Annotated in this window: 47 protein-coding genes (1 of these 47 running past the window's edge); 16 read left to right on the forward strand and 31 right to left on the reverse strand. The window is 44.5% G+C overall.

The genetic code is table 11. The annotated features are described in order from the left end of the window. Positions 1 to 7 precede the first annotated feature (7 nt). On the reverse strand, positions 8 to 2,014 hold the full coding sequence (locus EHQ17_RS17550; RefSeq protein WP_135590936.1) for a hypothetical protein: 2,007 nt from the start codon (positions 2,012 to 2,014) through the stop codon (positions 8 to 10). Between EHQ17_RS17550 and EHQ17_RS17555 the strand changes: the two genes are divergently transcribed. The 6 genes from EHQ17_RS17555 (at position 2,013) to EHQ17_RS17580 (ending at position 9,272) form a co-directional block, all read left to right on the forward strand. Continuing rightward, positions 2,013 to 3,125 (forward strand): lipocalin-like domain-containing protein, encoded by a 1,113-nt coding sequence (locus EHQ17_RS17555; protein WP_135590993.1) that lies wholly within the window; start codon positions 2,013 to 2,015, stop codon positions 3,123 to 3,125. The two genes, EHQ17_RS17550 and EHQ17_RS17555, sit on opposite strands and share 2 nt — an antisense overlap. A gap of 89 nt (positions 3,126 to 3,214) precedes the next feature. Next, on the forward strand, positions 3,215 to 4,225 hold the full coding sequence (locus EHQ17_RS17560; RefSeq protein ID WP_135590938.1) for an ABC transporter permease subunit: 1,011 nt from the start codon (positions 3,215 to 3,217) through the stop codon (positions 4,223 to 4,225). Further along, a complete protein-coding gene (locus EHQ17_RS17565; protein WP_135590940.1) occupies positions 4,222 to 5,265 on the forward strand; it encodes an ABC transporter permease in 1,044 nt (347 codons plus the stop codon). The genes EHQ17_RS17560 and EHQ17_RS17565 overlap by 4 nt, the downstream gene beginning before the upstream one ends. Next, the gene (locus EHQ17_RS17570) at positions 5,262 to 6,242 is read left to right on the forward strand and encodes an ABC transporter ATP-binding protein (RefSeq protein ID WP_135590942.1); all 981 of its coding nucleotides are present in this window, start codon (positions 5,262 to 5,264) and stop codon (positions 6,240 to 6,242) included. The genes EHQ17_RS17565 and EHQ17_RS17570 overlap by 4 nt, the downstream gene beginning before the upstream one ends. A 13-nt stretch (positions 6,243 to 6,255) precedes the next feature. Beyond that, entirely contained in the window at positions 6,256 to 7,212 is a 957-nt protein-coding gene (locus tag EHQ17_RS17575) for an ABC transporter ATP-binding protein (protein WP_135590943.1), read from the forward strand. Between the two features lie 2 nt (positions 7,213 to 7,214). Continuing rightward, complete coding sequence (locus EHQ17_RS17580) at positions 7,215 to 9,272, forward strand: AsmA family protein (RefSeq protein ID WP_135590945.1); 2,058 nt, start codon at positions 7,215 to 7,217, stop codon at positions 9,270 to 9,272. A 269-nt stretch (positions 9,273 to 9,541) separates the two neighbouring features. On the opposite strand, the gene EHQ17_RS17585 is transcribed toward EHQ17_RS17580, so the two are convergent. Together EHQ17_RS17585 and EHQ17_RS17590 are read right to left on the reverse strand one after the other, a co-directional pair. Then, positions 9,542 to 11,377, reverse strand: coding sequence for a MutS family DNA mismatch repair protein (locus EHQ17_RS17585; protein WP_135590947.1), 1,836 nt, complete (start codon positions 11,375 to 11,377; stop codon positions 9,542 to 9,544). Beyond that, positions 11,374 to 11,610 carry a hypothetical protein gene (locus tag EHQ17_RS17590; RefSeq protein WP_100746150.1) on the reverse strand — a complete coding sequence of 79 codons (237 nt, stop codon included), beginning with the start codon at positions 11,608 to 11,610 and terminating at the stop codon, positions 11,374 to 11,376. Before EHQ17_RS17590 ends, EHQ17_RS17585 begins: the two co-directional genes overlap by 4 nt. 175 nt (positions 11,611 to 11,785) lie before the next feature. On the opposite strand from EHQ17_RS17590, the gene EHQ17_RS17595 reads away from it, so the two are divergent. Further along, positions 11,786 to 11,992: a hypothetical protein gene (locus tag EHQ17_RS17595; protein WP_100746151.1), complete on the forward strand. Its 207-nt coding sequence runs from the start codon at positions 11,786 to 11,788 to the stop codon at positions 11,990 to 11,992. A 221-nt stretch (positions 11,993 to 12,213) separates the two neighbouring features. Here the strand turns inward: EHQ17_RS17595 and EHQ17_RS17600 are convergent, their stop codons facing one another. The 4 genes from EHQ17_RS17600 to EHQ17_RS17615 all read right to left on the reverse strand — a co-directional run bounded on the left by EHQ17_RS17600 (position 12,214) and on the right by EHQ17_RS17615 (position 18,742). Next, positions 12,214 to 13,836: a caspase family protein gene (locus tag EHQ17_RS17600; RefSeq protein ID WP_135590948.1), complete on the reverse strand. Its 1,623-nt coding sequence runs from the start codon at positions 13,834 to 13,836 to the stop codon at positions 12,214 to 12,216. A gap of 347 nt (positions 13,837 to 14,183) precedes the next feature. Then, positions 14,184 to 15,185 (reverse strand): ketol-acid reductoisomerase, encoded by a 1,002-nt coding sequence (gene ilvC / locus EHQ17_RS17605; protein WP_135590950.1) that lies wholly within the window; start codon positions 15,183 to 15,185, stop codon positions 14,184 to 14,186. A 272-nt stretch (positions 15,186 to 15,457) separates the two neighbouring features. After that, positions 15,458 to 17,050 carry a methyl-accepting chemotaxis protein gene (locus tag EHQ17_RS17610; protein ID WP_135590952.1) on the reverse strand — a complete coding sequence of 531 codons (1,593 nt, stop codon included), beginning with the start codon at positions 17,048 to 17,050 and terminating at the stop codon, positions 15,458 to 15,460. A gap of 102 nt (positions 17,051 to 17,152) precedes the next feature. Then, on the reverse strand, positions 17,153 to 18,742 hold the full coding sequence (locus tag EHQ17_RS17615; RefSeq protein ID WP_135590953.1) for a methyl-accepting chemotaxis protein: 1,590 nt from the start codon (positions 18,740 to 18,742) through the stop codon (positions 17,153 to 17,155). Between the two features lie 369 nt (positions 18,743 to 19,111). Between EHQ17_RS17615 and EHQ17_RS17620 the strand changes: the two genes are divergently transcribed. Then, on the forward strand, positions 19,112 to 19,567 hold the full coding sequence (locus EHQ17_RS17620) for an OsmC family protein (RefSeq protein ID WP_135590954.1): 456 nt from the start codon (positions 19,112 to 19,114) through the stop codon (positions 19,565 to 19,567). Between the two features lie 28 nt (positions 19,568 to 19,595). Here EHQ17_RS17620 and EHQ17_RS17625 read toward each other — a convergent pair whose 3' ends face one another. The 3 genes from EHQ17_RS17625 to EHQ17_RS17635 all read right to left on the reverse strand — a co-directional run bounded on the left by EHQ17_RS17625 (position 19,596) and on the right by EHQ17_RS17635 (position 26,318). Further along, entirely contained in the window at positions 19,596 to 22,748 is a 3,153-nt protein-coding gene (locus EHQ17_RS17625; RefSeq protein ID WP_135590955.1) for a SpoIIE family protein phosphatase, read from the reverse strand. 186 nt (positions 22,749 to 22,934) lie between these two features. Further along, positions 22,935 to 24,395 carry an NAD-dependent succinate-semialdehyde dehydrogenase gene (locus EHQ17_RS17630; RefSeq protein ID WP_135590956.1) on the reverse strand — a complete coding sequence of 487 codons (1,461 nt, stop codon included), beginning with the start codon at positions 24,393 to 24,395 and terminating at the stop codon, positions 22,935 to 22,937. A gap of 138 nt (positions 24,396 to 24,533) precedes the next feature. Then, the gene (locus EHQ17_RS17635) at positions 24,534 to 26,318 is read right to left on the reverse strand and encodes a GMC family oxidoreductase (protein ID WP_135590957.1); all 1,785 of its coding nucleotides are present in this window, start codon (positions 26,316 to 26,318) and stop codon (positions 24,534 to 24,536) included. 163 nt (positions 26,319 to 26,481) lie between these two features. Between EHQ17_RS17635 and EHQ17_RS17640 the strand changes: the two genes are divergently transcribed. The 4 genes from EHQ17_RS17640 (at position 26,482) to EHQ17_RS17655 (ending at position 31,205) form a co-directional block, all read left to right on the forward strand. Continuing rightward, positions 26,482 to 27,921, forward strand: coding sequence for a flavin-containing monooxygenase (locus EHQ17_RS17640; RefSeq protein WP_135590958.1), 1,440 nt, complete (start codon positions 26,482 to 26,484; stop codon positions 27,919 to 27,921). Then, positions 27,908 to 28,939 (forward strand): alpha/beta hydrolase, encoded by a 1,032-nt coding sequence (locus EHQ17_RS17645; protein WP_135590959.1) that lies wholly within the window; start codon positions 27,908 to 27,910, stop codon positions 28,937 to 28,939. The genes EHQ17_RS17640 and EHQ17_RS17645 overlap by 14 nt, the downstream gene beginning before the upstream one ends. A gap of 93 nt (positions 28,940 to 29,032) precedes the next feature. After that, positions 29,033 to 30,376: an alkaline phosphatase D family protein gene (locus EHQ17_RS17650; RefSeq protein ID WP_135590960.1), complete on the forward strand. Its 1,344-nt coding sequence runs from the start codon at positions 29,033 to 29,035 to the stop codon at positions 30,374 to 30,376. A gap of 1 nt (position 30,377) precedes the next feature. Next, a complete protein-coding gene (locus EHQ17_RS17655; RefSeq protein WP_135590961.1) occupies positions 30,378 to 31,205 on the forward strand; it encodes an alpha/beta hydrolase in 828 nt (275 codons plus the stop codon). 22 nt (positions 31,206 to 31,227) lie between these two features. Here the strand turns inward: EHQ17_RS17655 and mtnP are convergent, their stop codons facing one another. The 10 genes from mtnP to folE form a co-directional block, all read right to left on the reverse strand. Continuing rightward, on the reverse strand, positions 31,228 to 32,091 hold the full coding sequence (mtnP, locus tag EHQ17_RS17660) for an S-methyl-5'-thioadenosine phosphorylase (RefSeq protein WP_135590962.1): 864 nt from the start codon (positions 32,089 to 32,091) through the stop codon (positions 31,228 to 31,230). A gap of 99 nt (positions 32,092 to 32,190) precedes the next feature. After that, complete coding sequence (locus tag EHQ17_RS17665; protein WP_135590963.1) at positions 32,191 to 33,759, reverse strand: methyl-accepting chemotaxis protein; 1,569 nt, start codon at positions 33,757 to 33,759, stop codon at positions 32,191 to 32,193. A 122-nt stretch (positions 33,760 to 33,881) separates the two neighbouring features. Beyond that, positions 33,882 to 34,667 carry a helix-turn-helix domain-containing protein gene (locus tag EHQ17_RS17670; RefSeq protein WP_246057615.1) on the reverse strand — a complete coding sequence of 262 codons (786 nt, stop codon included), beginning with the start codon at positions 34,665 to 34,667 and terminating at the stop codon, positions 33,882 to 33,884. A gap of 87 nt (positions 34,668 to 34,754) precedes the next feature. After that, positions 34,755 to 35,225: a PaaI family thioesterase gene (locus EHQ17_RS17675; protein WP_135590964.1), complete on the reverse strand. Its 471-nt coding sequence runs from the start codon at positions 35,223 to 35,225 to the stop codon at positions 34,755 to 34,757. Between the two features lie 125 nt (positions 35,226 to 35,350). Beyond that, complete coding sequence (locus EHQ17_RS17680) at positions 35,351 to 36,931, reverse strand: methyl-accepting chemotaxis protein (protein ID WP_246057616.1); 1,581 nt, start codon at positions 36,929 to 36,931, stop codon at positions 35,351 to 35,353. 212 nt (positions 36,932 to 37,143) lie between these two features. Next, a complete protein-coding gene (locus tag EHQ17_RS17685) occupies positions 37,144 to 38,253 on the reverse strand; it encodes an alpha/beta hydrolase family protein (RefSeq protein WP_135590965.1) in 1,110 nt (369 codons plus the stop codon). Positions 38,254 to 38,340: 87 nt separating this feature from the next. Then, positions 38,341 to 39,180: a bifunctional helix-turn-helix domain-containing protein/methylated-DNA--[protein]-cysteine S-methyltransferase gene (locus EHQ17_RS17690; RefSeq protein WP_135590967.1), complete on the reverse strand. Its 840-nt coding sequence runs from the start codon at positions 39,178 to 39,180 to the stop codon at positions 38,341 to 38,343. A 122-nt stretch (positions 39,181 to 39,302) separates the two neighbouring features. Continuing rightward, entirely contained in the window at positions 39,303 to 40,109 is an 807-nt protein-coding gene (locus tag EHQ17_RS17695) for a cobalamin-binding protein (protein ID WP_246057622.1), read from the reverse strand. Continuing rightward, a complete protein-coding gene (gene acs, locus EHQ17_RS17700) occupies positions 40,102 to 42,066 on the reverse strand; it encodes an acetate--CoA ligase (protein WP_135590971.1) in 1,965 nt (654 codons plus the stop codon). Before acs ends, EHQ17_RS17695 begins: the two co-directional genes overlap by 8 nt. Before the next feature lie 104 nt (positions 42,067 to 42,170). Next, positions 42,171 to 42,722, reverse strand: a complete 552-nt coding sequence (folE, locus tag EHQ17_RS17705) for a GTP cyclohydrolase I FolE (protein ID WP_135590973.1) — start codon at positions 42,720 to 42,722, stop codon at positions 42,171 to 42,173. Positions 42,723 to 42,916: 194 nt separating this feature from the next. On the opposite strand from folE, the gene EHQ17_RS17710 reads away from it, so the two are divergent. Further along, a complete protein-coding gene (locus EHQ17_RS17710) occupies positions 42,917 to 44,128 on the forward strand; it encodes a glycosyltransferase family 4 protein (RefSeq protein WP_135590974.1) in 1,212 nt (403 codons plus the stop codon). Here EHQ17_RS17710 and EHQ17_RS17715 read toward each other — a convergent pair. The 4 genes from EHQ17_RS17715 to EHQ17_RS17730 form a co-directional block, all read right to left on the reverse strand. Beyond that, on the reverse strand, positions 44,120 to 44,335 hold the full coding sequence (locus tag EHQ17_RS17715) for a DUF1289 domain-containing protein (RefSeq protein ID WP_135590998.1): 216 nt from the start codon (positions 44,333 to 44,335) through the stop codon (positions 44,120 to 44,122). The genes EHQ17_RS17710 and EHQ17_RS17715 overlap by 9 nt on opposite strands. A gap of 1 nt (position 44,336) precedes the next feature. Beyond that, positions 44,337 to 46,121: a cation:proton antiporter gene (locus tag EHQ17_RS17720; RefSeq protein WP_135590975.1), complete on the reverse strand. Its 1,785-nt coding sequence runs from the start codon at positions 46,119 to 46,121 to the stop codon at positions 44,337 to 44,339. A gap of 224 nt (positions 46,122 to 46,345) precedes the next feature. Beyond that, positions 46,346 to 46,891, reverse strand: a complete 546-nt coding sequence (gene hpt / locus EHQ17_RS17725; RefSeq protein WP_135590977.1) for a hypoxanthine phosphoribosyltransferase — start codon at positions 46,889 to 46,891, stop codon at positions 46,346 to 46,348. After that, entirely contained in the window at positions 46,888 to 47,433 is a 546-nt protein-coding gene (locus EHQ17_RS17730) for a SixA phosphatase family protein (protein ID WP_210412849.1), read from the reverse strand. Before EHQ17_RS17730 ends, hpt begins: the two co-directional genes overlap by 4 nt. A gap of 47 nt (positions 47,434 to 47,480) precedes the next feature. On the opposite strand from EHQ17_RS17730, the gene EHQ17_RS17735 reads away from it, so the two are divergent. Further along, positions 47,481 to 48,158: a hypothetical protein gene (locus EHQ17_RS17735; RefSeq protein ID WP_135590978.1), complete on the forward strand. Its 678-nt coding sequence runs from the start codon at positions 47,481 to 47,483 to the stop codon at positions 48,156 to 48,158. A gap of 28 nt (positions 48,159 to 48,186) precedes the next feature. Here the strand turns inward: EHQ17_RS17735 and EHQ17_RS17740 are convergent, their stop codons facing one another. The 7 genes from EHQ17_RS17740 to EHQ17_RS17770 all read right to left on the reverse strand — a co-directional run bounded on the left by EHQ17_RS17740 (position 48,187) and on the right by EHQ17_RS17770 (position 55,238). Next, a complete protein-coding gene (locus tag EHQ17_RS17740; RefSeq protein WP_135590980.1) occupies positions 48,187 to 48,753 on the reverse strand; it encodes a hypothetical protein in 567 nt (188 codons plus the stop codon). Between the two features lie 26 nt (positions 48,754 to 48,779). After that, positions 48,780 to 50,225: a M43 family metalopeptidase leptolysin gene (locus EHQ17_RS17745; RefSeq protein ID WP_135590981.1), complete on the reverse strand. Its 1,446-nt coding sequence runs from the start codon at positions 50,223 to 50,225 to the stop codon at positions 48,780 to 48,782. Between the two features lie 115 nt (positions 50,226 to 50,340). Continuing rightward, positions 50,341 to 51,459, reverse strand: a complete 1,119-nt coding sequence (locus EHQ17_RS17750) for a quinone-dependent dihydroorotate dehydrogenase (protein ID WP_135590983.1) — start codon at positions 51,457 to 51,459, stop codon at positions 50,341 to 50,343. A 26-nt stretch (positions 51,460 to 51,485) separates the two neighbouring features. Beyond that, positions 51,486 to 52,556, reverse strand: coding sequence for an ABC transporter permease (locus EHQ17_RS17755; RefSeq protein ID WP_135590984.1), 1,071 nt, complete (start codon positions 52,554 to 52,556; stop codon positions 51,486 to 51,488). Further along, entirely contained in the window at positions 52,553 to 53,518 is a 966-nt protein-coding gene (locus EHQ17_RS17760; protein ID WP_135590986.1) for an ABC transporter ATP-binding protein, read from the reverse strand. Before EHQ17_RS17760 ends, EHQ17_RS17755 begins: the two co-directional genes overlap by 4 nt. A gap of 44 nt (positions 53,519 to 53,562) precedes the next feature. Next, the gene (locus EHQ17_RS17765; protein ID WP_135590987.1) at positions 53,563 to 54,294 is read right to left on the reverse strand and encodes an SDR family oxidoreductase; all 732 of its coding nucleotides are present in this window, start codon (positions 54,292 to 54,294) and stop codon (positions 53,563 to 53,565) included. A gap of 53 nt (positions 54,295 to 54,347) precedes the next feature. Beyond that, the gene (locus EHQ17_RS17770) at positions 54,348 to 55,238 is read right to left on the reverse strand and encodes a fructosamine kinase family protein (RefSeq protein ID WP_135590989.1); all 891 of its coding nucleotides are present in this window, start codon (positions 55,236 to 55,238) and stop codon (positions 54,348 to 54,350) included. Positions 55,239 to 55,360: 122 nt separating this feature from the next. Here EHQ17_RS17770 and EHQ17_RS17775 point away from each other — a divergent pair, with 122 nt between their 5' ends. Together EHQ17_RS17775 and EHQ17_RS17780 are read left to right on the forward strand one after the other, a co-directional pair. Further along, positions 55,361 to 56,290: a glycosyl hydrolase family 18 protein gene (locus EHQ17_RS17775; RefSeq protein WP_135590990.1), complete on the forward strand. Its 930-nt coding sequence runs from the start codon at positions 55,361 to 55,363 to the stop codon at positions 56,288 to 56,290. Between the two features lie 177 nt (positions 56,291 to 56,467). After that, a protein-coding gene (locus EHQ17_RS17780; RefSeq protein WP_135736223.1) for a hypothetical protein crosses the window boundary here: on the forward strand, positions 56,468 to 57,671 show its 5' portion. Its footprint extends 212 nt past the window's final position; only the first 1,204 of its 1,416 coding nucleotides appear in the window; it begins with the start codon at positions 56,468 to 56,470; its stop codon lies beyond the right edge, outside the window.

A 57,671-nucleotide genomic window follows, 5' to 3' on the forward strand; every position in this document is an offset into this window, starting at 1 on the left:
ACAACGATCAAAACTCGGAACCGTTTTTCCAATGAAGCACACAAGCTCCGCGAATCGGAAAAGACCGCAACTTGGTATTCGGACTTCGTGCGAATTCCGAAAACGATTCCTTAGAAAAGCCCGCTCGACGAATCGTCTCTTCACACGACGAACCGATCAAAAACCAATCCGGATTCGAATAAGAAGCCGCCGCAAACGAATTCCGTTTTTGGGGATCGAACTGCTCCCGTTTCTTTTTTTCTCTGACCTTTTTTTCCGCAAACCAACCCGCTCTAAAAAAAGAAAGAGTAACGTCGGGACGATTCGGATGTTCCAAAGGTAACAAATTCCACAAAACGGAATCTCTGTTCAGATTTTTCGAAAGAACTTCTTCAACGTCGTAGGCGGAATAAAAGAGACTTTGATCCGTACCCGAAAAACACAAATTCGTCCGGTCCCAAACCGAAGCCTTGTTTCGAATAAAATAACCCGCAGTAAACAATATAATTAAAATATAATAAAATACTGAAATACTGCGAAAAGTCCCGGAAACTCCGGCGAAGTTTTCTCTGAAAAAAAGGCAGACGCCAAGAAATAGCGCCGGATACAAATGATAAATGTGACGCGGCTGATGGTTGGGAGTCATCAATGTTAAACCCAGAATCGAAACCGCAACCGACAAAAATACGAACAACGAAGCCGTCGGAGTCTTTTCTTTTCGATAACGGAGAAATCCAATAAAAATTCCCAACACGAAAACGGATAAAAGGATCCAACCTCCAAACGGAGAATAGAGGGAATTTTCCGCAATCTCGCGCACATAAGTAAGACTAAACAGGGAATCGTCCCCTTGTCCGGGCAACAAACCCGCACCTTGCGCATGTCGAATCGTACTTCCCGAACTCGAAAAACGATCCGGGTGCAACAAAACCCAGGTGCCGATCGGCAAAATACAGAAGGTCCAGAAAATTTTCCAAACCGAAAGTCCTGCGGAAGCCGCTCCGTATTCTTCTTCGAAAGAAGCGCTCAATCCGTTCATTTTATCCGAAACGTCCGTAACGATCACGGAACTTTTTTCCGATCGTTTCGGATAAAAAATTCTCCAAAGAGAAATGGTCGAAACGATCCAAAACGAAAGCACGGCCGCATAACGTAGATAGGCTTTCGTCTTTCCGATTAAAATATTATCCGATAAAAGGACCGAAATCGCGATCAAAAGAAACGAGGCTCCTATAGGAATCAAACGAAATCTCCGTTTTCGTTCGGACCCTATTCCCAAACCGAAAGAAAGAAAAAATTTCCGCAACAATTCCCCGGTTTCACGAAAACGAAAAACGCAGAGGAACAAAACTCCGAAAAAAAGAAAAATATAACCGTACGGATATTTCGTATGAAATAATAAATTTACGCTCGTAAAAAGAAACCAAGGAGATTGCGATCCATCCTTTTCCGGATTGAGGTTTTCACGATCGAGTAAATCCCAAAACGCAATCAAAACAAAAAGAAAAAAAAGCCCGCCCTGAATTTCCAACATTCCCGAAAAGGAATAATGCATCCAACCCGGATTCAGCAATAAACCTCCCCATACGATCGGAAATAGAAACGCCGCGATAGTGAAAATCGGAAACGCGTTCTTAACTCCGTCTCCGTTCCTCATAAATCGAAACAAAATCCAAGGAACGACGGCGATCACAAGAATCGATTCCACAAAAGTGAACAATGAAACGGGAACACCTCCTGGTCCGAAACGAAAGATCAAAATCGCTTCGGGAAGATTTCTCAACACCGGCCAAGTCGGAGAATCTAAGATCAATCTTAAGAATTCGAAAAGATCGAACGAACGAATCGACGCCGCGATTTGAATCGAAGTCGTTAGGCGCGCGTCCGGATCCCAGGTAAGAAATTCTCGATTGGGACAAAACTCAAAGTATTTCAGATATAAATCACGGAAATAGATTCCTAAAATAACGAACTGAGGTAAATAAAGTCCGAGGATCAGAAGTTTGGAATTTTTAATCGAATTTAAAAAACGCATAAGGAACGGAAACGATCATATCAACTTCCTAAAAGGCGGAGTCAATCGTCTAATACGAATCTGTCTTTTGGTTCCGTTTTTTTTCGACCTCGGCGCGGAAAGTCGTCCGTTCGTTTTTCCCAAAGATCATTCCTTCCATTCCGGCTACGGAGTGGAATGGTGTTATTTCGTTGGAATTCTGCGTTCCTCGGATGGAAAACGTTACGGTTACGAGCTCAGTTTTTTTAAGGGAATTTTCGGAAAGGAAACGGAGGTGTTTCCCGTTCACTTTGCGATTTCCGATCTCGAAACGAAAAAACATACAACCGCGCAGACCGTCGAACGAGCGTTAGGCGGAATGGCTGGTTACGATAAAAACGGAATTTTTAGCGGAGACTTCCGATTCGAAATAAAAGGAAAATCCTCCTTTCACATCGTAGCAAAACCGAAAAACGTTTCCGGGTTTTCTTTGGATTTGACGTTAAACACGGATCCGTCCGAAATCCTTCTTCACGGCGAACGGGGAAAATCTTTCAAGAGCAGAAACAATCCGAATTATTATTCGTACTACTATAGCATCCCTAGACTTTCCACCAAAGGGGAATTGAACGTAGGCGGGAAAAAAATTTCCGTTACGGAAGGCGATTCGTGGATGGACCACGAATGGAGCAGCCCATTCGATTCCGAGATCAAGACGAAATTATCCGACCGAACGAACTCATGGGATTGGATTTGTATTCTCTTCGAAGACGGATCCGAGCTTACGGTCTTTAATTTTAGGGAATCACAACGATCCGTTTCCGAAAGTTTCGGAACCTATCGATCGAAAAACGGAAACGTAATCCGTTTCGAAAAAGAAAAGGAAATTTCTTTTTTACACGATTCTAAGTTTTGGAAAAGCGAACGCACCGGGAAACGATATCCTTTGTATTGGAATTTACGAACGCATCCCTCCTCAAAAGAAGCCGAATTCGACCTGAAGATAGAACCTTTTTTCGAAGATCAGGAATTCGATTCCAGACCGACGACGGGTTTTTCTTATTGGGAAGGAGCCGTAAAAATTTTCGGAACGAGGGCCGGTAAAACGGTTCGAGGCACCGGTTATTTGGAATTAAAAGGAAATCGGGATTAAACGAAAGGAAATATTGATTCGTCTTCCGAAAAAGACTTTGTCATTGGATCCGTATCCTTGAAACTGTTTTTCCGAGACTCGGAAATCCGATGAAAAAATATTTCCTAAAACGTTTCCTTCTGATCGCCCCTACATTGTTGGGAATGACCTTCATCGTGTTCACGATTTCGCACTTCGCACCGGGGGGGCCTTTGGAAACGGAGATCGCAAAAATTCGAGGGTATGCGAGTTCCCAAGGAGGAAGCGCAAAAACGATCTCGGAAGAAGAAATCAACATCATTAAAAAAAGACTTCATTTGGATAAACCTTTCGTCGTCGCATATCTTTATTGGCTGAAGGAAGTTTTGACGTTCAACTTAGGGGAATCCAGACTTCACACTCGTGAGGTGACCGATCTCATATTGGAAAAACTTCCCGTTTCTTTGACGTTCGGATTATCCGGATTTTTTCTTTCCTACTTAATCTGTATTCCATTAGGAATTTCTAAAGCACTCCGCAACGGAGAAAATTTCGATATTACAACCAGCGGAATCATCCTGATCGCGTATTCGATTCCAGTATTTGCGTTATCCGTACTTTTACTTTATACGTTCGCTTCGGGGGAAGTATTCGCTTGGTTTCCTCTTGGACACGAGGTTTCTGACGAATACGAAAGTTTGAACTTTTGGGAAAAAATCGGAGATCGGATCGAACATATGTTTCTTCCCGTACTTTGTTACGTTTCCGGATCCTTTGCGGTTTTGACTTTACTGATGAAAAATTCCCTTCTGGATCAAATTTCCAAGGAATACGTTCGAACCGCTCTTTCCAAAGGATTCGGTTTTAAGGAAGCGATTTTTAAACACGCGTTTCGCAACTCGTTGATACCGATCGCCACCGGATTCGGAAACAATCTCGGTCTTATTTTTGCGGGTTCTCTCGTGATCGAACTCGTATTCAACATAGACGGAATGGGATTGATGAGTTTTCAAGCGGTAACGGAACGGGATACGGATTTGATGATGGGTCTTTTGCTCGTCCAAAGCGCGCTTTCCCTGTTCGGAAATATATTGTCCGACTTCTGTTACGTACTGATCGATCCGAGGATTCAATTCGAATGATCATCAGCCCGATTCTAAAAAAACGTTTTTCCAAATTCCGCGCCAATCGAAGGGCTTGGTATTCGTTGAATTTACTTTTGATCACTTATTTCGTTTCATTGTTCGCGCCATTGATCGCGACCAACCAACCTTTGATCGTAAGTTACGAAGGTCAATTGTCCTTTCCGGTCTTTAAGTTTTATCCGGAGTCACGTTTCGGAGGAGAAAATCTCACTCCTCAAAATTACAAACGGCTTGCGAAACGGGAGGACTTTGTAACGGGAAAAAATTGGGTTCTATTTGCCCCGATTCCGTACGGATTCAACGAAGACAATCTGGAAAGTTTGGACGAAGGCGAAACTCCACCTTCACCGCCTAACGCCAAACATTGGCTCGGAACGGACGACCGCGGACGCGACGTGTTTACCAGAATTTTTTACGGTTACAGAAACGCACTCAGCTTCGGCCTTATATTAGTATTTCTTGAATTAGCTATGGGGACTTTCCTAGGAGGGATGCAGGGATATTACGGCGGAAAATTCGACATCTTGATGCAAAGGTTGATCGAAATCCTTTCCGCGATCCCGTTTTTATATCTGATTCTGATCGTAGGGGCGTTTTTCGGAAGAGGGTTCACGGTTTTATTGATCACCTACGGTGCTTTGAGTTGGATCGGAATTTCGTACTACATGCGCGGAGAATTCCTCAAACTAAAACAACTTACGTATGTCGAAGCGGCCAAGGCTTTGGGAGTGAATCCGTTTCGAATCATGATGCGTCACATTCTTCCGAACGCGATCACACCTTTGGTGACTTTTTTGCCGTTCACGTTGATCGGTTCGATTTCCATTTTGAGCGCTTTGGATTTTTTGGGATACGGTATTCCCGCACCGAATCCTTCCTGGGGGGAAATGATCGGACAAGGAAGAGAACGTCTCGGCTCCTGGTGGTTGATCACGTTTCCGTCCGCGGCGCTTTTTAGTACGATCCTTTTGACTTCGTTCATCGGAGAAGGTTTACGCGATTCGTTCGACTCTAGAGAAAAGGCGGTGTACGAATGAATTCTCCTCTCTTAGAAGTGCGCAATTTTTCTCTGGATCTTTTATCCGAAAACCGATGGCTTCCCGTATTACAGAATCTCGACTTCGACGTAAAAAGAGGGGAAATACTTTCCCTGATCGGCGAATCGGGTTGCGGTAAATCCTTGACCTCGTTGGCGATTACCAGATTGATTCCTTCGAATATTTCCCGAGTCGTATCCGGAGAAATTCTATATCAAGGAAAGGATCTCCTGAAACTTTCTTCGGAGGAATTGCATAGGATACGCGGAAAGGAAATCGCGTACGTTTTTCAGGAGCCGTTCGCAGCGCTTAATCCTTTGATGAAAATCGGAGATCAGATGATCGAAGGATATCTTCTTCACATTTCCGAAAATAGGAAAGAGGCTTTGGAAAAAGCGGAACATCTGCTTGCCTCGGTCGGAATTACGGACATTAAACAAAGATTATATTCTTATCCCAATCAGATGAGCGGAGGAATTTTACAAAGGATCGGAATCGCGATGGCGTTGATGTGCGATCCCGCTCTTTTGATCGCGGACGAACCGACGAGCGCGATCGACGTGACGATTCAAGCCCAACTCGTAGAACTTCTTACGGAACTACAGAAACGGAACGGAATGTCCATTCTTTTCATCTCGCACGATTTCGGTCTCGTAGGAACCATTGCCCGTCGAATCGCTGTTATGTACGCGGGAAGAATCGCGGAACTGGGTGGTACGGATTCCGTGATCGATACGCCGGTGCATCCGTATACGATCGATCTTCTGAATTCCATTCCCACTTTGGCGAAATCGGTAGATGATTTACAGCCGATTTCCGGAATCGTTCCTTCCCCCGATCAATACCCGAACGGTTGTCATTATTCCACAAGATGTAAATCGGTCTTTCAACCTTGCAAAGAATCCAAACCGGAATTGTTTCCCTTAACCCCCGGAAGCGAACCGCATGCCGCGGCATGTTTTCTTTCCAAAAAATAGGAATCGAAATAAGATGATTCGCATTGAAGATTTAACGATCAGTTTTTATTCTAAATCCGGTTTCGGTTTTAAGAAAAATCGAATCGCCGCAGTGGATGGAGTCAGTCTCGAAATCGAAAAGAACGAAATTTTGGGATTGGTAGGCGAATCGGGTTGCGGCAAATCCACGCTCGGAAGAGGCCTTGTAAAACTATTGGATCCGGAATCGGGAAGGATTTATTTCGAGGACAAAGAGATAACGTCCCTTTCCACGGCAGATTTTTTTCCGTTCCGAAAAAACATTCAGATCATCTTTCAGGATCCTTATTCTTCGCTCAATCCTAGAATGACGATTTCGGAAATTCTAACGGAAGGTTTGGAAATCCACGAACAACTTTCTCCAGAGGAAACCGAAACGAAGATCAAGGAAATTTTGGAACGTGTCAATCTTTCACACGATATTCTTTCCCGATTTCCGCACGAATTTTCCGGAGGACAAAGACAGCGCATCGCGATCGCAAGAGCACTCGTATTAAAACCCAAATTCGTCATCTGCGACGAATCCGTATCCGCTTTGGACGTATCAACGGGCACTCAAGTTCTAAAACTATTGGTCGAATTAAAAAAAGAATTCGGCCTTTCTTATTTGTTTATCTCGCACGACCTAGGTGTGGTAAAATCGATATCGGATAGGATCGCAGTCATGTATTTGGGAAAAATCGTGGAACTGGGTAGGACGGAAAACATCATATCCGCTCCCGCACATCCTTATACGAAAGCGCTGTTTCAATCCACGTTCGACGTATACGATAGAAAAAAAGTAAGAACGCCGCTGATAGGAGAAATTCCAAGCGCGGTCGATAAACCGCACGGTTGTCATTTTCATACGCGTTGCCCGATTGCCCGGGACATTTGTGCAACGGAATCACCGAGCTGGAAAAAATTTTCCGAAAGCAGAAAGGTTCTCTGTCATTTTCCTTTGGAATCGTAACGATGAAAATTCTAAATCGTATTAAGGAATTTTTATATAGAAATCGTATCAAATTTCTTGCGATTCTTCTCTTTCAAATCTTAGCGCTTTTCCTATTTACGGTTCTTCCTATACTCTCCCGCCAGGATTTTTATAAGGAATTCATCCTTTCCGAAATCGAAAAAGCGACGGGACTCGATATCCAGGTTTATCAATCGGATTTGGTCTTATTTCCTTTTCCGGGAATCGAACTCAATTCCGTATTGGTTCGAAAAGGAGAGGTCGTAATCGGAATCAGTGATCGTATCAAAGTGGACATCTCCTGGTTCGGATTATTGGGTCAGAAGGTGGAGATCCGAGACATCTACATATCTGGCGGAAAAATAAATCTTCATAAACTAAAGGACGGCTCCGTCGATCTGATCGAGTTCCTTCAGAAAGACAAAAAGAATGAGGAAGAGTCGAAAACATCAAAGAAAACGAATACGATTCGCATCTTCGATCCTTCGGAAGATTTAAAAGTTCCGTTCAACCCGAAGGAAGTCCTAAAGATAGGTTTAAAGAACGTCCAAGTGGAAAACTTCTTCGTCAATTATCAGGACGACACTCATCAAAGGACATACGGGATTTATCTGTGGAATTCTTCTTTCAGCGTTCCGTTTTACGGAAATTCGCTCGATCTATCTCTCCAAGGAAAGCTGGACGAACAAAGTTTTCAAATTTACGGAAGCGCGGGATTAGAGGAATTTCCGACCTCTTTGGAAAAAATACAATTCCAGTCCACGATCATCTTGGATCATTGTTCGCTCTCTATCTTCCGGGATCTTCTTTTCATCTTCCCGAACGCGGATTTTTCTAAAACGATTTTCAGCGGAACCATCAAAATCAACAAAGGAATCAACGAACCGATCCGTTTTAACGTTTCGGCTAACGCTAAAAACTTTGCATATAGGGGTGGAAACGCTTTCGGCAATTTGCGGACGAATTTCGAACTAAAACTGGACATACCCAATAAAAAATTAGAATTTCCTTATATAACTGTGATTTGGCCCGGAGTTGCGGAAGGCGCCGCAAAAGGAACGGTGTTTTGGAATCAGAAGACCAACGCTTCCTTCCAAATCAGCGCCAATTACCTGGATTATCATCGTGTCCTTAGATTAGGAAGGCTTTTCGAACTTACAAAGGAATTCGATGACCCGCGCCGACCGAACGGGGTTTTTTATTTCAGTGCGGATTTGAAAAACGTATACGCCTTAAAACACAGATTTCCCGTATTAAAGGCGGAGATGAAATATTCTTTTCCTTGGATCCAAATCCCGAGTTTTCACGCATATATCTATAACGGAGAAATATTAGGAAAAGCGAATATAAATCCGTTTCGCTCCAAATTCGAGGTACAAGGCGAGGTTTATAGGATTCTTTCCGATCGAATTATCATGCCTTACGTAAGCGAAAGGATTCTCAACGGAAATCTGTTCAGTAAATTCAACTTTACGACCGAGGTCAACGACCGAAGCGAGGATTTCCTTTCCGACTTTTTCAAGAACATGGAAGGAGGAGGAAGTTTTCAGATATTAAACGGCGAACTTTTCGGTTACGCAAACTTTATGATTCCCGTTTTGAATACGCTGGGGAAAATCATATCCTTCAACGGAATCGACGGAAGGAAGGTGGAATTCGCTTCTCTAAAATCGGATTTTAAAATCGCAAACAACAGATTCTATTTCATTAATCTTAAACTTCAAGGGAACGGATTAGAGGCGGACGGAAAGGGCGACATCGGGTTCGATAAGAATGTGGACGTTCTCATCAATCTTCGATTAGGCGGTAATATCGTCGGAAGGGCGCTAAAGATTCCCATCATTTACAAAGGCCTTTTTAAACAATCGATTCCTTATATAGATCCTATTTGGCTGGGTTCCGTATTTGCCGGAAGTACGATTCTCGCGCCTTTTTTCGCTCCTGTGGGCGGACCTTATGGAGGAGGAATTGCCGGTTCGGTCGTTTCGGAATATGTTCGAGATGCATGGGAAGGATTTAAGGGACTTTTTTCTTCCAAAGAGAATAAACCCAAAAAATAGTCCGCTCGTAACGAAGATTCGAACATCGAATTGTTTCAGATAAAATTGGTCGTACTTCCTACAATTCGCCCGTAATACGAGCGCGGCCCCACCCAGATCGGGTGGTGGAGGCGGGTCAGCGGGACTAGGCGGAAGATTCCGTCTATATCAGAAAATTCTAATCTTGAAAACTAAAAAACGCACTTCGATAGCGTCGTAATTACGACAAGAAAAAAGCAAAAAAAAACTTTACGAACCTTCTCGAACAAGTTGGAGCGTCGGCCGGACGATCATTCCGAAAAATCAAGATCCATACCCTCTTGAATCAAAATCCGAAGAGCGTTACTCGTCTCCACCAAACCGTTGCGAATTTTATAATCGAAATGCATCACACCGTCGAGAACTTCCTCTTGAAAATGTTTCAAAACTACTCCGTCAACCTTCGCCAATTCCAAATCATGACTCGTAACAAAACCGATCGCACGGTTCTTTTTCAGTTCCTTCAAAATTCCCTTACAAGCCAAGGAACGTTCTCTTGTATTCGTTCCTTTTAATATCTCATCCAATAAAACGAGATGAGGAGTTTCGGAACCACGGACCTTTTTTACGATTTCGGATAACCTTCTTACTTCCGCATAAAAAAAGGAAATTCCCTCCTCCAGATCGTCCTCGTTTCTCATGCTCGTATGAATTTTCAAAACGGGAATAGAAAACTTTTCAGCGGGAACCGGTCCGCCCGCCAAAGCGAGAATCGAAGCGACGCCTAACGTGCGCAAATACGTCGTTTTTCCGGACATATTGGATCCGGTAATCAAAACCACACTTCCCTCTTCTGTCCGATCGACAGGGTTGGAAACCCGCGCCGAAGAAGGAATCAAAGGATGGAAAAGTCCCGTTCCCGAAACGGAATATTTTTTCCCTTGGGGAAGAATTTCCGGAAAATTATATTCGGACGACATCCAAAGCACATTAGATAAAGATAATAAAGAATCGAACAATACTCCGTCTTCCAAGGATTTTTCCAACAATAGCGAATGTTTTTCCCGCCATCTGGAAATCCTTTTTAATACCCAAAGATCAAACAAAAACAAGTTATTCAGAATCAGATGAAGTAAAGGCGCCTCCGTCAGAGCCGCTCTCCTAAGGATCCGATCCAATTCCTCGTATGCGGAACGCAACTCCTGCTTCGAAGTTTCCGCCAAAAGGGACCTTCCGTTAAGATCCTTTATGTTCAATCCTTTCAAGTATATTAGAATTTTCTGAAATCCTGAAATGCTCCCTGCGAGGGAATAATACTGTCGAAAGACTTCCAGACTTGTGGAACGGTAAATTGCGAATAGGATAAGATTCAGAAAAAACACCGAGGCGGGAAACGGAATTCCCAAAAGTATATTCGCCGGTATAAAAGCCAGAACGGCGACGGTCACGGGTTTATAAATCTTATCCAGCCACGGATATTTCCGCCAAAGTATCGAAGTGGAATCCGATTGAATAGAATGAGGAGACGCTTTTTGCCGATCCTTACCGATATCCTCCCTTTCCCGAAGATAGGAAGCCAACCTTAACATTTTAGGAATCGCTAATGTTTTTTCCGAAATCGATTTTACGAGAGACTGGCGGAGAAGAATTTGATCCCTTTGAAATTGATCGGAAAAATCATCCGCATCAAGAAACGACACGAGTTTTTTTTCCCCTTCCTGCGTAAAGGTTGTATCCAACCAGGAGAATAAACCCGTATCCCGAAACAAGTCTAGATCACGAGCCAGAGGAGAAAGCGTCTTCGGTGCGTATTTGGTTCCGTATTTTTTTCCGAATCCTTTAATTCCGATTCTGGCACTTTCCCGTTCCAAAACGTCGCGCCAAAGCCGAACGCGATTGCGGGTAACGTGTGTTCGTTTGTATCTTTCGACGAACAAGAAAAATAGAAGAAGCAACAGTAAAGACGGTAGATAATAAATTGCCTGCGAACGAAGATAATAAACGGCGGAAATCCAAGAAAGAAACGCCGTAAAAAAAAGGAGACGAGTGACAGAAAGTTTGGATAAAAGCGAGGAAATCCGATCGTGATAACGATCCAATTTGTTTTTTCTGCGATTGAGCAGATCGATTCGAAGCGAGGATGTCATCCTGTAAGGGAATTGATATTTTCGTAGTGTTCGTTTTCGCGTTTATAAAGTTCGAAATCCAACAACCGAACCATGGATCCCAAATCGGGCATCACCCACTGAGAAACCAACTTTCCCCGTTCCTTCCCTTTGATCTTGTCCACGTAGACATAACCGAACAGATCCGTGCCGTACTCGTACGCGACGAATCTTCCAGTTCTTTTACCGGTGTTATTGATCAACCGAATCTGCATTTTTTTGCAATTTTACCGTTTTGGGAAAATTCGTACAAGAAAAAAAATACTCAAGGATTTTCCAATTTCTTCGATAGATAGTTTAGGGATTCGATTCCTTTCTCAAGGACGAGAGCGGCCGAATTCCGGATAAAAAAATATTTCCACCGAACCAGAAGTCGCATGGAGGCGCACAATGTTCTATCCTGAAATGGACCCCGAGCTCAAAAGTTCCTTTCTTTCGATCGGCAAAACCACCGCAAACCTCGTAAACAACACGATTCTTCCGCAATCCGGATTAAAGGCCGGGAATTTACTCGATTCAGCACAAATGAAAAAACTACAGGAAATCCGCAAACGTAGATTCCGTTCGAACGAATGGAAAAATTTCCTAAAGGATTAATCCGTTTATCAAGACGTCGGCATTCGAATTCGAGTCGTTCCGAATCGAGTTCGGTCCGTGCTTTTTGGATTTTCAACGGAAAATAACGGACGAACGGGAAAATCGAATCCGAAATTCCGCGTCACAAAATCGTAGTTAGAGTATGCCGTTACGGTTAAAACTACCGAAATAAAAAAGCCCGCCGAAACGACGGGCTTTTTCGTTAAGAAGAGATCGAACGATCAATACTTCGTCTTTGTGGAAGGCATCTTCACGTTGAGGATCACGTCAACGGAAGAAACTTCCCCTTCCTTCACGTTGATCATCGAATTGTTCAAATTGAGATCTTCCGCAAACGAGGCCTTGATTTCGTATTCGCCGGGTTTCAAGTTTGTGAACCAGAAATTCCCTTCGGAATCGGTGTTCAATTTTTGAATTCCGGAAACGCTGGAAATCGTAGGCATAAAAATCGGCTGATTGATCACCGGATTGTCCAGGGTTTTGTAGAATACTTTTCCGCGAATCGCTCCGAAACCGCTCATAGAAGCGTTGATCGCCAACTCGTTTCTTTTATTCGGAAGAACGGCGAACGTTTCCTGAATTTCAGGGTAATCGTCGGCCTTAATCGTGATCTTATGAACTCCGGCCGGAACCTTGTTCAACGTGATTGTATATACGTTTCCGGGGATCAACTGTCCTTGTCGTTTTACCGCGCCCCAATAGTTGGACGGCGAAGCGCTGACCGTGGATGCGAATTCCTGATCGTCCAAGAATACTTTTACGTTTCGATTTCCTTTCCTTTTCTTTTTCGCAAAGATCAGAATATCGGGCGGTAAATCCGAAAGTCCATAGGCCCGATCTTGAATGATCGTAGTCTTCAATACCAGATCTCCACGTTCGTTGGTCGGAACTACGGGCGGCTCTTGCGGAGTTACGACCGGTTGAACAGGATCTGGTTTAATCGGATCGGCTTCGGGTTCCACGGTCGGAGCGGGAGGTTTAGGAGGATCCACGGGTTTGGGAGGTTCGGGAGCTTTTTTTCCGGAGAGAAAAATCCCGGATGCGTTTCCGGAAACTTGGGGAACTTGTTCGTGTTGAAACTTCTTCGCCATTTGAACGGTTTCGTCCCTGGATTTAAAGAAGGCTTCAAAAGCCGTAACCACGTTGTCTTTGTTTAAATCGGCGGTGCTCAACGCTCGTCCGAAGTTATACGTAAAAATTCCGTGATTGATACTTCCTCCGACTTCGATCGCGGTCTGATTGTCGTCCGCGGAAGAAATGATCGCCTTGTTCTGAAAGAAAAAATCTTCCGAATCCTGTTTTACGGTTCCGGCGCTTCCTTCTGGAATCGGAACGTCCGCAGATCCACGGGTCGCCTTTCCTTTTTTAGCGATTCCACCGGAAAAACAACAATCGAAAATAAAAACCGTTTTCGGAGATTTTATCTTTTCCAGATATTGATTCAATTCGTCGTCGGAAAGATGAGGTCTATCGTAACAGATGATAAGATTCCTCATTCCGTTTTTTGCGGAAGCGTCTCTTTGAAAAGCCCCGTGACCGGAGAAATAAAGTAAAACGGTGTCGTCGGATCCCGCCTTTTTCCCAAGAGCCTTGATCTCTTTTTCTATGTTGTCTTTCGTTACTTCTTTTCCGAGAACGATCTTAACTTCGTCGAAGTTTCCGACCTTACGAATTTCATCGTTCAAATACTTTGCATCCGCTTCGCAAAGATTTAATTCCGGAATTCCTGCTTTATTTCCGGTATAATTGGAACCGAAAATGAGCCCGTATCTTTTCTGTGCAAACGCATCCGTCGCAAAAAATAAAATCAAACAGACGCTGATTGCGGATAACTTGGATTTCAAACCTGGCCTCCTGAGAATGATCAAGAATGGAATCAGGGTAGCAAAAGAAATCCTTTTGTCATTATTTTTTTCGGGAAAGAAATGTAAGAAGAGAATTTAGGAAAGATTTTTCCGGAATAAAACTAGGATTCCGCTCCTCCAAAAAGTACGATCTTCTCGTTTGATTTTCGTTCGAATCACGGTTGCGAGTATTAACTTATAATTCGTGTTCATAATCGGTTCGTTATCGGACTCCGGTCACTCTCTTTTCGATACGATTTGGAAATGGAACTCTTCCTCGAAAAATAAAAAACCCGGGGAATCGCTTCCGCCGGGTTTTTTCTACGAAAAAGTTATGAATCGGATTCTTATTTAGAAAGCCATTTCATCATACTTCTCAATTTTTTACCGACCGATTCGATCGGATGAGCAGCATTTTTCTCTCTCATATTTTTGAAGTTCGGATATCCCGCTTTCGTTTCAGCCATCCAATTGGTCGCGAATTTCGCTCCCTTATCTTTTTGAATGTCGTTCAAAACTTCCTTCATTCTTTGTTTAACGCCTGCGTCGATCACGCGAGGACCGCTAACGTAGTCTCCGTATTCCGCGGTGTCGGAAATGGAGAACCTCATTCTTGCCAGACCGCCTTCATAGATCAAATCGGTGATCAACTTCACCTCATGGAGACATTCGAAATACGCGATTTCAGGATCGTATCCCGCTTCGGTTAACGTTTCGAAACCCGCCATGATCAAATTGGAAAGTCCTCCACAGAGAACGACTTGTTCTCCGAAAAGATCCGTTTCGGTTTCCTCGCGAAAAGAAGTTTCCAAAATACCGGCGCGTCCTCCACCAACTCCCGCGGCATGTGCGAGCGCTCTTTTTTTCGCTTCGCCGGTGGAATCCTGGTGAATCGCGATCAGACAAGGAACTCCGCCGCCTTCGGTATAAACCCGACGAACGAGATGACCCGGACCTTTCGGAGCGACCATATAAACGTCCACGTCCTTAGGGGGTTGAATAAAATCATAATGAATGTTGAATCCGTGTGAGAATACGAGCGCATCTCCTTTTTTCAGATTCGGCTCGATGTCCTTTTTATAAAGATCGGCTTGAATCGTATCCGGAGCGAGAATCTGAATGATGTCCGCTTTTTGCGCGGCTTCCGCAACGCTGTACACTTCGAAACCTGCGTTCTTTGCGTCTTGTGCGGACTTGGATCCTTCTTTCAGGCCGATGATCACTTTAAGCCCGGAATCCTTCATATTTTGGGCTTGTGCATGCCCTTGACTACCGTAACCGATCACGGCGATGGTTTTGCCTTTGAGTGAACTCAGATCGCAGTCGGCGTCGTAATAGATATTTGCCATTTTCCCTTTCCTCGAGTGTTTCCTTTTTACTAAACATTTGAAAAAGGGTAGAATGACAACTGAAATAACGAAGTTCGATACGCGAGGAATTCGTCCGTTTTACGATCGTTAAAAACGAGCTTACGATTGAAGGATCTCGTATTCGTCGTCCCGCGTTTCTCCGTCTCCGATCCGAATGAAAACTCCCGCATAGGAAGAGTTCATTCGTAATTTCGAATTTTTAAATTATGTATCATAGGAAGCGCGCTGAAATCGGGATCCGGCTCGAAGATTCATTCCGCGTTGACCTTGGTCAACGTGTTCGATTGTGAATCCAACTCGAGAATGATGTTCGCGAGATTTTCACTTTTTTCGGTCAGCGATTCCATGGAATTCTGAAGCATAACGATCGCATTTACGATTCCAGTAAGACCGATTTTTTGTTCCGTGGACGCGAGTTCTATTTCCGAAGACAAGGATCGCAAGTGGTCCAGCTCTGAAAAAAAACGGGAGTTGATCGTTCTCTGTTGTTCGAACAGTTTCGAGAATTCGCTGAATCTGGAAAACAAATCCTGAAATAGGACGTCCTGTTCTTTTACGTGTTCGGCGGTAGTCTCCGCGGATTTTCGGCCGGTCGATACGTGATTGGAGGAATCGCGGATGATCTTCGAAATCAAATCAGCGTTACCGGCGCTGCTTTCAGCAAGTTTCGACACCTCTTGCGCAACTACCGCAAATCCCTTACCGGCATCACCCGCACGCGCTGCCTCGATCGAAGCGTTCAAAGAAAGAAGATTCGTACGATCCGCAACCTCCGACATGATACGATTCACTTCTCCAACGCTACGGAAAGAATCTCCCAAAGAAGAAAGTGATTTCGAAAGATCCTCGACGAACTCCGTTACCATCGAACCTGATTTACGGACCTTATTCATACTCAGATCCAAAGTCTCGTTGAACTGCGCTATCTTATCTATGATCGATTTTAAACTATCCGTATGATCCAGAAGACTTGCAATTTGTTTAAACTGTTTCTGAACCGTATCTGCGGAACTTTCCGTTTGCGATTGAAATTCCTCCATCGTAGAACTGATCTCTTCGAACGAGGACGCGTGATCCGAAACCAAAACCGAAAAATTATCCATAAATTCCTTTAGATTTTTCGAAGACATTTTCAAATATACGGCAGATTCGTTCATACGTTTCGTTTTTTCGTTCATCGATCGATGCGATTCCTCTAATTTACCTTCCCTTATTTTGGAATTGTCCCTCAGTTTTAAAAAAAGCGTTACGAGAAATCTCAAAATCAAAGAGGAAGTGAACATGAATAGTATTTTTAAAAACTGCTCCGAAGGGGAGGCGCTTCCGATCGAAGTGGAAAGTATCGGATCGATCACGAAATTCAATCCGTTTAAACCCGCGAGCAAGATGACGATCGACTGAGTTAAAGCGGAAATAAAACCGATCAATAAAACGAAATTGGGAGAAAGTAATAGGGTGGAACAGATGATATAAACGAAACCGATCGCCGTTAAAACCTGGTTACGAACCACTCCCGCGGAAAGTTCGGGTTTATCCGCGGCGACTACGGCCATAGAGGAAAAAAAGATAAGAACGTCCGCGACTAATAAAACCTTACTTTGAATTTCGGTAAAGCCGTTTTGATATTTGATTTTATAATATCCGTAAAGAGCATAAACGAAGATCGTCGTTATGCCTATCAGATACGAAGCGTTTTGCGCCGGACTGTTTTGTTTCCAATTTACGGCCTCGGCAAAATAGAAAAGAAACACTAAAATTAAACGGACATGGTTGATATAGATCGAACCGGACGCGATAATTTCCTGATCGGATTGTTTGATTTCATTGTCGATGACTTGTTGCATCGACCCGGAATATCGATTTTACTCAGTTTCTCAAATCATTTTTCGCAGTATGAACTTATCTTTATATATCGAATTATAAAAGCCTTGCCGCAGGGACCGCGTTTACGACTCTCCGATTCGAGTCAACGAATCCGATTGCGCTTCCAATTCCTGAACGATTACAGCGAGAGTGTCGCTCTTTTCCATCAAGGAATCCATGGAGGATTGGAGGGATGAAATCGCTTCCACGATTCCGGTAAGACCGATTTTTTGTTCCGAAGAGGCAACTTCGATTTCCGCGGAAAGTGCGCGGAGTTTATCCAAGGTTGAAAAGAACTGAGTATTAATCTGTCTTTGTTGAACGAACAGTTTGCTGAATTCGTCGAACCTCGAAAATAGATCGCGGAATAGGACGTCCTGTTCTTTTACGTGTTCGGCGGTAGTCTCCGCGGATTTTTGACCGGTCGATACGTGATTGGAGGAATCACGGATGATCTTCGAAATCAAATCAGCGTTACCGGCGCTGCTTTCAGCAAGTTTCGACACCTCTTGCGCAACTACCGCAAATCCCTTACCGGCATCACCCGCACGCGCCGCCTCGATCGAAGCGTTCAAAGAAAGAAGATTCGTACGATCCGCAACCTCCGACATGATACGATTCACTTCTCCAACGCTACGGAAAGAATCTCCCAAAGAAGAAAGTGATTTCGAAAGATCCTCGACGAACTCCGTTACCATCGAACCTGATTTACGGACCTTATTCATACTCAGATCCAAAGTCTCGTTGAACTGCGCTATCTTATCTATGATCGATTTTAAACTGCTACTATGTCCGATTAAAGTTTCGATATTGCTGAATTGATTTTTAACGCTTTCCGAAGAATTTTCCGTTTGCGATTGAAATTCCTCCATCGTAGAGCTGATCTCTTCGAACGAGGACGCATGGGAAGAAACCAACAACGAAAAGTCCTCCATAAATCCTTTGAGATTTTTCGACGAACCTCTTAAGGAATCCGCCGATTGCCTCATTTTATCGCTTCTTTCGTTGATGAGTTTATGGGATTCCTCTAACTCCTTCTGTCTCATCTCCGAATTTTCGCGCAGACGTATAAAAAGTTTAACCAAGGTCCGAACGATGAACGTACACGCGAACACGGCTATGATTTTGGTTACCTGTTCCGAAACGGAAGCGTAACCCAAAGAACTGGAAAGAATAGGATCCTCGACCAAAATCAATCCGTACGATACGCAGGTAACTACGATCAACACCTGAGTGATCGCGGAAAACACCCCGATAAAAAGGATGAAATTCGGCGACAACAACAACCCGGATACGATGATATTCAAAAAACTGATTCCGAAAATGAAGGCGTTTTTTATCACTCCGGTAGTGTGGTTCGGATGCCCCATCGCCGCACCGACCATCGCCAAAAGAAAGACGAGCGCATCAGCCGTGAGAAACACCTTACTCAGAGTATGCGAGATGTTCCCCGAAATTTTCATTCTAATAAAACAATATATACAATACGCCAACATCGTAGTTACGCCCACCAAATATACGGTGACTTGAGCGGCGCTGCTCCGATTCCAACCCATGGCTATCGATGAATAATAGAGGAAAACGAGTACAAGACGGATCCAGTTGATGTATCTCGGACCGGAAGCGATTATCTCTTCGTCGGTTTTTCTTTGTTGTTCAATTTTCTGGGACATGTTAATAAGAACGGCTATCAAAAGCCAAAAATCAATGGTTTTTCCAAAAAGCGAACTTACGCTTTATCATAAATCCGGATTTTCGATTTATCTAAACGTAAAGAGACGAAAAAATATCGGCGCTGGAAATAATTTTGTGAAAATTTTTTAATAAACGAATTCCGCGAAATCGTAGGTTGACGCCTTTACGAATCGACCGGATTTTTGAGTTTACTTTTCCTCGGGTGGAACGTTTTCCTGAAACGAAATAAAGTCGAACCCGCGATTAAAAAAGAATATTTTTACGAAACGGAAAACTTGTTACTCTTTCCCTAATTACCGACGGATTTAGGGATTGCTCCGGTTTTTCGATTCAAAGGAGTGTATCACATGTCCGAACACAAAGTCGGTTTATCCTGGAAAAAAGGACCCGAAGAATTCAAATACGAATCGTACGATCGAACGCATACGGTCCGTTATGCGGGGGGACAAACGTTAAGTGGTTCTTCCACCTTGGAAACCTACGGAAAGGCCGAATTTGCCAATCCCGAGGAGATGTTGGCCGCCGCCGTTTGTAGCTGTCATTTTTTGACCTTTTTGGCGGTCGCGGCGAAAAGCCGATACGTTGTCTCCTCTTACGAAGACAACGCGATAGCTATTTTGGAAAAAAACCAGGATGGAAAAATGGTCGTTACGAAAGTCGATCTCTATCCCGTTGTTCGATTCGAAGGGGAAAAAATTCCCGATCATGAAACCTTAGAAGGACTTCACGAAAAAGCTCACAGGAACTGCTTCATTTCGAATTCCATCCGAAGTGAGGTAAACATCCATATCCAATCCGTTTAAAAGCGGACTACGTTTTTTAGTTTTCCGCCTAAGATACGTTTTGCGAAAACCTTCGAAGTACGTCTTGAATCTTGAGTATAACCTCGTGATTCGGATCTATGGAAAGCGCGATGTCCACCATTTCCATAGCGCGTTTGTAGTTTTTCAAAGCGATATAGACTTGGGCAAGGTTGATTATGTTCTTAAGGTGGGTCGGTTCCCGTAAACGAAGTCTTTCCCCGAAGTCCAACGCTTTTTGAAAACTTCCCGACCTTCTCGCTGCGGTCGAGGCGATATAAAGGATTTCCTTATCGACGGGTTTAAGATTGAGATAATCCTCCGCGTAAAGAGCCGCGTTTCGATAGTCTTTTTTCTTTAAGAAAAGACTTACGAAAAGTTTTTTCACTTCGGGAATCTGATTGTTAAGCGACTCGGCTTGTTCTAGATACGAGACGGCCTCCTCTAATTCCTTATTGTTTGCGCCATCTTTCGCTTTTCTGAGCAACTCTCGGATCTGTTCCCGTTCGTGCGCCTGCGCGATTTTAGATTCGCTCAAACTTTCCTTAAACGAAACCCGTACGAGAGAAAGATCGTCCGTGAGGGAACCGTGGGATTTTAACCCTTCGTAGATGGATTGTAATTCTCCTCGGGCATCTTCAACCTGTCTAAGGAAAAGTTTTTCATCGTCGTTGATGATCCTTCCGCCTTCCTGATCCGTTCCGACAAGCAGATCATCGCGACCGTCGGACCCTGCAATGATGATATCTCCCGGTTCCATCTGAAACGTTTTGATGAAAACGGTTCCTTCCATTCCGGTGGTTCCTAATTTTCGAAACATCAAATCGTCTTCGATAAAACTCGCGATACCGTCCCGATATAAGACCGTCCAAGGATGTTCCGCGTTGATAAAGTAAAGCAAACCTGCGTCGTCGTCCACCACTCCGAGAACGAGAGAAACGAGCATGGATCCGTCGAAACTTTCGAAAACCTTATGCAGTTCGAGAAAGGCGTTTTTGAGCCATCGTTCGGGAGATTGTTCCTTCATATTCGCGGCCATTCTCGTTCTTTCGATGATGGATTCGAAAACGGCGCCTAACACCAACGCGCCGCCGGCCCCTTGCATGGATTTTCCCATCGCATCCGCGTTTAAAAAAACCGTATAATATCGGTCTTGTAACTCGATGAAGTTGGAAATGTTGATGTCTCCGCCGATTTCGTCGTTAAAACGACGGAACGAGAATTTTTTCTTTTGTTCGATCAAAAAATCGACTTTAACGTTTTCCTGACGAGCCTTGTTGGAACCCAATGGTTTGATCAAAAGCGAAGTGAGGAAGTAATCGCCGTCTTGTTGTTGTTTGAGTTCCCGCACTTCCTCCAAAGTTTGTTGTAGTTCTTTCGTACGTTCCTGTACTTTCTCCTCAAGCTCGTCGGCGTATTGTTGAAGACGTTTTTTAGCCGCTTGAATCGATCTCGCCATTCTGTTAAACGAACGCGCGATAAAACCGATTTCATCCTCCACCTTCACCTGAAGTCTGTATTCCAGGTTTCCGGAATTCGCCTCCCGTAAACCGATTACGACATCTTCCAACGGATTCAAAAGCGCGCCTTGAAAGAAAAAACGGAAACCGACAAGGACCAGCAAAAGTATACACAACGCGGAAACGTATAGGATTTTTCCGGTGGAATGTAGGAATTCCCGCAAAGACTCGTACCGAAATCCGACGTCGTAAATTTTGCCGTCGGGAGAAACGTAAAAATAGGAAATAAAATGTTTCGGAATTTTTCCTCCCAATTCGTAGATGCGTTCCCCTTTATAGGTTCTTTCATCCTGTTTACGGACCTGAGTCAAAAGCGATTGGATGATTTTTTCGCGACGAGTCGTATCCGAAACACTCGAGTGAAGCGCGTTCCGTTTAAGTTCCTTCAAAAATCCGGAAAGACCGGGCGTTTCGGAATGGAACAATTTTTCCAGTGCGGAAGAATCGTTTTTTTCCTTCGGCGGAAGATGAAAGAATTTATTTCTTAACACTACCAGTTTCTTTTCCAAGGTTTCGAAAAAAAGTTCGACGTCGGTTCCGGAAAGATTCTCCTCCTTACGATCCGCGAGAAATTCCTTCAGACCCGCGCGATACGCTTCGTAATCCGGCGGAGAGTTCGCCAAAATTCCTTCCGCTTTTTCTAAGAAAACCTTTTTGGGAAGCGAGGGAAGCTCGAATAACGTATGCGAGATTTTAAAAAAACGGAACTCGCGCAGAACGTCTACGTTTGGTTGAATGCCGACGTTATTCAGAAATTCAGTGGCTGTGTCGTTTTCCGGATCGTACCGAAACACGTAGACTACGTCCTTGGAAACGTCCGTTCCGGATACGGAAAGCCTCGCCTCTTTTCTTTTGATCAAATCGTACGAAGTTTCGTATTCGTTGAAAATAAACAAACTTACGATCTGCAAAACGAGAAAAAAAGTCGCTAAGGTAATTCCTATAATTCTCGCGAGAATGGAAGTCTTTTCGCTCGTATAGTTGATGTAACCGACCAGAATCACGAATAAACCGATCACGAGTGAAATATCCAAAACGGTCTGATACAACTCACGCGAAACCGCTCCGTCGCGACTCATCGCGTTCAATACTCCCGGAAATAAAGTGATGATCGACAAAGGAATCAAAATGATTCCGGTAATGATCCTATCTTTGGCCTTTAACTTGATCATTCTCCAAATTCCGATTCCCATAAAGAAACCGGTATAAACGAGAACCATCGCGGAATAAACCTTGTAGAAAAGATTGATCTGAAAGTCCCAATAGTGACCTGAAAAATAAAACACGCGTTTGGCGGAAAAAGATTCGTAAAAATACCAAGCACACATCGCAAGAATCACCGAAATAGCGAGGATAAATCCCGTACGAATCACTTTTTTAGAAACGGGTTCGGGATAATGAAAGAAAAACATGATCAAAAAAAGAAGTCCCAAAAACGGGGAAGGAATCACAATCCATCTGTGGAATACGGACCAAGGTCCGTAAAAAGGAAATCCGACCATATATCCGAGATGAAAAATTCCGAGCCAAAGCAAACCGAAACACAGATACAAAGTGCCCGATGCCTTTTCCTGAATGGAAAAAAAGAAGAATACGGTGAATCCGATAAAAAGAACTCCGACAAGCGAAGCCAAAGAAAAATAATTAAGATAGATTGAGTCCATGGCAGGCACTCTACAAACATCTTAAAACCGACGTCGTCAAGCAAAAAGGAATTTCGAGTGAATGTTATACGTTTCTAACCGTCGCAAACGGCTTAAAAATTAATCCGAAAACAGATACGGGCACAAAACGAAACGTTATCCCGTTTCGAATCCCATCGAAAGAAACTAACGTCGATCGTTTCACGGTTAAAATCCGCCGATACAGACATATTTGACCTGAAGATATTCGTGAATTCCGTATTTCGATCCTTCCCGACCGAAACCGGATTCCTTAATCCCCCCGAACGGAACCTGTTCGCTCGATATCAGTCCTTCATTGATTCCTAAAATTCCCGATTCGATCCTTTCGGAAAGAATTCGCATTTTCTTATAATCGTTGGTGTACGCGTACGCCGCCAACCCGGAAGGAGTGGAATTTGCCGCTCGTATTCCTTCTTCGAAGGATTCGAAACGATAAACGGGCGCGATCGGTCCGAAAATTTCCTCTCGAAAACAAAGTGAATTCTCCGAAACGTTCGAAATCAAAGTGGGAGAAAAAAATAATGTCTTCTCTGGAAGGCGCTTTCCGCCGAGAAGAAGTTGACCTCCGTTTTGTAGCGCGTCTTCTACATAACCTTCCATCTTTTCGATGGCCGCTTCGTTTATCAACGGGCCGATCGTCACATCCGGATCAAAACCGTTTCCCGTTTTCAATTTGGAAACGGATTCGGAAAAGAGTCCTATAAAATCCTCGTAGATCCCGTCTTGCACCAGGAAACGATTCGCACAAACGCAGGTTTGTCCTGCGTTTCGGAACTTCGAAAGAATCGCTCCTTTGACGGCGGCTTCCAGATCTGCGTCGTCGAATACGAGAAACGGAGCGTTACCTCCCAACTCCAAAGACAAACGTTTTAGGGTTTTAGAAGAACGTTCCATGATCGACTTTCCTACGCGAGTGGATCCGGTAAAACTTATCTTTTTTACGTCATTGTGATCGATCAAAACGTTTGCGATCTCTTCCGGATAACCCGTAAGGACCTGAAAAACTCCGTCCGGAATTCCCGCTTCCTGAGCAAGAGCGACTAACGCAAGTGCGGAAAACGGAGTCAACTCGGAAGGTTTAGAGATGACCGTACAACCAGCAGCCAAAGCGGCGCCCGCTTTTCGGGTGATCATCGATGAAGGAAAATTCCAAGGAGTAAGGATTCCACAAACTCCGACGGGATGTTTGAGAACTTCTATTTTCGTATCCTTTCTATGACTCGGAACGATATCTCCGTAAGTGCGTTTCCCTTCTTCCGCAAACCATTCCAAAAAAGAGGAGGCGTAATCGATTTCGCTTCGTGCTTCACTCAAAGGTTTTCCCTGTTCCAAAGTCATAATCACGGCCAGGTCTTCGCGGTTTTTTCGCATCAGATCGGACCAACTTCGGATCAACAAAGACCGTTCCTTTGCCGGTCTCGAGGACCAATCGACGAACGCTTTTTTAGAGGTTTCGATCGCATCAAACGTTTCCGCTTTTCCTAACGCAGGAACGGATCCTAAAATTTGTCCGGTAGCGGGATCCGTTACTTGAATCGTTTTTCCCGATGCGGCGTCCTTCCAAGCTCCCGAGAAAAACGCTTGTTGTTTCCATAATTCCTTACGATTTATCGATTCAAAAACCACAACATAACCTCGTTTCCCTTTTTATCCGTAAAAAGAGGAAAGAAAAGAAGAATACTTACACCTTTCGTTTTTTAAGGAGCGTTTTTCGAGAAAGACGCGTTATCCCTTCGTTCAGAATAAATTATAAAATTCTAATGTTCAACGCTTGCCCGACCGTTTTTTCGTTTTAGGAGAAGCCTTATCCCCGACGACCTTCTTTTTCGGGGAAGCGATTTCCTTGTCCTTTTTGCCGAATAAAACGCGTGAAATACCGAACTTCATTTCGAACTCGAACCGGCGGATTCGTGCACCTTCTTTGGGAGGAATCAAGGACATCGCCCTTTCGGTAAGAGCCGTGATCGAAAGACTCGGATTAACCCCGAGGTTTACCGTAATCATGGAACTGTCGCAAACCCTTAAATTACGATAACCGAAAACCCTATTTTCGAAATCGATCACACCTTCCTTCGGAGAATCTCCCATGATACATCCGCCCATAATATGACCGGTAATCGGAGCGTTTAACAGAACGTCGTTGATGGAACTTCTCGGAACTCCGCCTATCTTCTTAGCGATTTTGCGCGCGGTGTCGTTGGCGATAGGAATATAAGAAGGGGTTTTTTCGCCTTCGGTCAAAGTGGAACTCATCGTTTTTTCGAAAGGCCAAATCCACCTTCGTTTCCGAACCAGTTTGATCCGGTTGTCCAATGTCTGCATCACAAGAAGGATCAGTGAATTTTTCGCGAAGCCGAAAGGCCAGGACGCTTTTAAGAAATAGATCGGATCGGTAAAAAGAGTGATAAAATACTTCAAAGGTCTCGGAATTTTTCCGCCTCCATCGGTGAGAACCGAGGCGATCGTTCCGAAAAAATCGGATCCTTTCGGATAACGTACAGGCTCCATATGTGTGTCTTCGTCCGGATGAATCGACGAAGTAATTGCAACTCCTTTGGAATAATCGGACGAATTTCCGAAGTCGGTGATCGCAAGAACCGTTTCACTGTTCGTTCGGACGTTGTCGCCCAAACGCGGAGAAAGGCGGGGCAAATTCCCTTTTTCCTTCATCTTGGAAAGTAAACCGACCGTTCCCATAACCGCAGCCGAAAGAATTACGTTTTTCGCATATAATGTTTTTCCCGGAAAACCGAAAAATCCGGTCGTAGATCTGGTTCGGATTTGATAACCGAATTCTCCGTTAGCCGAAGGATCCGGACTTCCGTGGACGTTCAACGGTACCAACGAAATCGCTTTTGTTTCGGGAAAAATTTTCGTTCCTAACTTTTCAGCGAAGAAAAGATAATTTTTATCTAATGTGTTTTTCGAATCGAATCGGCAGCCTACCATACATCCGCCGCAATGATTGCACGAAGTTCGATCCGGACCGTCCCCCAGAAAATAAGGGTCCTTTACGAACATCCCCGGTTTGTCTCCGAAGAAAACCCCGACCGGCGTAGGACGAAACGTATCGCCTCGACCCATCTCTTCGGCGATTTCCTTTAATACGAAATCGGATTCGTACAATTGCGGGTTTCGGGTAACGCCTAACATGCGTGATGCGATCGAGTAAAACGGAAGAATCCCTTCCTTTCCGCCCAACTTCCGGAAGGTAGGAGAATTCAAAACCTTATCACCTGGAACGTAAAGCGTATTGGCGTATACGAGGCTACCTCCGCCTACTCCGGCGCCGCTTACAAGAAAAAAGTCTTTCAAAAGATTCAATCTTTGGATTCCGTAAAAACCGATCCGGGGCATCCAAAGGTATTTGTTAAGCGACCAGTTCGATTTCGGAAAATCCTCAGGTTTCCAACGTTTACCAGATTCGATCACGGCGACGTCATATCCCTTCTGACTTAAGCGCATCGCCGACACACTACCGCCGAAACCGCTTCCGATTATTATGAAATCGTAATCATAGTGAACATTTGTTCTTTTTTCTTGTTCCATAAGTATCTCAGTAGTATTTTAAGGTTTAGTAAATTCAAAACTTTTTTTAATTGACTCTTCGGGATTTTAACGCCGTATCATTATCGAAACGTATCCACAAAGAACCAGCAGGTTTCACGCCTGTTCTTTTCACTTCGGATTAAATTGTATAAAGGAGCGGAATATGTCCTCATTGCCCCGCGTTTGTGTCATCGGTGCCGGTTCAAGCGGAATCACCGTCTGTAAATCCTTACAAGATAAAGGAATCGAATTCGATTGTTACGAGGCGGGAAGCGAAGTCGGAGGAAATTGGCGATTCGGCAACGACAACAAGATGAGCAACATATACAAATCTCTTCATATCAATACGCATCGAGATCGTATGGAATATAGGGATTATCCGATGCCGAAAAGTTACGCCGATTATCCAGGGCATAAGAAAATTCTGGAATACTTCATCGACTACGTGAATCATTTCGGATTTCGTAAAAGAATTCACTTTAAAAATCCGGTCGTTGAAGCGGATTACCAAGAAGACGGAACCTGGTTGATCACAACCGGTGACGGCAAACGGAAATACTACGACGCACTCGTGGTATGCAACGGACATCACTGGTCGCAAAAATGGCCGGATCCTCCGTTTCCGGGTAAGTTCACGGGTAAGATCATTCATTCTCATTCGTATGTGGATCCGGAAAACCCGATCAAACTTACCGGCAAACGTGTGGTCGTTTTAGGAATGGGAAACAGTGCCATGGACATCGCGGTGGAACTTTGCAGACCGGGTGTTGCTGCAAAGGTTTTTCTAGCCGCAAGAAGAGGAGCTTACGTCATTCCTAATTATCTATTCGGAAAACCGCTCGATAAATCCACCGAGCTGATTCCGGTTCACACGCCGTTTTGGTTAAAAAGTTTTATCATGAGTCTTGTACTTCGTTTTGGAGTCGGCAAAATGGAGGATTTCGGTCTGCAAAAGCCGGATCATAAACCGGGGGCCGCCCATCCTACGATTTCGCAGGATATTTTGGTTCGTTTAGGAAGAGGAGACGTGATTCCGAAACCGAACATAGAATCGTATAACGGAAATAAGGTGAAGTTTACGGACGGAACCGAAGAGGAAATCGACGCCGTAATATATTGTACGGGATATAACGTAAAATTTCCGTTCTTTAGGGAAGGTTTGATTTCCGCGAAGGACAATCATCTTCCCTTATTTCATCGCATGATAAAACCTGAATTTAAGAATCTTTTTTTCGTAGGTTTATATCAACCGTTAGGGGCCATTATGCCTTTGGCAGAATTCCAAGGAAAATGGATCGCCGAATATCTCACAGGAAATTATCGAATGCCGTCGGTCGAAGAAATGAACCGTTCCATCGAAAAATACGAAGCGAAGATGAAAAAACGGTACGTAACATCTTCCAGACATACCATGCAGGTCGATTTCGAGGATTTTTTATTCGATATGAAGTCCGAATTCAAAAGAGGGAGCAAACGAGCGAAGAAAAGCGGAAGTATTCCGAACGTCGAGGCGATCGCAAAACACAAACCCGTTGCCAAAAACGGAACCGCAGTTTCAAAGAACGGAGCAAAAAAGAAGGCCGCCGCATTTGCAAAAATTTGAGAGTTTTCTTTTACGATGGATATTGCGTCTTCCCGAAACGATTCTAAGAAAATTATCGGGAGGGGTTCGGCAAAAACGGGGAAGGACACTGGATCCGAAACTTCAGATGGCTTTGTGTTTGGCGAAAACCAAACCGAATATCGAAACTTTACTTCCTTCCGAAGCTAGGAAATTTTACCGGCGATCCGTAGGGATGTTCGATCTTCCGAAGGAAAATACGTATCGAATCGAAAATTTTTCGATTCCGGTCGAAAGCGGGAGAATCGGAGTTAGACTCTATCGTCCTTCGGAAACCGAAGACCCGGTTCCCGCGTTGGTATATTTCCACGGGGGAGGTTTTGTGATAGGCGACCTGGAAACACACGATTCTTCTTTGCGATATATATCAAAAATTTCGAATATTATAATTATCTCAGTCGATTACAGACTCGCACCGGAACATAAGTACCCCTCGGCGGTAACGGACGGTTTTGCCGCGTATCTATGGATCGTTTCTTTTGCGAAAGCACTGGGCATCGATCCGAAGAAAATCGCCGTGGGCGGGGACAGCGCCGGAGGAAACATCGCCGCAAACGTCTGCATCTTATCCAAAAAAAAAGGATCGAAATCGCCTTCCTTTCAAGTTCTTGTTTATCCGTATCTCGATCTTTTTCGGCTGAATTCGAGTCGGAAAGAATTCGGAAACGGGTACGCACTTACGAACGAACTCCTCGATTACTTCAACAAACACTACTTAAATTCTCGGGACGAAGGAAAAGAAACCGTCGCTTCTCCGATATTTCATAAAAGATACGGTGACTTTCCGAAGACCTACGTTCAATTAGCGGGTTTCGATCCGTTACAGGACGAAGGAATGGAATTCATAGATTCGCTTCAAAAAGCTGGAGTTAGCGTCCGATTCACCCGGTACGAAACTTTAATTCACGGTTATTTTAATTTAGCGGGAATGATTCCCGAAGCGAAAAAGGCCTTGGACGAATTGGCTTTATTTTTGAAGGACGGATTTAAAATCGAATAAGGGTAAACGAATTTTTTTTCGAATCCGACTTTATCTTGAATTTTTGAAAACGTCCGCCACACTACCGATACTTCTATTCGGGAAACGATTTTTATGATCATTAAAATTCCATTTCGCTTCGAATTTTCGTTTCGATTTTTATTCTTGTATCTTTCGATCGCGGGATCGTTCTCCGCAAACGCAAACCCTTCCGTTCTCGTTTCAGGTCCGATGCTCGGCTATTCCACTCTAAAAGAGGTTATGGTATGGGTACAAACGGATAAACAGTCCTCAGTTACATTAGTATATTATGAAGTTCAAAATCCTAAAAAAGTTTTTCGATCACAAGAAGTGACGACGAGGGCCGAATCGGGATTCATAGCGAAATTGATCGCCGATAAGACGGAGCCGGGTAAACGTTATAATTACGACATAGTGATTGACGGAAAAAAAACGGAGGCGAAATACGAACAGTCGTTTCGAACACAGTCCTTCTTTGCGGCCGGTCAAAATCATCCCGATTTTACCTTCGCATTGGGAAGTTGTGCGTACGTCAACGAAACCGAATTCGACGTACCTGGAAAACCTTACGGAGGCGAATATTTCATCTACGGTTCGATTCTTTCGAAAAAACCGGATTTTATGCTTTGGCTCGGAGACAACATTTATCTCCGAGAAACGGATTGGGATTCGAGAACCGGTTTTTTTCACAGATACAAACATCAGAGAGGCATTCCGGAATTAGCTCCTCTTTTAGCATCGGTTCATCAATACGCGATTTGGGACGATCACGATTTCGGTCCCAACGACGGCGATTCCTCTTTTTGGATGAAAGATACGGCGGAGGAAATGTTCAAACTTCACTGGGGAAATCAAAACTTTTCCAAAGAAGGCACTTACGGTTCCTTTACTTGGGGTGACGTTCAGTTTTTTCTTTTGGACAATCGGAGTTTTCGAACAGCTAACAACAATAAGGCGATAGGACCGCGACAAATTCTCGGTGAAAAACAGTTTCTTTGGCTCGTAAATTCCCTCGCTTTCTCGAAAGCCACGTTCAAGTTCATCGCCGTCGGAGGACAATTTCTGAATCCGAACGCCGTCTTCGAAAACTACGCGACGTATCCAGAGGAAAAATCCAAAATCCTCTCCGCGATCCGCGAGTTAAAACTTAAGAACGTCGTTTTTTTGACCGGGGATAGGCATCATACCGAATTGAATCTTTTATGGGAGGAAGGAAACGAACCGATCTACGATTTTACGGTTTCGCCGTTGACGTCGGGTTATTATTCTCCGATCACCGAAAAAAACCCTCTGCGTATAGAAGGAACTCTTGTGGATCGTAGAAATTTCGGAACGATCACGGTCGCCGGAAAAAAAGGAGAGAGAAAATTGTTTTTGAAAATTTTCGACGTGAACGGTAAAGAACTTTGGAACCGGGAAATTTCGGCGAAATATTAGAATGAAACGACCTATGGCTGTAGCGCTTATCTTGATCTTATTTTTCGGAGCCGCGATCTTTTTTACCGGTTGGAATCATCAGCACAAACTGATTTTTTTTCCGGAAAAACTTCCCGAGAATTTTACGTTTTCCTTTCGGGATCCGTTCGAAGAGATCGTTTTAGCGACAACGGACGGAGAAAAAAGTTACGGAGTTTATTTTCGATCGGAAGTCAACGAATCCGAAAAAACGATCCTTTACTTTCACGGAAACGCGGGAAGTCTCCGAACATGGGGCGCAATTTCCGAGGATTTTCTTCCCTTAGGTTGGAACGTTCTCGTTACCGATTACAGGAGTTACGGAAAAAACACGGGAACGTTATCCGAAACATCGATGTATTCAGATGCCGAATTGTGGCTCGATCATCTAAGGAATAAAAAAAAGATAAAAGATTCAGAAATCGTAATTTACGGTCGTTCGATCGGAACCGGAATAGCGACGGAATTGGTTTCGAAACATCCCGATATGGTCCTGTTTTTGGAAACCCCTTTTACCGATCTGCCGTCCTTGGCAAAAGTATATTATCCTTTTTTAAAGAATTGGATGTTTAGGTTCCGGTTTCAAAATTTGGAAAAATTAAAGAAAATCCGATCGAAAACGATCCTGTTTCACGGAACGAACGACGAAGTCATCCCTTTTGAACATTCCGAAATCATATTCAAAAAACTGAAAGAACTAAATCGAAACGCGGAGTTACACGTCATACCGGGCGGCTCGCACAACGACTTATCCTCGTTTCCGGAATATCATAAGGTTTTGAAAAAAAGCCTCGATGAAATCCGGCGATGAAGTTTAAATCGAGGGTTCGGATTTAAAAGTATTCTGGAAAAAGCGATTTTAGCTTTTTCACCGTTTCCGGATTTCTTTTTTCCGGAGCGGTTACTATGGAATATTTCGTGCTGTTTTTCAGACTAAGATCGTCGCCGTTTCCGATCACGTGAATCAATTCCGCAAGAAGTTTCTTTGCGGTTTCGGCGTTCTTCCCGAGATTGGCGATGACCATTTCCAAAGTTACGGATTCTTCGCCTTCTCTCCAACAATCGTAGTCCGTGGACATACAGATCATTTGATATGCGATCTCCGCTTCTCTCGCCAACTTCGCTTCCGGAAAAACGGTCATATTGATGACGTCCGCTCCCCAGGAACGATAAAGGTGCGATTCTGCTTTGGTGGAAAACAACGGCCCTTCCATACAGATCAGCGTTTTATCCGTATGAATTCCCAATCCGATTTTTTTGGCGGTCGCTTCGATTCGTTTCGCCAAATTCGCGGAAAAGGGTTCCGCAAAAGGCGCATGAACTACGACTCCGTTTCCGAAATACGTGGAGTTTCTGCTTCTGGTTCGATCGATCACTTGCGAAGGTAAAACGAAATCCAAAGGTCTGATCTCTTCGCGAAGACTTCCGACCGAACTGAAGGCGACTATCTCTTCGACTCCGAGCTGCTTTAATGCGCAGATGTTCGCGTGATTCGGAACTTCGGAAGGTGAAAGAAAATGACCGATTCCGTGTCTCGGTAAAAATGCGATCAACTTTCCTTTGTATTTTCCGATTTTTATTTTATCGGAAGGTTTTCCCCAAGGAGTATCCGGATGGATTTCCTCGATCAACTCCATTCCGTCCAGACTGTAAAGTCCCGTTCCTCCGATAATCGCCGCTTTTACGTTATAAGACATGAATCCACGCTCCTAAAGATGAAGAACCCTCTCTTCACGGTCAGTTTTGGAACGTGGATCTAAATTGTAAATCGTAAGTGTTTGAGAGCACCGCTGGATTTAAGCCACGCTTAGATTTTTCAATTCGGAGGATTGCGCTCGGATTTTTTCCACTTCGAATTGAAGTTTGCCGGACTCTTGATTGATCTGGTTGATTTCTTTTTCAAGGTGGGTCATGGTTTTTACCATCTCTTCTTGTCCGACCATCTGTTCCTTCGTGGATTGGAAAATTTCTCCGGAAAGTCGTTTTACCCTTTCCACTTCAGACGTGAAATTCCGGATGATCGCTCTCTGCTCCTGATAAAGTTTACTCATCTCTTCGATACGATTCACCGTCTCCGAAATTTTTCCTTTTTGACGTTCCGTAAGATCGCCAGTATCGAAGGAAGCCTTGTTCGCTTCACCGATAAACTCTCTGGATTTCTTCACGATCTCGGAGATGTTTTTCGCGTTTTCGGAGGTGAATTCCGCGAGTTTACTCACCTCGTTGGCGACAACGGCGAAACCCCGTCCCGCGGCACCCGCCCTTGCCGCTTCGATCGATGCGTTGAGCGCGAGAAGATTGGTTTTATCAGCGATCTCTCCCATGATCTGATTGATCTCGTCCACTTTGTTAAACGAATTGGAAATGTTCTGTAAAAAGAAATCGGTTTTACCGGCGGCTTCTGACACGTTTTCCATGTCCTTTTTATTCTCGTTCGCGTAGGAACCGAGATCTTTCGAGAACTGGGCGATGCTTTCCACGATATCGCCGAGATTTTTGGCCTTTTGATCCAAGTCCACCAAACTGCTGTTTTGCGTTTCTATGGAAGCCGCAGTGTTTTGTGAGGCGGCGGAAAGTTCCTCTATCACTGCGTTCACTTGTTCGAGAGAAGCCGCCTGCGATTCCATCTTTTCTCCGGTACTGTTGATGAACTCGGCGAAATTCTGTATGGAAGTTTCCAGAGTTTCGGCGGAAACGTGAATCGCTTTTTGGTTGGTCTCTAATTTTTGAAGAAAGATTCTACTTTCTTCGGCGAGTTTTCCGGCTTCCTCGGACAACTTCGTAAACATATTCATTAGCTGTGCGAGGATCAAACCCGCCGTAAAAACGAAAACGATTTTGATGATTTCTACACTCGTAGTCAGAACTCCGGGTTTTCCCCCGAGACTCGGATCTTCCGTAAGAACTACTCCGAAACGAACTCCTACGGTCAACGCGGTTGCGGCGCCGAGAGCACCCAAAATACCGATCAAAATCACGAAACGTTTTTCGCCCAACAACCCCGCGTATATATTGATGTAAAAATAGATGAAGAATAAGATCACGTTCTTCATCACTCCGGCAGCCACTTCGGGAGAAATCATCGCATCGAAGATCAAGGTCGAGCTTAAAACGGAGGAATCCATAACCACGGAAAGTTTTTGAATCGATTTCGGAACGCGACCGAAACGGTTCCAAACAAAAATCGCGACGCAGTAAACGCCCATTACGAAAGTTCCGGCGGAATGAATGATCAACTGAGTAGGATTGAATGCCCGCAATGCCCCAAGGATGGATAAGGTAAAAAGAATCACTAAACCGAGACGGATTCGATTGATCAAAACGGCACCGTTGTTTTGGATTAATTCAAGCGATGATTGACTCATAGTCCTATAGGAAGAAGGAAATTTTTTATTTCAAACAGATTCCAGATTACGAAATGAGTTTTTAATATTTCAATTTTGTTGCAAACGGACACAAAGCCGGATCGCGAATATTCGAATATTATTTAATAGATATCTACGATACTCAAGTGTTCGTCCATCACGTTCCAACGAATAGGTTCGTTTTTGGAAAAGACGGCCGAAGGAGAAATACCGAAAATTTCGCGGAATACGTTCGTAAAGTGCGATTGATCGTAAAAACCCGCGCCTAACGCTGCGTCAACGAAGGAAGAACCTCCGTTTAAAGCCAAAGCCGCACGTTTTACGCGGAACCATTTTCGGAAGGCCCGGATGGGAATGCCGATCGTATTACGAAACTCGTGTTGAAGCCAGGAAGGAGACATTCCGGCCTTATATGCAAGTTTCTGAATGTTAATCGTTTCATCCGGATTTTGTACGATCCATCGTAAAACACGGATTAGTCGTTCGTCGTAGCCCGAATTCGTTTCGGAAACTTTTTTTTCACCGAGCAAAAAATGTCCGTCGAAGGAGTTCGGATAAGTCGTAGTGTATAAAACCTGCTCGCAACTGCGGATCAGCTTTGAAGTCCAGACTGGATCGGAGGAAAGTCCTTTGCGCCCCGCTTCGTTCGACAATAAAGTGCCGATTGGACTACCCGGATCGGCGAATAAAATTCCTACGTTTCCTTTCCAAGTCGTTTCGTGATTCAACCTACCGTCGAAGACGAAACAACGGGAGCGCATCCAATCGGAATTTCCGCGGACACGTTTTTTAATATCGGAATCCAAACCTACCACGACCGCGGAAGTAACCGTGGAATGAAATTCCAGATCCGGAAGTTTTCCCACGAAAAGAACCGCTCCTTTCCAGGAACAAATCACGTTGCTCACGATTCTAAAGTAGTATTGACGGTACGGTTAGCAATCAAATCTCGGAAACAAAAAACGATCGAACTTAAAAAGTCACGAACCTTACGATCAACGGGGTTCGGCGATCGCGTACCGATACTTTGCCTGAGCGGTGCGTTTGTTTTCTTCGTTGAAAAAATCGCAAACGTACTTGAGTAATTTTCCCTCTTTAGAGACCAGTCTCGCCTTAACTCGAACCGTATCCGTTCTTACGGGACGCAAGTAACGAATGGAAGCGTCCATGGTAAAGGTTCTCTCTCGTTCGTTTTCTATGTGAAAAAAAGCCATGATCGAAGTCATAGTATCACCCACGCTGAACAAACAACCTCCGTGCATAAAACCGTGTAGAGCCCGATTTTTTTGTGCATAAGGAATTTCCGCTTCCGAAACCTCCGCGTTTACTTCGAGCAGCTTCATGTTGGTCGCGCCCGGATGACACTGATCGATTAAATTCTGAGCCTGTTCCACCAAAGAACAATTCTTCTTGAGCGTAAAAATATCGCTCGGTACGTTATGGGATAATAAATCCAGAACGTTCATCCCTTTCTCCTTTTAGGAATAGAATACAACGAGGGACGCCCGGAATCTTGGAAAAACGTGCAGCAAGTCTAAAAAACGAAAATTCTTCGGTCGGAATTCCGCCTTCCGTCATCGGAACGCCGCTTTTAAACGACGCTCAGTGCCTTTAAATCCTTGGACTGAGTTCGGATCCGCAGAACCCCGTCCTGAATCTTTCCGGATTCCCGAGCGATTTCGTTGATTTCCTTTTCCAGTTCGATCATCGCTTTCATCATCTCGACTTGTCCGGTCATTTGTTCCTGCGTGGAATAAAAAAGTTCATCGGAAAGAGTTTTGACCTTGCTCAAACTCCGTACGAAATCCTGAACGATCGCGGTTCCATCCAGATAGAGACGATTCATCGCTTCGATCCTGGAAACGGTTCCTACGATTTTGGAATTTTGACTTTCCGTTAATTCTCCCGTATTCCGAGAAGAACTGTTTGCCTCTTCGATGAATTGGAGGGATTCCTGAACCACTTTGGAAATATTTTTCGCATTGGAAGCGGTGAACTCCGCGAGTTTGCTGACTTCCTGCGCTACGACTGAAAATCCTCTTCCCGCACTTCCGGCTCTCGCCGCTTCGATCGATGCGTTTAGGGAAAGCAGATTCGTTTTATCCGCGATTTCTCCGAGGATTTGATTGATCTCATCCACTCGGTGAAAGGAGTTGGAAATATTTTTCAAAAACATATCCGTCTTTTCCACGGAGGTTTTTACGTGCTGCATATCCTCGTTGCTTTCCTTAGCGTTGACCTCCAAGTCTTTGGAGTATTCCGAAATTTTAGCGATAAGATCCAGAAGCGTTTGCGACTTACGGTTGAGTTCGATCAGATTCTCGTTTTGAATACGGATGGAATCGGTGTTATTCTCCGAGGATTTCAACAACGTGTTGATGACTGCATTCACTTCTTCGAGGGACGCCGCCTGCGATTCCATTTTAGAACTCGTCAAACTGGTGAACTCCGAAAAGTTCGTGATCGAAGTTTCCAAAGTTTCCGCGGAGGTATGGATCACCTTTCTGTTATTTTCAAGTTTGGTGAGAAAGTCCTTATTCTCTTTATAGTAGGAAGCCGCTTCCCGATAAAGATCGTCGAAAAGGTTCATCAAACGGTACAATATATAACTGACCGCGACCATAAAAATGATCTTCGTTATCTCCGCGCTGAGTTTTAAATATCCCGGAGCGATGTTGATTTTATTGTCTTCCGAAAATTGCAGTCCGTGCAGGATCGCGTTGACCAATCCCGCAGAATAACCGACCGCACTAAAAACCCCTACGAAAAATACGAACTTCGGTTTTCCCAATAAACCGGAATCGACGATGATAAAATAATATACGGAATATAAAATCGCGTTCTTCAAAACGGGAGCGACAATTTCTGCGGAGACCATTCCGTCCAAAAAGATCGTCGCGCTCAATAGAAGGCTATCGAAAAGAATGAAAAGATTATGAAGCCAAGGTTTTACTTCGAATTTTTTGTAAACGTAAAACCCTATAAACGTATACACGCACATAAAAAGCGCAATCGCCGTATGGTTGATTTTGATTTGGGGATGGAGATTTTTATAACTCGACGCTAAAGACAAAAGCATCAACACCATGATCCCGAACCGGGAATAATACGTTAATACCTCTCCCTTCTTCCGGATGGATTCGATGGATTCTTTTGAGGAATGGTTGGACATAGTCCAACCATGAACAGAATTTATTATTCGTAAACGAAAACTGTTTTCTGACCGGCCTTCAGAGTAAACATCTTATAAAAAGACATTTTTACGCTTGGGAGCGGAAAAATCGAACCGCAAAGATTCTATTCAATTTGAAAAACGAACCCGACAAAAGACTGACTAGTTATAAATTCAAATTAATAGTATGAACTACAAACTAAATGGAACCGTTAGAATCTTGGATTCAAAGAGTCGGAAAAAGGTTGTTCGAAATAATTTTCAGGATGAAGCGGGGTCGGTGTGTTTGTGACCGTCATCGATTGAACCGGTGTGCCGTCGGAATAGGCACCCATATAAATTTGTTCCGCCGAACCGTTACCCAAGGCGATGTTTTTTGCGGAAGAAGATCCGTTGAACGAATATTCCGCGAGAGCCTCGAGCTGTTTCCAAACTCCGTGATAATCCAACGCATCCAAATTTCCAAGACCGATCACTGTATTCTTAATCGGAGTATAATGATCTGCGTTCAAAAGATATCCTTGATACGTTTGGGAATTTAGAATTTGGAAATTCTTTTCCGAAGCTCCGATTCCGATGTTCGTAAAGATATCGATCGCCATCCGATTGTCAACGACGTCGTCCGTATCGTAAATCTGAACGATTAGTTTCGTAGAATCCGTGAATTGACCCAATTGTGTATCATCGATGGCAAAGGAATACCAAGGCGCCGATAAAAAAATGAAAGAACCGTTGGATCCCCAACCCTTCATTATGATTCCTTGATGTGCCAAATAAGGAGTCGCTCCTCCGCCGTACGAATGTCCCAAATAGCCCACGCGTGTTGTATCCATGATTCCGTCGAATTGACCGACAGCGTAATCGATTCCATCCAACATAATTTTATAATTTTCATTCGGATCCCTTCGATCGGATATGTAGATCGGAAATACCACCGCATAACCTTTGGAAACGTAGAAATCGATCAACGGATAATAAGCCTCCGCAGAAGGAGAACTAAACCCGTGGATCAGAAATAATACGGGGACTTTCGAAGAGACATCGGAAGGATAATAGACGCATACGTTTCTGGGCGCGCTCGGATTCTGCAACGCGAACGAAGATACCGATCGACTTCCTCTGGATCCGTAACCTTCCTGAATCGGAGAAACCGGTCCGTAGTAAAACGTAGGCGATACCGCGCAGGTGTTGATAAGATACGGATACGAAAGCAAAGTCAGACTTTCGAAGAGAGGTTCCCAAACCCGATCCTCGACACTTTCCGCAGGAGGTTTACAGAAAATCAGAAAAAACAAGAAGACTGCGGAAACCGTTCGTTTCATAATAACTCTCCCTCGAATACGTTCTTTGGACCGTTACAAATTCGAAAATCGGGAAAAATTTAACACAAGAAAAATACGTTTTCTTTTTTAAACCGAAGTCTCGGTCAACGAAACTCCTTCCCAACCGATCATCGCCATTTTTCTTTCGGAGCCCCAGCGGTATTCGCCGATTCCTCCCGTATTTTTGATCACACGATGACAGGGAATCAGATAACCGATCGGATTTTTTCCGATCGCACTTCCCACCGCGCGGGAAGCGTTTTGCTGATCGATCGCGTTGGCGACATCCGAATACGAGCTCAATCTTCCTTCGGGGATTTTTAACAGCGCCTCCCAAACTTTGATCTGAAAGTCGGTACCTTTTAGGTGTAAAGGAATTGGTTCGTTTTGGTTTTCGGTTCGGTCGAAAAATCGTACGACCTTGGCCTGATTTTCGTCCGTCTCTTCGTTTAGGACGGCCCTATCCCATTGTTCCTTTAGCTCCTCCAGAATTTTTTTCTCCGATACATCATAAAAATATAAATTACAAATTCCTTTTACAGTGGAAGCGATCACGTATCGACCGAATCTGCTTTTTTGAAAACTGTAGCGGATTTTCAGATTCTCTCCCCCGTTCTTATATTCGCCAGGAGTCATCCCTTCGATTTTTACGAAAAGATCGTGTAACCTGCTCGTTCCGGACAGACCGGTTTCGAACGCGGCGTCGAACAAAGTCGATTCCGGTTTCGAAAGTATGGATTTTGCGTTTTGTAAAGTAAGATACTGAAGAAATTGTTTCGGACTCACTCCGGCCCATTCGGTGAACAGCCGTTGAAAGTGAAACGGACTCAGTTGCACCGACTTCGCCACTTGTTCCAATTCGGGTTGCGCCGCATAATTTTCGCGGATGAATTTGATCGCTTCCGCAATTTTTTGATATTGATCCATAATAAAAAGAATATCGAATCGATCCTTTTTTTAAAACCCGATCCTTGCTGTTTTCGATTTTTTTTCGAATTTTAAAGACAAAAAACGGAAATCAGCATCGAAACACGAACCTGTTTCGATCGTTAAACCCGTTCTGTTGAGTGAATCGTTTCGACCAATCGATCGATCCCTTCCTCGAACAAAGCGGGACCGGGTTGAAGAATGACGGACGGATCCAATTCGTAGATTCGATCGTTTCGAATCGCATTCGTATCCTGCCAATCGGGATGTTTTTTCACCCAATCGAAACGAACCGGTTTTCCGCACCAGGATCCGATATAAACGTCGGGTTCCGCATCGGCGACGTCTTTGGCCGAAACGATCCGATCCTTCGCCAACGATTTTCCCCGCAAAGCCGCGAAACAATCCTTGCCGCCGGCGATTTCGATCAACTCGGAAACCCATGAAATCCCGGTGATGATCGGCTCGTCCCATTCCTGAAAAAAAACTTTCGGGCGTTCTGGGGAATTCCGTTCCTGTCGAATCCGATCCAACTTTTTTTTCCAACCTAGTATCAGATCCGAAACCGCTTCGGTCTTACCGATCAAAGCGCCTATCATATAAGAAGTTTCTAATATTTCTGAAATGGTTCTCTGATTCGTAACGAGAACGTTCAATCCTTCGGAAATCAATTGTTTCGCTAAATCCGCTTGAATGTCGGAAAACCCGACGACAAGATCCGGCTTTAATTCCAGAATCCGCTTTACGTTTCCGTTGATGAACGCGGAGACGCTCGGCTTTTCCTTTTTTGCCCTGGGAGGACGCACCGTGTACGCGGATATTCCTACGATCCGTTCTTCTTCCCCCAAAAGATAAAGAAGTTCGGTGGTTTCCTCGGTAAGGCAAATGATTCGTTGCGGTCCGATCTTAATTTCTCCCCGATCAACTATGGAATTTTTTCTTGTCGTCGATCAATTTCTGAACCACGGAAGGATCCGCCAACGTGGAAGTGTCTCCCAGTCCTTCGAATTCTCCGCAGGCGATTTTTCTTAAAATTCTTCTCATAATTTTTCCGGAGCGCGTTTTGGGAAGTCCCGGCGCCCAATGAATCACGTCGGGTCTTGCGATTTTTCCGATGACTTTTTCCACGGTCGCAATCAATTCCTTTTTGAGCGCGTCGTTCGTCGTAATTCCTTCTTTCACGGTGACATACGCATAAATTCCCTGACCTTTTATGTCGTGCGGAAATCCGACGACCGCCGCTTCCGCAACCGAAGTATTTTCTACGAGCGCGCTTTCCACTTCCGCGCTTCCGATCCGGTGACCGGAAACGTTGATAACGTCGTCCACTCTTCCCGTAATCCAAAAATATCCGTCCTTGTCCTTTCGGGCCCCGTCTCCGGTGAAATAGTAACCCCGAAACTGGGAAAAGTAAGTGTCGTAAAAACGTTTTTTATCTCCGTAAACTCCGCGCATCATCGAAGGCCAAGGAGCTTTGATGCATAAGTTTCCGCTGGTTTCCCCTTTGTCCTTGAGTTCGTTTCCTTCGTTATCGACTAACACGGGTTGTACGCCGAAAAAAGGAAGTGTCGCCGATCCCGGTTTTTGCGGAATTGCTCCGGGCAAAGCGCTGATCAAAATCGATCCGGTTTCGGTCTGCCACCAAGTATCCACGATCGGACATTTGTTTTTGCCGATATTCTTAAAATACCATTCCCAGGCTTCGGGATTGATCGGTTCTCCGACCGATCCTAAAAGACGCAACGAACTCAGATCGCGTTTTCGGATATGTTCCAAACCTTCCCGCATCAAAGCACGGATCGCGGTAGGAGCCGTGTAGAAAACGTTGACTCCGTATTTATCGATGACGTCCCAAAATCTTCCCGCATCCGGATACGAAGGAACACCTTCGAACATCACCGAAGAAGCTCCGTTGGACAAAGGTCCGTAAACGAGATAAGAATGCCCGGTTACCCAACCGATATCGGCCGTACACCAATACGTATCCTCCGGTTTAATATCGAATACATAATGAAAGGTTAAATTTACTCCCAAAAGATATCCGGCCGTCGTATGCAATACGCCTTTCGGTTTTCCCGTGGAGCCGGAGGTATAAAGGATGAACAAAGGATCCTCCGAGTCCATCGATTCGGGTTTGCAATAGGCGGGAAGATCCGGATCGTTCATCAAAAAATGATACCAGTGGTCTCGCTTCTCCTTCCAAATAAGAGAAGACTCGTTTCCCGTACGGCGAACGACGATCACCGACTTCACGGTTTCCTGAGCGCTTTCGAGCGCTACGTCCACGTTGCGTTTTAGTTCGATGGGTTTTCCGCCCCGATAACCGCCGTCGGCGGTGACGATCAACTTCGGTTTACAATCATCGATTCTACTTTGAAGCGCCTCGGGAGAAAAACCTCCGAAAACGACCGAATGAATCGCACCGATCCGGGTACATGCAAGAATCGTAATGGCCAATTCCGGAATCATCGGGAGATACACGAGCACGCGATCCCCTTTTTTGATTCCGTATTTTTTGAGTACGTTCGCGAATAAATTGACTTCCCGATAAAGATCGTAATACGTCAGGACCTTGGATTCCGAAGGGTTATCGCCTTCCCAGATCAGGGCCGCCTTATTTTTGAGCGGGGTTGTAATATGACGGTCCAGGCAATTGTAGGAAACGTTCAGTTTCCCTCCTTTGAACCATTCCACTTTAGCGTTTTTGAAATCGTGATCAAGAACCTTAGTCCACTTTTTGAACCAGGTAAGGCGGCCGGCTTCTCTAGCCCAGAATTTATTCGGATTTTCGACGGACTCTTTATAAAGGGTCTTATATTCTTTTATACTAATATTCGATTGTTTTTTGAACTCCGCGGACGCGGATACGATCCGTTCTTTAGCCATAACTCCCCCACATTCGGTAAAGAATGGATCGTTTTTTTTTCATGTCCACTCAAATCGGAGGAAGCAGCGGAGGAACACGTTCGAAACGGACGAATTAAAATTACTTAGGTGGAACCAGTACGGATCAAATCCAAAAATTCCGAACGCGTAACCATATTCTCCTTAAACGCACCCAACATGCAGGAAGTGAAAAGTTCGGAGTTCTGTTTTTCCACGCCGCGCATCATCATACAAAGATGTTTGGCTTTGATGACGACCGCAACTCCTTGCGGATCCAAAACTTCCTGAATCGCGTATGCGATCTGTTCGGTGAGACGCTCCTGAACCTGAAGCCTTCTCGCGAAAACGTCCACGATTCTCGGAATTTTACTGATACCGATGATTTTTTTGTTGGGAAGATAGGCCACGTGCGCTTTTCCGTAAAACGGTAAAAGATGATGTTCGCAAAGTGAATACATTTCGATGTCCCTCACGAGAACCATACCTTCGGTCGGTTCTTCGAAAATGGCTCCGTTGACGATCTTGGTGATATCGGCGCGATACCCTGAGGTTAAAAAATCATACGCTTTTTTCACTCGGCTCGGCGTATTCAGAAGACCTTCCCGATTGGGATCTTCGCCGATGGATTTTAAAATTTTAACGATTTCTTCTTCCAAAATAAAACTCTCTTCAATTCGTTTTTTCCGTAGTCTGCTACGAGGATTTCTATTTAGATTCTTTTGAACGGGAATTCGGACTTATTTTTCCGGACCCGAACGGGATTGCTTCCCATTTTCGAAACAGGCTACGGAATCATCCATCGGATTTTCATTTTCTTGCAGATTTCCTAAGCCGGGGAATATTGTCTTCGATGTCGTCGCAGAATTCGAAACCCCGAAAAACCGAATCGCTGAGGATCGGAATGGACGCCCGTATGATCTCCCATTCCGGAATCGGAATGAGAATCCGGGGGATTTTAAAGTTCCTCGGACAAGAGGCCGCCAAACACGGCGTATACGTTTATCTTTTCGGCGATCTCGCTACCATTCAAGCCGAGGGAATTTCCTGTCGTCCCTTTTCCGGCTTTGAAGAAATTTCCGAAATCGAAACGAAGTCCAAAGGCCGTTCCGTAAAGACGGAGGAATATTCGTATCCAGTGATTTCCTACACGACCCCTATTTATTCTCCTAAGGAATTTTTAGGACATCCTATGATGAAACGAATGGATCTCTTGGACATTCCGCATTTCAACGCACCGCTCCGCTATCTGTCCAAATGTATCGTTACGATTCACGATATCATTCCGTTTCGAATGAGGGAATTTCATTCCGCCGTTTCCAAGAGGATTTATATGCAGGTCGTGTTTCGATTGATCCGACGTTTCGCAAAGAAGATCGTTTCCGTTTCCGAATTTACAGCCGAAGATCTTAAGACCGTTTTCGATTTTACGGGAGAAAAAATCCGGGTCGTACACAATGCGATCGACGATTCCGTCTTTTATCCCGCTACGTCGTCGGAGAAAAAAAAATTCTTAAAAAAGTATAAACTCCAAGAAGGATATCTTCTCAGCGTCGGAATCGGAAAAGGTCATAAAAATCTGAATCTGGTTTTACGAGCCCTCGCTTCCGTCGCGGCGGGAAAGAAGAATTCCATAAAATGGGTGTTAGGTGGAGCATCCGGAAAAATCCCGGAATATCTGCGCAAGGACGCGGAGAACTTTCAAGGGGAAATACGTCCCATGCCACGTCTGAACCTCGACGAGTTGCGTTGTCTTTATTCCTGCGCCGGCCTGCTCGTTTTTCCTTCTAAATACGAAGGTTTCGGATTTCCGCCTCTCGAGGCGCAGGCTTGCGGCTGTCCCGTAATTTCGTCTAACGCGACCGTTATGCCCGAAATTTTAGGAAACAGCACCTTCTATTTTTCTCCGGATCATACCGATCAACTGGAGACGTTGTTGCGGAAATTAACGAGCGAAGGTCGGAACTCCGAATTCAAGAAATTAATTTCAAAGGGAAAAAAGAACGTTCTCAGATTCTCCTGGAAAAAATCCGCAAAAGAAATATTGGAGATTTATCTAACCTGATCCGACGACGTCCGTTATTTCGGTTCCGTCTCCGCTTTCGGAAATTTTTCCGTTCTTTCTGTTTTTTATTCGCGAATAAACCGATTCCCTTTCCTCGTCAGAGTATCGAGACCAATTACCGATTTCATCGAGCGTCCTCAAACATCCTTGGCAATAACCGGTTTCGAAATCCATCGAACAGATCTTATTGCACGGAGAACGCACGATTCTACTTTCCTTTGGATTTAGGTTTGACGGTCGTATTTTTACGCGGAATCTTTTTCTTTTTATCTCGATCGGAACCCGCTTTTTCCGAAGGACGGGTTTCGGATCCTCCGCTTTTAGAAACGTCCACGATGGTTTTCATTTCCCGGAAAAGCGACATCCCGCTAATCCTACCGGGAACGATCACGTGAGCCGCACCGCTTTCGACGAGAACGTCCGCCTCTTTCGCGTCGTCCGTAGTAAGAATAATCGAAGGTTGTCCGTGATGACTGATTCCCTTTAAAGATTCTAGAAGTCTCCGATTAGTCGTTCCTTTTAAAATCATATCAGAAATCGTGCATATTATATATCGTGCATCTTCTATTCCGAGATGATGCAACGTTTCCGGATTTGCGAGGTCTCCGTATGCCCAGCGGATTCCTTTCGCTTCCAGAGATTGTCTGAAAACCGGATTAAAATCCACGATCAAAATCCGGTTTAACCATTCCGGCTTTTCACGTTCGATTCCTTCCAGCAAACCTTGTGCAATCCTAAAATAACCGAGAATGACTATATCTCGTTTCGGTTGTCCGGTAATATCGGATTCCGTTTTACGCTCGGCCCTTTCCTTGATTCCGATGGTTCCTAACGTTCTTACGATGAATCTCGAAATCGGATCGTTAAACAAGATTACGTATGTGGAAACTACGGAAGCGAGAATCATGGATGTCAAAACGGTGGATTCCAATTCCTGACTGATATGTCCGTATCCCATTCCCAGAGAAAGGATCACAAGAGAAAACTCGCTGATCTGAGCAAGATTCAATCCCGTTACGATCCCTGCGCGTAAACCTTTACCGGAAAGAAAGACGGGAGTGGCCACCGTTACGACCCTGCTCACCAATACGAACGCGACCGCGATCAATGAAATCGTGACGATTTGCAACGAAGGAATCGGAATTTTCATTCCCAAAGCGACGAAGAACAATGTGATGAAAAAATCCCTGATGCCGGAAAGTTTTGCGATGACATCCGCGCCGTACGGAAACGCGGCGATGCTCACTCCCGCAATCAAGGCTCCCATTTCTTTGGAAAGCCCGGCGCGTTCCGCGAGACCACAAAGCAAAAAACACCAAGCGATCGAAGTAATCAGAATTAATTCCGGTTTGGAAGCAGCGGCTTGAAACAAACGCGAAAGAAAAAATCTGCTGATCAAAAACGCAACACCGATGAGAACCAAACCGATGCCCAACGAACTTACGATCTTGAGTATCTGCGGATCCTGAAGATTGGGTTGTACTCCCATAAAGATGATCGCCCATATGTCCTGCAAAACCAAAACTCCGATGGTAAGTCGTCCGGCGATCGTACTCACTTCGAATTTATCGTGCAAAAGTTTCACCACGATCATCGTGGAACTGATCGCGAGCGCGATCGCAAAATACAAAAGGTCGAACTTACCGGAAGAAGGAAGAATCTTCTGGAAAAAAACCAACCCGAACAATACGCAAAACACGAATTGGCTGATTCCCAAAACGAACATGGATTTCCCCATACGCGCCAATTCTTTAAGATCGATTTCAAGACCGATGATAAAAAGCAAAAGTATCAGACCGATTTCGGAAATCAATTCTATGCTTTCCTTGTTTACCACGAGTCCAAATCCCAGATTGGGGCCGAGCAGAAGTCCTCCCGCCACATAACCGAGAATCAACGGCTGTTTGGTCAATCGGGCGATATGGGAAAAGAAGGTCGCAAAGATAATACTTAACGCAATGTCGTTGAGAAGGGAAAGGGAATGATGCTCCATAGTTGCAGAACGTCCTAAACGTTGATTTCTTTTTATAAGTTAGGTTTACTTACTACACTTGAAAGGAAGCACGAAGTAAAAACATTTTTTTATAAAACTGGCGAAAAACTTCTATCGGATGGAAGTTTGAAAACGGAAAAACCGCCGGACCTGTCCGCTATGAATCCGACGGATTCGCAGAAAAAAAAATCACATCTTTGAAATAAACGACAGTTTAGAAATTTCTAAACGGAATACTCTCCGGGTTCCAAGAGATGTATATCCGGCAAATTCCTGTATTTACCGTCGAAGTCCAACCCGTATCCCACGACGAATTCGTCCGGAATTCTCCAGCCTACGTATTTCACGGGAAATTCCAGGATGTTCTTACGCTCCTTCAAAAGAAGAGTTACGATTTCCAGACTGGCAGGATTACGGGTAAAAATATGTCTAACGAGATATTGCAGGGTGAACCCAGTGTCTAAAATGTCTTCCACAAGAATCACATGACGATCGGATAAATCGGTGTTGATGTCCTTTAACAAATCGATCTTCCCCGTGGAGACGGTTCCGACATAGGACTTCGCCTGAACGAAATCGATCTCCACGGAAAAAGGAATCTCCTTGGTCAAGTCCGTAAAAAAATACACTCCTCCTTTCAAAACGCAGACAAGAACCGGATTTAGTTTTTTATAATCTTTTGATATTTCTTCGGCCAACTCCTTGACCTTTCGGGAGATGTCCTCCCTCGTGAAACGAGGATGTAGAATATCCGCAGTTGTTTTATTCATCCAGGTATCCAGAATCTTATTATTTTTCCAGGGACCGATCCCAATTCGTTCCAAGAGGAAATTTCGTTTCGTATACTCAAAAAACCGCAAGTGGGGAATTTAAAAAAAACAGATTCGAGTTGAGAGACGTCTTCGTTGCCTCGGATCAATCGATTGGCGAGTTCTTCCATCCAAGGGTTGTGTCCCAGCAAAGCGATCGTTTCCAATTCGGAATCGCTGTTTCTTAGTTTAGTAAGAATTTCCTCCGCGTCGAATTCGTATAACTCCTCGGATACGATCTCCTCTTTCGATAAATTTCCTTTACGATTTATAATTCTATAAGTATCGCAAGTTCTTTTGGAGTTCGAGACCAGGAATAAATCGCATTGAAATTCGAGTTTCTCCAGATATTTCCGCAACGATTTAGCGTTTTGTTTTCCCCGTTCGGAGAGAGGACGCTCGTGGTCCGCGCGGAATTCGCTTTCCCAATCCGATTTTGCATGTCGTATCAAATGAATCTGTTTCAACGAACTTTGTCTCTCGTTTTCGAGTTCTGAGGTCAACTTTAAATTCATTGACAAGTCTTGAAAGAAGACTTTAATTATCGGCTATGAAAAAGGTTTTCGCGTTAGCAGGAATCGCTTTGCTCATTTTATTGCCCGCTTTAGTAAGCGCTCAATTGGCAGGCCCTCCCGACGAGGAAAGAGCGAAAAAAGACGTATATGTCCATTGGTTGAAAAAGAATTCCGGAGATAAGATCCAATCGATCGCCAGCAACGGCGAACCGGTACTGATCGAAAAAGAAGAATCGAAAACCAAAGTAGAAGTTTTGTACAAGTTTCCCTTTTTAGTAACCGCAAAACGTAAAGACGGAAGCGTGACTAAAACGGAAGTCGGTGCGAATTACGTTTTCGTTCGCACCAAAGGATGGCTTTTTTCGGAACTCGGTTTCGGAAAAAACATCGTGATCACCGATCCAGGAAAGGAATTTCCGGATAAGGAAATCGCGTTACACTTAATCGAAGAAGGCCTGTTAGCCGAAAGATGGAAAGGTAAAACGGTGGAAAACCTCCGCGTAGGAGATCCGATATCCGGAAGCGATATGGACGTTCCGTGGTACAGATATTCGGGCGACTACGAGGTGTTAGACGGGAATATCCGTTATATTTGCAATAATTTCGTGGTTCGCCTTTTTAAGGAAGAATCCTCCGCTTCCGAGTGGCGGCTGGAATGGAAGGAAAAAGGAATTTGTAGACAGGGGGGAAATTCCTACGAACCTCCCCCCTAAAGCGTAAACCCGACAGCGTATCGTTACGTTAAGAACGATCCGATTTTACATTACGTTTTTTTAAAGTTTCGGATTTTAATTTTTTAACGTTTTCCTTTTTGATACGATCGGAAAAACGTACCGATTTTAATTTACCCGTCCGCAGTTCACGAAGAGTGTTTTGAACGGATCCTCCGATGCGCTCGTTACCCGAAAACTTCAGCAGAAAATTTTCCGTGCCGCTTTTATCGGAAGGATAAAAAATTCTTCCGTAACTGAAAGCGGCCGCATTCCGTACGCTCGGATGTTTGCGCTCGTCGGCGACGGTGGATTCCAAATATTCCTTTGCGGAATTCCCTCCGAAATCGGCGATCAAATCGTTGATCTGCGAAATCGCGTAAATCCGCAAACCGGGTTCTTTTACTATCGCAAGCAGATAGTCCAATGGCTCGGGAGTGATCTCGTAAATTTCCCTCGCCAAACTCTCGGTCCGGAGATGTCCGGTCTGAGTCACGACGGATTTTATTTTTTGATATCGATTCGGGTCCAGGGATTGAGCCTCGATTCCGAAAGAAAGCAAAACGGAAAACACGGAAAGTCGCAGCATTAATTTCATAAGTTCGTTTCCTAATTTCATAATTCTTAATATACCAAAGGATGAGAACGAAGCACCCAGCCTTGTTCACCCGTGATTTGAGTTTGGTTCATCTCCGGATTTCCGGCCCAAAACATAAGATTGAGACCTCCGCTGTTGAAAAAACCTTCGCCTAAACATTCCCCCAAGCCGATAAAATCGTTTCCGTTTTGATCCCTACATTCCGGAGTTTCGGGAAGCGGATCCGTAAACGACGTCCCGTCGATGACGTCTTTTTCCACAAGATGGTACAAACCGAGAAAATGCGCCCCTTCGTGCGCGATGGTTTTAGCTAGAAAAACCTGATCGGATTGGCATAAATCTTCGCCCACCGAATCACAGTTAGCCGCTCCTCCTGTGCTCCTGTGATTTTCGACGAAAACGATCATTCCGGATTTAGGCGTTCCTGCTACCGGTATCCCGGGTATTCCGGCAGAGATCCCCAAAATACCGGCGGGTGCGTCGCTCGAAACGGTATAGTCTCTAGTTATATAAATGTTAAGCGAATTCGGGTCCTGGGCTCCGGAGGGATTCGAACGGTATAAGGAGCCGAGTGAATTGGCGACGTCTCCGAAATCGTCCGATAAATCCGCGATCGTTACGAAGCCGGGCGAATTCACGACCGATGTCGTAACGGTTACGTCTATCTTAACAGTATCTTGTGCATAGATATCTTTAAGCTCTTGGATCATGTCCGCCATTCCAGCCGCACTCTGATCGGTAACGACTCCGTCTATAAAAATCAGATTGATATTCAACTTCTTGCGGGACTGCCAAATCTTTCCCAAGCCCGATAGCGCGCTTCCGAAAATACCGCTCTGGTCCGGACGAAATTTATATTCCTCACAGGTTTGAGGAGTGTTGTTGGTAACTTGGTGAAACGGAATCGAAGGACTCGGAGGCACGGGCAGAATAAAATCCGTCCCCAAACGATTACTTCCGAAATTATCGTAACCCGCACTCGGAGCGAAATAACTCGGGGTAGCGCCGATCGGAAACGCAGTCGTAGTGGAACGAGATCCGGGAGCTTCGCTTTTTCCGGAATCCTGGATCAATTCTCCGGAGGCGGTTTCCCAAAGCGGATATATAAAACGATACGGATTCGATTCAAGTCCGTGGTCCTGCTCCGTATATACGATTCCCATCGGATTGTCCTTACCGAGCCCGGAGAAATTGACGGTTCCGATCAGATAAGCGGTTCCACCGTCTCCGTAAACTTCGTCCTGCACCACCAAAACTTGATTCAATGTGGAAGTGGAAAGAGTGAAATTCGGAGCGGCTCCCTGAGTCCGGACGTTCTCCTCGGGCTCGCAACGATAACGCGCTTCGTTGGCAGAATAGATTCCGAAAAGGATCATCAGATTTGTGGCGGTTGAATCGCTTCCTTTATCGCCGGGACAACCCCAGCTCGTGAAAGCTGCTAAAAAAAGTAAAGTTACGGTTTTACGGAACATACGTTATTTTCCTTTAGAATTTAATAAAATTCGCATAAACGAGTCGATCCAAACGACCGACTTTTCATCGACAACGGGAAAGAATTTTTTTCCTACTCGGAACCGACGCACAAAATTAAGGACCCTGCCGAAACTCGTTTTCTTTTCCTACGAGATCGGCTATCGAACTATACCCTACTTTTTTCACGAAGCGATCCAAAAATTCCAAAATTCGAACCGGTAAAAACGGTCCTTGATAAATATATGCCGTATATACCTGAATTAAGTCTGCTCCCGCGAGAATTTTTTCCAAAGCGGCTTCTCCGGAATCGATTCCTCCGACCCCGATGATCGGAATTTTCCCGCGCAGTTTTTTATACGCGACACGAATCATTTCCGTAGATCGGTTTTTCAACGGTCTTCCGGAAAGCCCGCCTTCTTTTTCCACGTTCGGATATCTTCTTAGAGAGGATTTGTCGATCGTGGTGTTGGTGAGAATTATTCCGTCCAACCGCAAACTCTGACCGGTTTCCAAAAGGGCTTCCAATTCCTTAGATTCCATATCGGGAGCGAATTTCACGAATAACGGAATTTTAAAACCTTCTCCGAGTCCGGAACGGATTCCCTCGATCAGCGTTACGAAATTCTCCTGTTTTTGAAAATTTCTCAGCCCGGGAGTATTGGGCGAACTGATATTGATTACCGCATAATCGGCGTAAGGCGAAAGTTTTTTCAGGGTATAAACGTAGTCGTGCACCGCGTTTTCCTCGGACACGAGTTTGGTCTTTCCCGCGTTGATTCCCCGGACCTTTCCCTTTTTTTGCGAACGCAGAGTCGTTTCAACGACATCGGCGCCGGGATTGTTGAACCCCATCCGATTGATCAAAGCCTGGTCTTCCGGATAACGGAAAACTCTCGGTTTGGGATTTCCGGGTTGTCCTTGGCCGGTAATCGTTCCGACTTCCACGTGACCGAAACCCATCCTACTTAAAAACGGATACAATTCCCCCGTTTTATCGAACCCCGCCCCCATTCCCAATGGATTTTCGAATTCGATTCCGGCAACTTTCGTTTTGAGTCGATCTCCGCGGTAACAGGTCGCTGCTTCGATCAGAGAAGCGGATCCGGGTATTTTTCCGCTGATACCTAACAACGATTTCGCGAGTTCGTGTGCGGTTTCCGGATCCAAAGAAAGGAAAAAAGGTTTCAGAAAAGTTGAATATACTCCCTGACGAAAAGAAGAGGATAAGGACATCTCTGAAATTATTTTTTATACGGAATTCAAGACCAGCGAAAAATTCTGCTTCCGGCAAAAAGAAACACCGTTCCGTAAACGAGCAATAAAACGATCGCGGAAAGACTCGAAACTAGACCGGCGCCTTCGATAAACACGGCTCTTAAAGAGTCAGCCATCAAGGTCAAAGGAAGATTCCGGATGATCGGAAGTACGAATTCAGGAAAGTTTTGATACGAGAAAAAAATTCCGGACAAAACCATCATAGGAAACGTAACCGCGTTCACCAATCCGTTTCCGACTTGCGAACTCGCCGCACGCGAACCCACGAACATTCCGATACAAGAGAAGGCGAAGTTGCCCGCTAAAAAAATCAAAAGCGCGGCCCAGATCGATCCTTCGAATGAATTTTCGAACGTGAATAAAGTGAAACACAAAAGGATCGCACATTCCACGATCGTTACGACGAGTCGCGTAAAAAAGAAGGATAGTAGAAAATAGAATTTGTTCATAGGAGTCGCGGACATTCTCCGTAATAGTTTTTTCAAACGCATTTCGATCAGATTCCAACCGACTCCCCAAAGACAGGAATTCATCACACCCATCGCCAACATTCCCGGAACCAGGTAATCGATATATCTCGTTCCCTTGGAATCCAAATTTCGGACTTCGTATTGAGAATCGATTTTACTCGAACGGATTTTCGCGATCATCAAAAGATAATCCCTTTGTCCGTTCGGATTTTCAGGATCAAAGGAGAACAGAATTTTTCCCTGTTCGGTTCTTTCCACGATCAGGTTTAACTTTCCGCGTTTTAGTTCTCGGACCGCTTCCGATTTCGATAAGACGAAAATTCTCAGCGAAGGTAAGGGATCCTTACGAACCGATGCCGCGGTCTGCTCCCGCGCTGTTTCGTTTTCGAATTCCTTTTTTAATTCCTCAAGTTTATAAGAGGAATCTAATATTGCAATCCTTACCTCTTCCGATCCTCGGTTTTTAAACGCCAACCCTAAAACTCCCGCCATTGCGATCGGAAAAACAAAAGCCCAAAATAGGATTCCGGGTTCACGATAAAATTCCTTGAGTTGAATCGTCACGAGATGATATATCTGTTTCATTCTTCCAGCCCTCTCCCGGTCATTCCCAGAAAAATATCGTCCAAAGTTTTTTTATGACATTCCAAACTCTTTAACTTTTTTCCGGATCGTTCGATCGATTGGATCAAACGCGGAAGATATTCCGCGATCGTGGATACGTAAACTCTCGCTTCGGTTTTGGCTTCGTCCCAGTGGAATTTATATTTACCTTCCGCAGGAATCAACGATTGCGGATCGGATCCGTCTTCCATGGAAAATCGTATGATCTCCCCTCCCGCGGTTCTTCCGAGTAAATCGGTTAAGGTTCCCTGATCCAAAATTTTTCCGCGATCCATGATGATAATCCTTTCACAAAGAGTTTCGGCTTCCTCCATGTAATGTGTGGTTAGAATCATCGTTGTTTTTCGTTCGCGAAGACGATCTAATATTTTCCATACGTCCCTCCTCGCACCGGGATCCAAACCCGTAGTAGGTTCGTCCAAAAAAAGGATCTCCGGTTCGTTGATGATAGAAACTCCGAGCGCAAGTCTTTGTCTTTGTCCCCCGGATAGATCGTTTACGTAGGTTTGTTTTTTTTCCACCAAGTTGACGAGCTCGAGGATTTCATTCAGTCTTTGTCTTGTACTTTTATAAAAGGTTCCGAAAAGATCGATCGTTTCCTGAACGGTGATCTTATCCATAAAACGGGTTTCCTGTAAGGCCAATCCGATCTTGGAACGAAGGAAGGTTTCGTTGCGTTTCCAATCGCTTCCCAAAATCGAAATCGATCCGGAATCCGGTTTTTGAATTCCTTCCAACATTTCGATCAACGTTGTCTTACCGGCTCCGTTCGGCCCCAATAAGGCTACGAATTCCCCTTGCAAAATCCGGAGACTTAGATCGTTTACGGCGACGGTGTTTTTAAAACGTTTTATCACGTTCTGAACGTCTATGACGACGGTTTGACCCGACGTATTTTCTTTTCGTGTTATCGTATGGTTCATGGATTTGTGTCCGGAGTTCCGACCAAGATTATATTCAAAAAATTTTATGTGTTTTTCACGATTCTACGGATCAACGAAGGAAAAATGCGCATCGCCAAACTCAGGTATTTAACCACGCCGATTCCGATAAATTCCCTATCCTTTTCCAAATCCGCGAGGAATTGGTCGGCCAAAGCGGACGTTGTCATTTTATTTTTTCCTCGTCCTGCCGTCATCGGCGTATCCACCTGTGGAGGAAGCATTTCTACCACGAGTATATTCGTATTTTCTAATTGATAACGAAGCGCTTCGGTGAAACGGTGAAGTCCCGCCTTGGTTCCGCAGTAAACTGGCGCGGACTTTTTAGGAACCAACGCCAGACCGGAAGTTACGTTTACGATCGCCGATCGTGGATGTGTCTTCAAAATCGGAATCAACAGAGAGATCAATCGGATCGGAACAGTTAAATTCGTCCTGATTTCCGCTTCGATCATTTCGGACTGATCCGGATCCTTCGTATAATCGGGGTTATACTGAATCGCCGCGTTGTTGATCAAGACGTTTAAGGAAGTATATTTTTTTCGGATCAGGGATATCAATTTGTCGAAGTCGGAGGATTTCGTAAGATCGCAGGGAATCGTTTGAACGTTCGGGATCGCCGATAACTTCGAAAGAGCGTTTTTATTCCTTCCCAGTGCAAGGACCGTGTTTCCCAGAGCGGCCAATCGTTCGGTCAGTTCGAGACCGATTCCGGAAGTGGCCCCGGTGATCAGTACTGTATTTCCGGTAAGTTTCATATCCGCTCATCTTTCGATAGGAAACGGATCGATCAAGCAATTCACGGATCGAATCAGCTTTTGCCGTAATAACGCAGGATTTGCCGCAAAGAGGAAAGATACGAAGGACCGAAAAGATTGATATGAACCAAGATCGGATAAATTTGCCAGAACGGAATTCTATCTTTAAGATTGTTGGCGTCTTCCACTCCGGACGAGGAAAGGATCTGTTGCATTTCCTCGAGATTAAGCGAACTTCCGAAAAGGTGAAGCATCGCTAGGTCCTGCTCGGGATGAGCGTATGCGATCGAAGGATCAATCAGATAGGAAGAGCCGTTTTTTCCAGTAAGAATATTACCCGACCAAAGATCTCCGTGAATCAATTTAGGCTTCGATCGATCCAAAGCCCATTCTTCCGTAAATTTGCGGAACACTTCCCGGACGTTTTCGAAATCTTTCTGACCGATCAACTTACGATGGAGCGCCAACTCTAACTGAGGTTCGAGACGACAGGCCCAAAAAAATTCGGAGAAGGTCTGATACCAGCGGTTCTTCTGAGAAAGCGTTCCTATGAAATTGTTCCGTTTCCAACCCCAGGAATTCGATTCCTTTCGATACAATAACTTCAGACTTCGGATTAAATCCTCTCTCGCGCCCGAAGGAGAACCGGCTTCCACAAAATCCATCACCAAAAACCAAACGTTTCCGGATTGTGTCGCGCCGTAACATTCCGGTACACGAACCCCCACCCTGTACAGATGTTCTAGAGATTCCTTTTCGGTTTCCGCCATCTCACGGTTGGAAATTACTTTCACCGCATAAGAATACTTGGAAGTAGAAACGTGATAGATTTCGTTCAGACTGGAGGAATGATGGGAAACCTTCGGCTTAGAACCGGGATGTAAGATTCCCAGTCCCTCCAAAGCGTCGCAGATCGCCTCTTCTAAGCCGGCTCGGATGACCAATTCGTTTCCTCCCGAATCGAGTTCGGACCGATTCTCTGATTCAAAAATCGGTCCATTAGGTTCCCGTATTGATTGAAATTTACGGCTTGTCTTAAATTCCGACCGTAAACAGTCTCTAAGACGTGTTACTTATCCGAATTCTTACCGTATCACTTCTGTTTGTCGGACATGTCCTCGATGCGGAATCGAACAGCGCCCTCTGGTATTACGCAATCGATACATCCGTAACAAAACCGCCCGATATACATATACGTAAGACTCTTTCTCGATCGCATACGCTTTGTTTTACGGGAAATTATATTCTTTCCGACGGTACGATCCGCTCTGTTTCCCTTTCGGAGGATTGGAAACATTTTGCTCGTTCCGAAGGAATTCGACTTCTGCCATTGATTACGAATCGTTCCGACAAACACGCTCATTTTTTAGAATCCGAAAAAGGAATAAAGATAGCGATTGATAACTTGATATTGTTATTAGATCGAAATCCGAGTTTCGACGGACTTCATTTCGATATCGAAACGATTCCTAAATCCTTTTTGCCGAACTACATTCGCTTTCTCAAAAATTTAAAATCCAAACTTCCGAAGGATAAAACTCTTACGGTCGCCGTATTTCCGCAGATCGAATTTCCGAATCCGAACTTTCGTCTTCATTCCTCGCTGCTCGATCAGGATTGGATCGACGAATTCGTTTTGATGAGTTACGATTTACATTCGCCGAAAACCGTTTCCGGTCCGGTGACGTCTCTTTCTTGGACAGAAAAAAATCTTAGATTTCTATCCGAAAGAATCCCTCCTTCCAAAATCTGGCTCGGTCTTCCGCTTTACGGTTATTTTTGGAAAACGAACGGCAAGGTTTCCGTTTTAACACAAGACTTCTTCCGCAAAAAAGCGGATCGCGAAAATTTTATGCGGAATTCGGACGGATATATCTCGTTTCATAACGAATCCGGAATCGGTTACATCGCCGATTTGGAAACATTAGAAAAATATAAACGACTTTCCGAAACGTTCGGAATCAAGGGAATCGCGTATTGGAGAATGGGATTCTGAAACGGGAAATTTAGACGCTTTCGGGAGGCGACGAATTCCCGATTTTACCGCGCTCTACTAATTGAATTTTACAATTTAATTTCCCGGTTTACAATTGGATTTGAACCCGACTTGAGACGTGTGTGTTTCGTTTGTTAAGCGAAGTAGCTCGCGTTTTATTTTCGGTTAGGAGAAACGATGCGGGACGTTGACGGCTATTTGGATCTTTATCTAAAAGAGAATATTCTACAATCGGAAACCATCCTCCGGATGAGACACGTCATCCGCGAATTCAGCGTCCGCGCCCCCAAGGTTCTCGTCACAAAATGTATCGACGGACGGGTTCACGGAAGCAAACTGAAAGGATATCCGGTAACCACGATCCGTTTCGGACGAACAGACGGAAATATCGTCTCCACCAATCTGAATAATTTCTGGTTTTGGAACCGTATCGATCGATTGATAAACGACGCGATTTGTAATACCCCAAACACTCCGGCACTTTTTATCGCTTATATGCACCGTTCCGATCTTCCCGGTTTGGGTTGTGCCGCTCATAACCACGACGATCAGGCCGCGCAAAAAGCGATTCGGGAACAAACCGAGGCGGTTCGCAAAATGTTTAGAAAGGACCGATTGTACGTCATGGAGGGAATCACTAACACCGATACGATGGCGGAAATTCTTATATTCGAGGACGGCAATCGACTTGATTCCGCGAAATTGATAAACGAATTCGGATTTTTACACCCTTCCGAAGTTTTTCATGACGACTTTCTCCGCCATCCGATCAAAGATCCTTCGACCGCAAGATTCGTGGGTTTTAAAACTCCCGAAGAACTTTTGAAAGAACCTTCTCTTCCTTTTTTCAACGATTTTCAAACCGCACTTTGTATGAAGTCTTATCTTCTCCGGGAAATCTCATCGGTGATCGTATCCGACGATTTCGGATCACAAAAAATATTTCGACAGGATCTTTTCCAAGCGATCGTCCGAAAACTTTTTTCGATACGGGATTTACCGCCGCTCCTTATCCCCGCTTTATCGTATCAAACGCTTTGGAATATTACATATTCATTATATCATAGACAAAAACTGGAACGACTCACCGAATCCGAACGATGGAAAATTCTCGATCATGCGGAGGAATTGATCTGCTACGGGGACGGCTTCGAACTTTTGCAGAGAAACAAAGCCATTCTCGTAAAAACCGGAAGAGGAAACGATACCGACGCTTTAAAAGTGGCGAAAAAAGTTTTGGAAAAAAATCGACAAAAACTTTCGGAAACGGGTCCGATCCTAGTTCACCTAAACGTGGAGATCTCGGGGGAATTATCCTCGTGGGAGGACATCAACGAGAACATCGCATCTAAGACGAACACGTTGCTGAGGAACCTAGACG

The organism is Leptospira gomenensis, assembly GCF_004770155.1.
Lineage (GTDB): Bacteria > Spirochaetota > Leptospiria > Leptospirales > Leptospiraceae > Leptospira > Leptospira gomenensis.

Excerpts from the sequence above, each read along its gene's own strand:
- EHQ17_RS17550 (WP_135590936.1), bottom strand. The coding sequence starts at position 2,014 with ATGCGTTTTTTAAATTCGATTAAAAATTCCAAACTTCTGATCCTCGGA.
- EHQ17_RS17560 (WP_135590938.1), top strand. The coding sequence starts at position 3,215 with ATGAAAAAATATTTCCTAAAACGTTTCCTTCTGATCGCCCCTACATTG.
- EHQ17_RS17565 (WP_135590940.1), top strand. The coding sequence starts at position 4,222 with ATGATCATCAGCCCGATTCTAAAAAAACGTTTTTCCAAATTCCGCGCC.
- EHQ17_RS17570 (WP_135590942.1), top strand. The coding sequence starts at position 5,262 with ATGAATTCTCCTCTCTTAGAAGTGCGCAATTTTTCTCTGGATCTTTTA.
- EHQ17_RS17575 (WP_135590943.1), top strand. The coding sequence starts at position 6,256 with ATGATTCGCATTGAAGATTTAACGATCAGTTTTTATTCTAAATCCGGT.
- EHQ17_RS17580 (WP_135590945.1), top strand. The coding sequence starts at position 7,215 with ATGAAAATTCTAAATCGTATTAAGGAATTTTTATATAGAAATCGTATC.
- EHQ17_RS17585 (WP_135590947.1), bottom strand. The coding sequence starts at position 11,377 with ATGACATCCTCGCTTCGAATCGATCTGCTCAATCGCAGAAAAAACAAA.
- EHQ17_RS17590 (WP_100746150.1), bottom strand. The coding sequence starts at position 11,610 with ATGCAGATTCGGTTGATCAATAACACCGGTAAAAGAACTGGAAGATTC.
- EHQ17_RS17595 (WP_100746151.1), top strand. The coding sequence starts at position 11,786 with ATGTTCTATCCTGAAATGGACCCCGAGCTCAAAAGTTCCTTTCTTTCG.
- ilvC (WP_135590950.1), bottom strand. The coding sequence starts at position 15,185 with ATGGCAAATATCTATTACGACGCCGACTGCGATCTGAGTTCACTCAAA.
- EHQ17_RS17610 (WP_135590952.1), bottom strand. The coding sequence starts at position 17,050 with ATGCAACAAGTCATCGACAATGAAATCAAACAATCCGATCAGGAAATT.
- EHQ17_RS17615 (WP_135590953.1), bottom strand. The coding sequence starts at position 18,742 with ATGTCCCAGAAAATTGAACAACAAAGAAAAACCGACGAAGAGATAATC.
- EHQ17_RS17620 (WP_135590954.1), top strand. The coding sequence starts at position 19,112 with ATGTCCGAACACAAAGTCGGTTTATCCTGGAAAAAAGGACCCGAAGAA.
- EHQ17_RS17625 (WP_135590955.1), bottom strand. The coding sequence starts at position 22,748 with ATGGACTCAATCTATCTTAATTATTTTTCTTTGGCTTCGCTTGTCGGA.
- EHQ17_RS17635 (WP_135590957.1), bottom strand. The coding sequence starts at position 26,318 with ATGGAACAAGAAAAAAGAACAAATGTTCACTATGATTACGATTTCATA.
- EHQ17_RS17640 (WP_135590958.1), top strand. The coding sequence starts at position 26,482 with ATGTCCTCATTGCCCCGCGTTTGTGTCATCGGTGCCGGTTCAAGCGGA.
- EHQ17_RS17650 (WP_135590960.1), top strand. The coding sequence starts at position 29,033 with ATGATCATTAAAATTCCATTTCGCTTCGAATTTTCGTTTCGATTTTTA.
- EHQ17_RS17655 (WP_135590961.1), top strand. The coding sequence starts at position 30,378 with ATGAAACGACCTATGGCTGTAGCGCTTATCTTGATCTTATTTTTCGGA.
- mtnP (WP_135590962.1), bottom strand. The coding sequence starts at position 32,091 with ATGTCTTATAACGTAAAAGCGGCGATTATCGGAGGAACGGGACTTTAC.
- EHQ17_RS17665 (WP_135590963.1), bottom strand. The coding sequence starts at position 33,759 with ATGAGTCAATCATCGCTTGAATTAATCCAAAACAACGGTGCCGTTTTG.
- EHQ17_RS17675 (WP_135590964.1), bottom strand. The coding sequence starts at position 35,225 with ATGAACGTTCTGGATTTATTATCCCATAACGTACCGAGCGATATTTTT.
- EHQ17_RS17680 (WP_246057616.1), bottom strand. The coding sequence starts at position 36,931 with ATGTCCAACCATTCCTCAAAAGAATCCATCGAATCCATCCGGAAGAAG.
- EHQ17_RS17685 (WP_135590965.1), bottom strand. The coding sequence starts at position 38,253 with ATGAAACGAACGGTTTCCGCAGTCTTCTTGTTTTTTCTGATTTTCTGT.
- EHQ17_RS17690 (WP_135590967.1), bottom strand. The coding sequence starts at position 39,180 with ATGGATCAATATCAAAAAATTGCGGAAGCGATCAAATTCATCCGCGAA.
- acs (WP_135590971.1), bottom strand. The coding sequence starts at position 42,066 with ATGGCTAAAGAACGGATCGTATCCGCGTCCGCGGAGTTCAAAAAACAA.
- EHQ17_RS17710 (WP_135590974.1), top strand. The coding sequence starts at position 42,917 with ATGTCGTCGCAGAATTCGAAACCCCGAAAAACCGAATCGCTGAGGATC.
- EHQ17_RS17720 (WP_135590975.1), bottom strand. The coding sequence starts at position 46,121 with ATGGAGCATCATTCCCTTTCCCTTCTCAACGACATTGCGTTAAGTATT.
- hpt (WP_135590977.1), bottom strand. The coding sequence starts at position 46,891 with ATGAATAAAACAACTGCGGATATTCTACATCCTCGTTTCACGAGGGAG.
- EHQ17_RS17735 (WP_135590978.1), top strand. The coding sequence starts at position 47,481 with ATGAAAAAGGTTTTCGCGTTAGCAGGAATCGCTTTGCTCATTTTATTG.
- EHQ17_RS17740 (WP_135590980.1), bottom strand. The coding sequence starts at position 48,753 with ATGAAATTAATGCTGCGACTTTCCGTGTTTTCCGTTTTGCTTTCTTTC.
- EHQ17_RS17745 (WP_135590981.1), bottom strand. The coding sequence starts at position 50,225 with ATGTTCCGTAAAACCGTAACTTTACTTTTTTTAGCAGCTTTCACGAGC.
- EHQ17_RS17750 (WP_135590983.1), bottom strand. The coding sequence starts at position 51,459 with ATGTCCTTATCCTCTTCTTTTCGTCAGGGAGTATATTCAACTTTTCTG.
- EHQ17_RS17755 (WP_135590984.1), bottom strand. The coding sequence starts at position 52,556 with ATGAAACAGATATATCATCTCGTGACGATTCAACTCAAGGAATTTTAT.
- EHQ17_RS17760 (WP_135590986.1), bottom strand. The coding sequence starts at position 53,518 with ATGAACCATACGATAACACGAAAAGAAAATACGTCGGGTCAAACCGTC.
- EHQ17_RS17765 (WP_135590987.1), bottom strand. The coding sequence starts at position 54,294 with ATGAAACTTACCGGAAATACAGTACTGATCACCGGGGCCACTTCCGGA.